This window comes from Mesorhizobium sp. M0152, assembly GCF_040322415.1.
Taxonomy (GTDB): Bacteria; Pseudomonadota; Alphaproteobacteria; order Rhizobiales; family Rhizobiaceae; genus Mesorhizobium.
Window position 1 is genome coordinate 1 of sequence record NZ_JAMYTH010000028.1, and the last position, 56423, is coordinate 56423.

53 protein-coding genes, 1 tRNA gene, 1 pseudogene and 2 riboswitches (1 of these 57 running past the window's edge) are annotated in these 56423 nt (G+C 64.1%); of the genes and pseudogenes, 14 read left to right on the forward strand and 41 right to left on the reverse strand.

What is annotated here, in order from left to right; genetic code table 11:
* Window positions 1-1342, forward strand: a 1342-nt coding sequence (locus tag NKJ26_RS23855; protein WP_352697533.1) for a glycine cleavage T C-terminal barrel domain-containing protein, incomplete at its 5' end; no start/stop codon positions are given.
* Window positions 1343-1492: 150 nt separating this feature from the next.
* Here NKJ26_RS23855 and NKJ26_RS23860 read toward each other — a convergent pair.
* The 7 genes from NKJ26_RS23860 to NKJ26_RS23890 all read right to left on the reverse strand — a co-directional run bounded on the left by NKJ26_RS23860 (window position 1493) and on the right by NKJ26_RS23890 (window position 8279).
* Window positions 1493-2080, reverse strand: coding sequence for an NAD(P)H-dependent oxidoreductase (locus NKJ26_RS23860; RefSeq protein WP_352597919.1), 588 nt, complete (start codon window positions 2078-2080; stop codon window positions 1493-1495).
* Window positions 2080-2661 (reverse strand): NAD(P)H-dependent oxidoreductase, encoded by a 582-nt coding sequence (locus tag NKJ26_RS23865; RefSeq protein WP_352597918.1) that lies wholly within the window; start codon window positions 2659-2661, stop codon window positions 2080-2082. Before NKJ26_RS23865 ends, NKJ26_RS23860 begins: the two co-directional genes overlap by 1 nt.
* Window positions 2662-2701: 40 nt before the next feature.
* A complete protein-coding gene (locus NKJ26_RS23870; RefSeq protein WP_352697637.1) occupies window positions 2702-4105 on the reverse strand; it encodes an FAD-binding oxidoreductase in 1404 nt (467 codons plus the stop codon).
* Window positions 4105-5415 (reverse strand): cytosine deaminase, encoded by a 1311-nt coding sequence (locus NKJ26_RS23875; RefSeq protein ID WP_352597917.1) that lies wholly within the window; start codon window positions 5413-5415, stop codon window positions 4105-4107. The genes NKJ26_RS23870 and NKJ26_RS23875 overlap by 1 nt, the downstream gene beginning before the upstream one ends.
* 178 nt (window positions 5416-5593) lie before the next feature.
* Window positions 5594-6445 (reverse strand): ABC transporter permease, encoded by an 852-nt coding sequence (locus NKJ26_RS23880; RefSeq protein ID WP_352597916.1) that lies wholly within the window; start codon window positions 6443-6445, stop codon window positions 5594-5596.
* On the reverse strand, window positions 6432-7262 hold the full coding sequence (locus NKJ26_RS23885; RefSeq protein ID WP_352697535.1) for an ABC transporter ATP-binding protein: 831 nt from the start codon (window positions 7260-7262) through the stop codon (window positions 6432-6434). Before NKJ26_RS23885 ends, NKJ26_RS23880 begins: the two co-directional genes overlap by 14 nt.
* Before the next feature lie 12 nt (window positions 7263-7274).
* Window positions 7275-8279 carry an ABC transporter substrate-binding protein gene (locus NKJ26_RS23890; RefSeq protein WP_352697537.1) on the reverse strand — a complete coding sequence of 335 codons (1005 nt, stop codon included), beginning with the start codon at window positions 8277-8279 and terminating at the stop codon, window positions 7275-7277.
* Window positions 8280-8546: 267 nt separating this feature from the next.
* On the opposite strand from NKJ26_RS23890, the gene NKJ26_RS23895 reads away from it, so the two are divergent.
* Together NKJ26_RS23895 and NKJ26_RS23900 are read left to right on the forward strand one after the other, a co-directional pair.
* Complete coding sequence (locus NKJ26_RS23895; protein ID WP_352597913.1) at window positions 8547-8930, forward strand: RidA family protein; 384 nt, start codon at window positions 8547-8549, stop codon at window positions 8928-8930.
* A gap of 225 nt (window positions 8931-9155) precedes the next feature.
* On the forward strand, window positions 9156-9959 hold the full coding sequence (locus tag NKJ26_RS23900) for a creatininase family protein (RefSeq protein WP_352697539.1): 804 nt from the start codon (window positions 9156-9158) through the stop codon (window positions 9957-9959).
* A 182-nt stretch (window positions 9960-10141) separates the two neighbouring features.
* Here NKJ26_RS23900 and NKJ26_RS23905 read toward each other — a convergent pair whose 3' ends face one another.
* Together NKJ26_RS23905 and cobD are read right to left on the reverse strand one after the other, a co-directional pair.
* Window positions 10142-10651: a tyrosine phosphatase family protein gene (locus tag NKJ26_RS23905; RefSeq protein WP_352697540.1), complete on the reverse strand. Its 510-nt coding sequence runs from the start codon at window positions 10649-10651 to the stop codon at window positions 10142-10144.
* Window positions 10648-11697 carry a threonine-phosphate decarboxylase CobD gene (cobD, locus tag NKJ26_RS23910; protein ID WP_352697542.1) on the reverse strand — a complete coding sequence of 350 codons (1050 nt, stop codon included), beginning with the start codon at window positions 11695-11697 and terminating at the stop codon, window positions 10648-10650. Before cobD ends, NKJ26_RS23905 begins: the two co-directional genes overlap by 4 nt.
* On the opposite strand from cobD, the gene cbiB reads away from it, so the two are divergent.
* On the forward strand, window positions 11696-12664 hold the full coding sequence (gene cbiB, locus NKJ26_RS23915; protein ID WP_352697544.1) for an adenosylcobinamide-phosphate synthase CbiB: 969 nt from the start codon (window positions 11696-11698) through the stop codon (window positions 12662-12664). The two genes, cobD and cbiB, sit on opposite strands and share 2 nt — an antisense overlap.
* A gap of 334 nt (window positions 12665-12998) precedes the next feature.
* Here the strand turns inward: cbiB and cobO are convergent, their stop codons facing one another.
* The 5 genes from cobO to NKJ26_RS23940 form a co-directional block, all read right to left on the reverse strand.
* Window positions 12999-13613, reverse strand: a complete 615-nt coding sequence (gene cobO, locus NKJ26_RS23920) for a cob(I)yrinic acid a,c-diamide adenosyltransferase (RefSeq protein ID WP_352697546.1) — start codon at window positions 13611-13613, stop codon at window positions 12999-13001.
* 1 nt (window position 13614) lies between these two features.
* Window positions 13615-14130 (reverse strand): bifunctional adenosylcobinamide kinase/adenosylcobinamide-phosphate guanylyltransferase, encoded by a 516-nt coding sequence (gene cobU, locus NKJ26_RS23925; RefSeq protein ID WP_352697548.1) that lies wholly within the window; start codon window positions 14128-14130, stop codon window positions 13615-13617.
* Complete coding sequence (locus tag NKJ26_RS23930; RefSeq protein ID WP_352697550.1) at window positions 14123-14920, reverse strand: CbtA family protein; 798 nt, start codon at window positions 14918-14920, stop codon at window positions 14123-14125. The genes cobU and NKJ26_RS23930 overlap by 8 nt, the downstream gene beginning before the upstream one ends.
* A 15-nt stretch (window positions 14921-14935) precedes the next feature.
* The gene (locus tag NKJ26_RS23935; protein ID WP_027026005.1) at window positions 14936-15115 is read right to left on the reverse strand and encodes a CbtB domain-containing protein; all 180 of its coding nucleotides are present in this window, start codon (window positions 15113-15115) and stop codon (window positions 14936-14938) included.
* 36 nt (window positions 15116-15151) lie between these two features.
* Window positions 15152-15350: riboswitch (cobalamin riboswitch) on the reverse strand.
* Between the two features lie 193 nt (window positions 15351-15543).
* Complete coding sequence (locus NKJ26_RS23940) at window positions 15544-16743, reverse strand: MFS transporter (RefSeq protein ID WP_352697552.1); 1200 nt, start codon at window positions 16741-16743, stop codon at window positions 15544-15546.
* A 215-nt stretch (window positions 16744-16958) separates the two neighbouring features.
* Here NKJ26_RS23940 and NKJ26_RS23945 point away from each other — a divergent pair, with 215 nt between their 5' ends.
* A complete protein-coding gene (locus NKJ26_RS23945; protein WP_352697554.1) occupies window positions 16959-17957 on the forward strand; it encodes a heparan-alpha-glucosaminide N-acetyltransferase in 999 nt (332 codons plus the stop codon).
* The gene (locus NKJ26_RS23950; RefSeq protein ID WP_352597903.1) at window positions 17954-18430 is read left to right on the forward strand and encodes a methyltransferase family protein; all 477 of its coding nucleotides are present in this window, start codon (window positions 17954-17956) and stop codon (window positions 18428-18430) included. The genes NKJ26_RS23945 and NKJ26_RS23950 overlap by 4 nt, the downstream gene beginning before the upstream one ends.
* A gap of 6 nt (window positions 18431-18436) precedes the next feature.
* Here the strand turns inward: NKJ26_RS23950 and NKJ26_RS23955 are convergent, their stop codons facing one another.
* The 3 genes from NKJ26_RS23955 to NKJ26_RS23965 form a co-directional block, all read right to left on the reverse strand.
* Complete coding sequence (locus tag NKJ26_RS23955) at window positions 18437-18823, reverse strand: MerR family transcriptional regulator (RefSeq protein WP_006203215.1); 387 nt, start codon at window positions 18821-18823, stop codon at window positions 18437-18439.
* Window positions 18824-18966: 143 nt separating this feature from the next.
* On the reverse strand, window positions 18967-20385 hold the full coding sequence (gene mgtE / locus NKJ26_RS23960) for a magnesium transporter (protein WP_352597902.1): 1419 nt from the start codon (window positions 20383-20385) through the stop codon (window positions 18967-18969).
* Between the two features lie 192 nt (window positions 20386-20577).
* Window positions 20578-20662 (reverse strand) — tRNA-Leu (locus NKJ26_RS23965).
* A gap of 182 nt (window positions 20663-20844) precedes the next feature.
* Here NKJ26_RS23965 and lipB point away from each other — a divergent pair.
* Entirely contained in the window at window positions 20845-21588 is a 744-nt protein-coding gene (gene lipB / locus NKJ26_RS23970; RefSeq protein WP_352697556.1) for a lipoyl(octanoyl) transferase LipB, read from the forward strand.
* Between the two features lie 21 nt (window positions 21589-21609).
* Here lipB and NKJ26_RS23975 read toward each other — a convergent pair whose 3' ends face one another.
* From NKJ26_RS23975 to NKJ26_RS24090, 24 genes and pseudogenes are all read right to left on the reverse strand, one after another.
* On the reverse strand, window positions 21610-22860 hold the full coding sequence (locus tag NKJ26_RS23975) for a site-2 protease family protein (RefSeq protein ID WP_352597900.1): 1251 nt from the start codon (window positions 22858-22860) through the stop codon (window positions 21610-21612).
* A gap of 373 nt (window positions 22861-23233) precedes the next feature.
* A complete protein-coding gene (locus NKJ26_RS23980) occupies window positions 23234-23926 on the reverse strand; it encodes an ABC transporter ATP-binding protein (RefSeq protein WP_352697558.1) in 693 nt (230 codons plus the stop codon).
* Window positions 23923-25209, reverse strand: a complete 1287-nt coding sequence (locus NKJ26_RS23985; RefSeq protein ID WP_352597898.1) for a lipoprotein-releasing ABC transporter permease subunit — start codon at window positions 25207-25209, stop codon at window positions 23923-23925. Before NKJ26_RS23985 ends, NKJ26_RS23980 begins: the two co-directional genes overlap by 4 nt.
* A complete protein-coding gene (proS, locus tag NKJ26_RS23990; protein ID WP_352697560.1) occupies window positions 25206-26534 on the reverse strand; it encodes a proline--tRNA ligase in 1329 nt (442 codons plus the stop codon). The genes NKJ26_RS23985 and proS overlap by 4 nt, the downstream gene beginning before the upstream one ends.
* A 664-nt stretch (window positions 26535-27198) precedes the next feature.
* Window positions 27199-27483: a DUF1467 family protein gene (locus NKJ26_RS23995; RefSeq protein WP_352597896.1), complete on the reverse strand. Its 285-nt coding sequence runs from the start codon at window positions 27481-27483 to the stop codon at window positions 27199-27201.
* A complete protein-coding gene (gene mce / locus NKJ26_RS24000) occupies window positions 27480-27884 on the reverse strand; it encodes a methylmalonyl-CoA epimerase (RefSeq protein ID WP_352697562.1) in 405 nt (134 codons plus the stop codon). Before mce ends, NKJ26_RS23995 begins: the two co-directional genes overlap by 4 nt.
* A 138-nt stretch (window positions 27885-28022) precedes the next feature.
* Window positions 28023-29693 (reverse strand): ribonuclease J, encoded by a 1671-nt coding sequence (locus tag NKJ26_RS24005; protein WP_352697564.1) that lies wholly within the window; start codon window positions 29691-29693, stop codon window positions 28023-28025.
* 136 nt (window positions 29694-29829) lie between these two features.
* Complete coding sequence (locus NKJ26_RS24010; RefSeq protein WP_352697566.1) at window positions 29830-30651, reverse strand: biotin--[acetyl-CoA-carboxylase] ligase; 822 nt, start codon at window positions 30649-30651, stop codon at window positions 29830-29832.
* Between the two features lie 4 nt (window positions 30652-30655).
* On the reverse strand, window positions 30656-32092 hold the full coding sequence (gene nuoN, locus NKJ26_RS24015) for an NADH-quinone oxidoreductase subunit NuoN (RefSeq protein WP_352697568.1): 1437 nt from the start codon (window positions 32090-32092) through the stop codon (window positions 30656-30658).
* 20 nt (window positions 32093-32112) lie between these two features.
* A complete protein-coding gene (locus NKJ26_RS24020) occupies window positions 32113-33618 on the reverse strand; it encodes an NADH-quinone oxidoreductase subunit M (RefSeq protein WP_352597891.1) in 1506 nt (501 codons plus the stop codon).
* Window positions 33618-35591 carry an NADH-quinone oxidoreductase subunit L gene (nuoL, locus tag NKJ26_RS24025; protein ID WP_352697570.1) on the reverse strand — a complete coding sequence of 658 codons (1974 nt, stop codon included), beginning with the start codon at window positions 35589-35591 and terminating at the stop codon, window positions 33618-33620. The genes NKJ26_RS24020 and nuoL overlap by 1 nt, the downstream gene beginning before the upstream one ends.
* A 10-nt stretch (window positions 35592-35601) precedes the next feature.
* Window positions 35602-35910, reverse strand: coding sequence for an NADH-quinone oxidoreductase subunit NuoK (nuoK, locus tag NKJ26_RS24030; protein ID WP_027025980.1), 309 nt, complete (start codon window positions 35908-35910; stop codon window positions 35602-35604).
* Between the two features lies 1 nt (window position 35911).
* Window positions 35912-36532 (reverse strand): NADH-quinone oxidoreductase subunit J, encoded by a 621-nt coding sequence (locus tag NKJ26_RS24035; protein WP_027025979.1) that lies wholly within the window; start codon window positions 36530-36532, stop codon window positions 35912-35914.
* A 232-nt stretch (window positions 36533-36764) separates the two neighbouring features.
* A complete protein-coding gene (nuoI, locus tag NKJ26_RS24040; protein ID WP_027025978.1) occupies window positions 36765-37256 on the reverse strand; it encodes an NADH-quinone oxidoreductase subunit NuoI in 492 nt (163 codons plus the stop codon).
* Window positions 37256-38299 carry an NADH-quinone oxidoreductase subunit NuoH gene (nuoH, locus tag NKJ26_RS24045; protein WP_352697573.1) on the reverse strand — a complete coding sequence of 348 codons (1044 nt, stop codon included), beginning with the start codon at window positions 38297-38299 and terminating at the stop codon, window positions 37256-37258. The genes nuoI and nuoH overlap by 1 nt, the downstream gene beginning before the upstream one ends.
* Before the next feature lie 2 nt (window positions 38300-38301).
* Window positions 38302-40383, reverse strand: coding sequence for an NADH-quinone oxidoreductase subunit NuoG (gene nuoG / locus NKJ26_RS24050; RefSeq protein WP_352697575.1), 2082 nt, complete (start codon window positions 40381-40383; stop codon window positions 38302-38304).
* A 73-nt stretch (window positions 40384-40456) separates the two neighbouring features.
* A complete protein-coding gene (locus NKJ26_RS24055) occupies window positions 40457-41152 on the reverse strand; it encodes a helix-hairpin-helix domain-containing protein (protein ID WP_352697577.1) in 696 nt (231 codons plus the stop codon).
* Window positions 41153-41231: 79 nt separating this feature from the next.
* Window positions 41232-42536 carry an NADH-quinone oxidoreductase subunit NuoF gene (nuoF, locus tag NKJ26_RS24060; protein ID WP_352697579.1) on the reverse strand — a complete coding sequence of 435 codons (1305 nt, stop codon included), beginning with the start codon at window positions 42534-42536 and terminating at the stop codon, window positions 41232-41234.
* Between the two features lie 10 nt (window positions 42537-42546).
* On the reverse strand, window positions 42547-43839 hold the full coding sequence (locus tag NKJ26_RS24065) for an NADH-quinone oxidoreductase subunit E (RefSeq protein WP_352597886.1): 1293 nt from the start codon (window positions 43837-43839) through the stop codon (window positions 42547-42549).
* The gene (locus NKJ26_RS24070; protein WP_027025972.1) at window positions 43840-45030 is read right to left on the reverse strand and encodes an NADH-quinone oxidoreductase subunit D; all 1191 of its coding nucleotides are present in this window, start codon (window positions 45028-45030) and stop codon (window positions 43840-43842) included.
* A 66-nt stretch (window positions 45031-45096) separates the two neighbouring features.
* A pseudogene (locus tag NKJ26_RS24075) lies at window positions 45097-45421 on the reverse strand (four helix bundle protein).
* Window positions 45422-45506: 85 nt separating this feature from the next.
* Complete coding sequence (locus NKJ26_RS24080; RefSeq protein ID WP_352597885.1) at window positions 45507-46109, reverse strand: NADH-quinone oxidoreductase subunit C; 603 nt, start codon at window positions 46107-46109, stop codon at window positions 45507-45509.
* A gap of 4 nt (window positions 46110-46113) precedes the next feature.
* Window positions 46114-46695 carry a NuoB/complex I 20 kDa subunit family protein gene (locus NKJ26_RS24085; protein ID WP_027025969.1) on the reverse strand — a complete coding sequence of 194 codons (582 nt, stop codon included), beginning with the start codon at window positions 46693-46695 and terminating at the stop codon, window positions 46114-46116.
* The gene (locus NKJ26_RS24090) at window positions 46686-47051 is read right to left on the reverse strand and encodes an NADH-quinone oxidoreductase subunit A (protein WP_010910112.1); all 366 of its coding nucleotides are present in this window, start codon (window positions 47049-47051) and stop codon (window positions 46686-46688) included. Before NKJ26_RS24090 ends, NKJ26_RS24085 begins: the two co-directional genes overlap by 10 nt.
* Window positions 47052-47381: 330 nt before the next feature.
* Between NKJ26_RS24090 and NKJ26_RS24095 the strand changes: the two genes are divergently transcribed.
* From NKJ26_RS24095 to NKJ26_RS24125, 7 genes are all read left to right on the forward strand, one after another.
* Window positions 47382-48581, forward strand: coding sequence for a winged helix-turn-helix domain-containing protein (locus NKJ26_RS24095; protein WP_352697582.1), 1200 nt, complete (start codon window positions 47382-47384; stop codon window positions 48579-48581).
* 28 nt (window positions 48582-48609) lie between these two features.
* Window positions 48610-48814, forward strand: a riboswitch (cobalamin riboswitch).
* A 38-nt stretch (window positions 48815-48852) separates the two neighbouring features.
* Entirely contained in the window at window positions 48853-49287 is a 435-nt protein-coding gene (locus NKJ26_RS24100; RefSeq protein ID WP_352697584.1) for a DUF1636 family protein, read from the forward strand.
* Window positions 49284-50336 carry a cobalamin biosynthesis protein CobW gene (gene cobW, locus NKJ26_RS24105; RefSeq protein ID WP_352697586.1) on the forward strand — a complete coding sequence of 351 codons (1053 nt, stop codon included), beginning with the start codon at window positions 49284-49286 and terminating at the stop codon, window positions 50334-50336. Before NKJ26_RS24100 ends, cobW begins: the two co-directional genes overlap by 4 nt.
* Before the next feature lie 18 nt (window positions 50337-50354).
* Window positions 50355-53987 (forward strand): cobaltochelatase subunit CobN, encoded by a 3633-nt coding sequence (locus NKJ26_RS24110; RefSeq protein ID WP_352697588.1) that lies wholly within the window; start codon window positions 50355-50357, stop codon window positions 53985-53987.
* The gene (gene cobG / locus NKJ26_RS24115; RefSeq protein WP_502903185.1) at window positions 53984-55450 is read left to right on the forward strand and encodes a precorrin-3B synthase; all 1467 of its coding nucleotides are present in this window, start codon (window positions 53984-53986) and stop codon (window positions 55448-55450) included. Before NKJ26_RS24110 ends, cobG begins: the two co-directional genes overlap by 4 nt.
* Before the next feature lie 2 nt (window positions 55451-55452).
* Entirely contained in the window at window positions 55453-56085 is a 633-nt protein-coding gene (locus NKJ26_RS24120) for a precorrin-8X methylmutase (RefSeq protein WP_352697590.1), read from the forward strand.
* On the forward strand, window positions 56082-56423 hold the 5' portion of the coding sequence (locus NKJ26_RS24125; protein WP_352697592.1) for a precorrin-2 C(20)-methyltransferase. It continues 429 nt past the right edge of the window; only the first 342 of its 771 coding nucleotides appear in the window; it begins with the start codon at window positions 56082-56084; its stop codon lies off the right edge, out of view. The genes NKJ26_RS24120 and NKJ26_RS24125 overlap by 4 nt, the downstream gene beginning before the upstream one ends.

Here is a 56423-nt window from a genome sequence, read left to right on the forward strand (position 1 = left end):
GATCAACGATGGCGAGGCGCCTTTCGACCTGTGGGAAGTCGACATCCGCCGCGCCCAGCCGTTCCAGAAGAACCGCCGTTACCTCAAGGAGCGTGTCTCGGAAACGCTCGGCCTGCTCTATGCCGACCACTTCCCCTATCGCCAGATGGCGACGTCGCGCAACATCAGGCGCTCACCCCTGCATGAGCAACTCAAGGCGCGCGGCGCCGTGTTCGGCGAAGTCGCCGGCTGGGAGCGCGCCAACTGGTTCGCCCGCGAAGGACAGGAGCGCGAATACCGCTATTCCTGGAAGCGGCAGAACTGGTTCGACAACCAGCGCGAGGAACACCTTGCGGTCAGGAACAAGGTCGGCCTGTTCGACATGACCTCGTTCGGCAAGATCCGGGTCGAGGGCCGAGACGCCTGTGCTTTCCTGCAAAGGCTCTGCGCCAACGACATGGACGTCGCGCCGGGCAAGATCCTCTACACGCAGATGCTCAACCAGCGCGGCGGCATCGAAAGCGACCTCACCGTGTCGCGCCTTTCGGATACGGCCTACTTCCTGGTCGTACCCGGTGCCACGCTGCAACGTGATCTAGCCTGGCTGCGCCGGCATGTCGGCGAGGAGTTCGTCGTCATCACCGATGTGACGGCGGCGGAAGCCGTGCTGTGCCTGATGGGCCCGGATGCGCGAAAGCTGATCCGGAAGGTCAGTCCCAACGATTTCTCCAACGAGAAAAATCCGTTCGGCACGTTCCAGGAGATCGAGATCGGCATGGGCCTCGCCCGTGCCCACCGCGTCACCTATGTCGGCGAACTCGGCTGGGAACTCTACGTCTCGACCGAGCAGGCGGCCCATGTCTTCGAGGCGATCGACGAGGCTGGCGCCGATGTCGGCCTGAAGCTCTGCGGCCTGCACACGCTGGATTCCTGCCGCATCGAAAAGGCCTTTCGGCATTTCGGACACGACATAACCGACGAAGACAATGTGCTGGAGGCGGGCCTCGGTTTCGCGGTGAAGACGGCCAAGGGCGATTTCATCGGCCGCGACGCGGTGTTGAAAAAGAAGGAAACCGGATTGAGCCGCCGGTTGGTCCAGTTCCGGCTGAAAGACCCGCAACCGCTGCTCTTCCACAACGAAGCGATCCTGCGCGACGGCAAGATCGTCGGCCCGATCACATCGGGCAATTACGGCCATTACCTCGGCGGCGCGGTCGGGCTCGGCTATATCGAGTGCCGGGGCGAGAGCGAGGCGGAGGTGCTGGCTTCATCCTATGAGATCGAGATCGCCGGCGAGCGCTTCGCCGCCGAAGCATCGCTGAAGCCGATGTACGATCCGAAGGCGGAGCGGACGAGGATGTAGCGCCTTCTTACCCTCCCCCTTGTGGGGAGGGTCGGCTCGCAGTCGGAGCGAAGCGGAGATTGCGAGCCGGGGTGGGGGTGCGCCCTACGAGACCCCCACCCCGATCCGCTAGGCGGATCGACCCTCCCCACAAGGGGGAGGGTAAGGAACTCAAAACCTTTCCAGCTTCGCCCGCACCTTCGCCAGAAACGCGGCCCTCGTCCGCGGCGTCGACGCATCCATCAGATAGTGCGCCAGGAAGAACGTCCGGCAGCGCGTGGCGCACAGCGCCCGCATGCCGCGCAGCAAGGTCTTGCGTCCCGGCTGGCCGACGATAACGCTCCACCAGGTCGGCGCGCCGCAGGTGGTGATGACGCCGACCTTGGTCACATGCCGCATCAGCGACTTGATCCGCCCCTTGCCGGCCGGCAGCTTAAAGGCGACGTCCGTCGCCCACACCCGGTCGAGCCAGCCCTTCAGCATCGCCGGCAGCCCATACCACCAGGTCGGATAGACGAAGAGGATCGCTTCGGCCCAGATGAGCAGCTCGAAATGCGGCTTCAATCCCGGGTCCTGCGGTGCCTGGTTGTTGTACGTGCGCCGCTCCTCGCAACTCATCACCGGGTCGAATTTCTCGGCATAGAGGTCTAGCAGGCGCACCTCCCAGCCTCTCGCCTTCAGCGTCTCGACCGCAATGTCGCGGATTGCGGCGCAAAAACTATCCGGCACCGGATGGCAGTAGACCACCAGCGCGCGCATCAGAATCTGTCCATGCTGGCCGTGACCTTGGCCAAGAACGCCTCGCGCGTCTCGTCGGTCGAAAGGTTCATCGAATAATGCGCCAGATAGGAAACGGAAGCGCCCGGCTTTACGGTGGCGCGCAGCATGCGCTTGATCAGTTTGCGCGGCGGGTCCCCCATCAGCATGGCGCGGAACCGGCTTCCGCCGTAGGTGGTGACCGCTGCGACCTTGCGTACATTGTGCAGCGACGGCTGCACTTTGCCGTCGACCAGCTTGAACGACACGCCGGGCAGGAAAACGCGGTCGAAGAACCCTTTCAGGATTGCCGGAAAGCCGTAGTTCCAGACGGGATAGGAAAGCACCAGCGCATCGGCTCGCAGCAGCCGCTCGACATAGGGCGCCGCGGGGTCGGCTGAGCCGCGCGGATTGTGGTAGTCCAGCCGCTCCTGGCGCGCCAGCCGCGGGTCGAAATCCTCGGCATAGAGATCGCAGTCATCGACGGAGTGGCCCGCCGCCGTCAGCCGCTCGACGATCGTCCGGTGCAGGCCGGCATTGAAGCTGGTCTCCACGGGATGGGCGTAGAGGACGAGGATGTTCACAGGAGGACATCCTGGAGGGGGGCGTTCAAGCACAAACCTCTCATCCCGTCCTCTGCAGCCCTTTGAACAAAAAAGTCCGGCCGGAACGATAGTCGTAATCCGGGTTTTCCCAGGCGATCATCTTGCCGGGATTGAGCAATCCCTGCGGATCGGTCTCGCGCTTGAAAGCGAGCTGCACCGCATCCGTCTGCTTCATGCCGCCCTCCTCCAGCGTATAGCGATGCGGGTTGAAGATCGGGCAGCCATTCTCCTCGTGCAGGCGGATGATCTGGTCGAGCCGCGCCTCGGTGGTGAACTTGACCAGCGGCAGGCCGAAGCAGGTGATGTTGCCGTCCAGCCGCACGAATTCCAGATGCGAGAAGACTTCGCCGGGAAACATCGCGTCCATCTTTTCGACCAGCTTCAACTGGTTGGGAAAGGGATAGAGCGATTGCAGATAGGTGATCGAAGGATCAACGCGCAGCGCCCTGAGCGTGGTGTGGTTCCAGGCCAGCTCATAGGCAGGCGGCAGGCCTTTTTTCTCTTCCGGCGTCGCTGTAGCGGCGCTGAAAATGACCTCGCCGCCGGCGCGGCGGGTGAAGGCAAGGAAGGCATCCAGCCCATGCTGTGCCACCATGACGACGCAGATGCTCTGCCCCTCCCTGAAAAACTTCTGGTGCCGCTTGAAATAGAGCTGCGGCACGGGTGCGGCTATCGGCGTGATCAGCTTGGTCAGGATGCCGTCCTGGCAGGCGAGCGCATTGCCATAGCGGGCCGCGTCCATGAAAGCATCGAAGCCGACGATGACGTCGATCCAGTCATAGGCTGCGGTCAGCGGCATCTCGACTTCCGATATGATGCCATTGGTGCCGTACGCGTGGGTCACCTTGTGCAGATCCTCGCCGGTGAGTTCGAGCACCTTCGGCTCGGCTTCCATCGTTACTACACGCAGCCGCAGCACATTGCCGAAATCGCGCAGGCCGCCGAAATTGATCGAGCCGACGCCGCCCGAACCGCCGGCGATGAAGCCGCCGATCGAGGCCGTGTTGTAGGTGGAGGGCGACAGCCGCAATTCCTGGCCGGAATGCGCGCGCGTTGCGTTGTCTATATCGGCCAGCACCGCGCCCGGCCCGGTCACCACGCGCCCCGGCGCGATCGACTTGATCCCGTTCATCTCGGCGAGGTTGAGCACCACGCCGCCGGAGAGCGGCATCGCCTGGCCGTAATTGCCGGTGCCGCTGCCCCGCGGCGTTACAGGGACGGCATGCCGGTGGCAGGCGGCGAGCACGCGGATCAGTTCGGCCTCGTTCTTCGGCGTCACGATCAGATCGCCGGTGACATGATCGAGCTGCCGCTTCAGCACCGGGCTATACCAATAAAAGTCGCGGCTCTTCTGCTGGACGATCGCCGGATTGTCGTCGATCTTAAGGCCTTCGAGATCGCGCTTGAGCGCCGAAACGTCCATCATTCCACCATCAGTTCGTCGAGTTCTGCGTAGTCGGGCAGTTGGCGGTCGATCGCGCGTCCACCACGCACGACAATGCGATCCGATTCGGGCCGCGACAGCAATTCCGTCCAGCTCCGGCCCTTGAAGACGATGAAGTCGGCATCGCCGCCGGGGGCAAGCGTACCGAACCCGTCGAGCCGCATCACGCTCGCCGGCGTCGCGGTGATCGTTTGCGGCCAGTCCGCGACCGGATGATCGAAATGCAGGATGCGCGTCGCCATGCGGTAGACCTCGAGCATATCGAGATCGCCATAGGCATAGAAGGGGTCGCGCGTGTTGTCGGAAGCGACGGCGACCTGAATGCCGCGTGCCTTCATCTCGTGCAGCAGCGTCACGCCTCGCCAGCGTGGCGTGGTGCCGTCGCCGCGCCGGTCCTGCAAATAGAGGTTGCACATCGGCAGCGACACGACGGAGAGCCCGGCCTTCGCCACCTTGTCCAAGGTGTCGAGCACATTGAGATCCGGCTGGCGCGCCAGCGAGCAGCAGTGGCCGACCAGGATCTTTCCCTCGAAACCGTTCCAGAGCGACGCCTCGGCAATCTTCTTCAGAGAGATCGCGGAAACGTCGTCGGTCTCGTCGGCATGGAAATCGAGATCGAGGCCGTGCTTGATGGCTTGCGCGAAGACATGGTCGAGCAGCTCTTCAAGATCAGGCACCATATAGGTGACGACGCCAAGCACGCCCTTGGCGGCGGCGACCCGTTTTGCCAGCCTGTCGAACCACTTTTTGTCGCGCACGCCCTCGATGCCGATCAGGCAGGCGCCCTGCAACTCGACACGGCCGCGCCATCGATCGCGCATCGTCTCGAATACCGGCCAGGAGATTTCCTCCTGCGGCGCGACGCTGTCGAGATGGGTGCGCAGCGCCCGGGTGCCATGCGCGTAGGCGGAGCGCAGCGAGAAATCCATGCGCCGCGCCACGTCCTCGGCGCTCCAATGGGCAGTGCGGTCGGCCCCGGTGGCGTTCAGCGCACCCATGAAGGTGCCGTCGGGATTGGGCTTTCGCGGCCAGATATGGCCCTTGTCTATATGGGTGTGGCAGTCGACGAAGCACGGCAGGATGATGCGGCCAGCCAGGTCGATCGCATCGGCAGGCGCTTCCGATCGGCCATGTGCGGTGATGCTGGAGATCTTGCCGTCGGCGACTGCGATATCGGCAAGCGCGAAGCCATCGGAATCGAAGATGGCGGTCAGGCTGGGCGTCAGCGACGCGTGAACACGGATGTTGCCGAGTACGAACCGGCCGGAGTCCGGAATCTCGGAGCTCATCGCTGCCCCTCATCCGCCTGCCGGCACCTTCTCCCCGTATAGAGACGGGGAGAAGGGAAGCGCTCCAACGCTGACGACCCCCTCTCCCCGTCCCTATACGGGGAGAGGGTAAGGGTGAGGGGCGGCGCTAACGCCGGGAAAGATGAGAGGCAGCTTTTGCCTGCGGAAAAGGGCGTCATCACCGCTCCTGCTTCAGCGCGCTTTCGTGCCAGCGCCGCAGAATGAGATGTGAAATCAGCGACAGCACGAGGAAGATCAGGATGCCGGTGAGCGAGATCAGGAACAGCGCCGCGAACAGACGCGGCGCGTTGAGCCGGTAGCCGGCTTCGATGATGCGCGAGGCGAGCCCCGACGACTGGCCGGTGGTGCCGGCGACGAATTCGGCCACCACGGCGCCGATAAGCGACAGGCCGCCGGCGATCTTCAATCCGCCGAGGAAATACGGCATGGCTGCCGGCAATCTCAGATAGCGTAACTGCTGCCAGCGCGTCGCGCCATTGAGCTTGAACAGATCGCGCAAATTGCGGTCAACGGAGTTGAGGCCGAGCGTGGTGTTGGACAGGATCGGAAAGAAAGCGACGATCCAGGCGCAGAGCAGAAGCTTGGTCGTCTGGTTGTCGACATAGATGTTGATCAGCGGAAAGATCGCCACGATCGGCGTCACCTGCAGCACGATGGCGAACGGAAAGAACGACATCTCGACCCATTTCGACTGCGCGAACAGCACCGCCAGCCCGACCCCGCCAAAAACAGCAAGGAGCAGGCTGAGGAAGGTGATGCGCAAGGTCACCAGCAGCGCCGAGAACAGCAGGCCGGCATCGTTGTAGAGCGTCCACAGCACAACGCCGGGTCGAGGCAGGATGTATTGCGGAATCTCGTTCCACACGCAGATGCGGTCCCACAGCCAGATCGCCAGGATCATGATCGCCATCGGCAGCAGCCAGCGGCCGATCCGCTCAAACCGCTCCTGGCGCACACGGCGCGCTTCCTCGGGGTCGAGTTTGAGCGACCGCTCGTCAATGGCCGTCATGGTGCGAGCCTGCTGTTGAATTGATGGCATTGATCAGCACATCGGAGGCCTGTCGGCAGAGCGCTGCGTAGTCGGTAGAGGTGCGAAACGCCTCGTCGCGCGGATAGGAAGCCTTGATCGCGAGCTCATCGAACACCCTGCCCGGCCGCGCCGCCATGACGACCACGCGATTGGAAAGGAACACGCTTTCGAAGACGCTGTGGGTGACGAAGACGACGGTGAAGCGCTCGTCCTGCCACAGTTCAAGGAGATCGTTGTTGAGCTTGAAGCGCGTGATCTCGTCGAGCGCGGCGAACGGTTCGTCCATCAACAGCACGCGCGGCTTGGTCACCATGGCCCGCGCGATCGAGACGCGCATCTTCATGCCGCCCGACAGTTCGCGCGGCACCGCATCTTCGAAGCCGGTCAGGTGCACCCGCGCCAGCATCTGCGTCACCGCCGGCGCCGCCTGGGACCGGCTGATGCCTTTCAGCCTGAGCGGCAGCCAGACATTGTCGAAGACGCTGGCCCAGGGCAGCAGCGTCGGCTCCTGGAAGACGAAGCCGATGTTCGAGCGGTCGAGGGAGGCGCCGCCGCGCCAGTCGAGCACGCCGGAGGTCGGCGTGGAAAGGCCGGCAATCAGCCGCAGCGCCGTCGACTTGCCGCAGCCGGACGGTCCGAGCAGGCTGAGGAAATCGCCCTCCCGGATCGTCAGGTCGACGTCGCTCAGCGCCGTCACGCCGTTGGAAAAGACCTTGCCGACGCCACGCAGCGCCAGCAATGTCGGTGCGGCGTCCGACGCACTTGCAGGCGCTTGCGCCACTTTTTCCCGCATCATGCCGGGACCGGCCTATTTCTTCAGGTCCAGCCCAACGCCCTTGTTGATGAACGCCAGCGTGTAAGCCTTCTTGATGTCGATGCCTTCAGGCGTGACCTTGGCCTTGACCATCTTGTCGTAAAAGCTCTTGATCCGTTCGTCGGTCATGGCGCCGATGCCAAGCTTTTCGGTGTCGCCGGAATCGGCAAGGCCAAACTTTTTCATCTGCTCGATCGAGAAGGCGATCTGCTCGTCGCTCATGTCGGGATTGTCTTTCTTGATCATGTCGTTGGCGGCCTTGTTGTCGCCGTATAGATATTTGTACCAGCCCTTGGCCGAGCCATCGACGAAGCACTGGACCACCTCCGGCTTCTTGTCGATCGTGTCCTGCATTACCTCGATCGTGGTCGAATAGGTGTCCCAGCCATAGTCGGCCAGTAGGAACTGGTTCGGCACGAAGCCGCCCTCCTTCTTGACCGCGAACGGTTCCGACGTGACGTAGCCTTGCTGGATCGACTTCTTGTTGGCGAGGAAGGGAGCGGTGTTGTAGGTGTAAGGCGCGCGCTTGGCGGCGTCGAAGCCGAGTTCGATGACCATCCACTGGAAGAAGGTCTGCGCGCCCTCGTCGCCCAGAATGTACTGCTCGGCGTTCTTCAGGTCCTCCCATTTATCGAGCCCCTCGCCCGGATGGGACATGATGACCTGTGGGTCCTTCTGGAAATCGGCAGCCACCACGCGCATGGGGATGCCTTGCTGGACGGCGTCGAAGGCCGACAGCAGATTGCCGCCCATGTAGAAATCGATCTTGCCGGCCAGCAGCAACGGCCGGCCGCTGACCTGCGGGCCGCCCTGCATGATGGTGACGTCGAGGCCGCAGGCGGCGTAGGTGCGGTCCGCCACGGCCTGGTAATAGCCGCCATGCTCCGGCTCGGCCAACCAGTTGGTGCCGAAGGTGACTTTTTCATTCGCCGCGGCACCAAGCGTGCTCGCCGCAAGCAGAGCCACGACAGCCACCGAGATCTTCTGTTTTCCGTACATCGACACCACCACCCTTTGTTTGCTCCGGCGCGCCACGCGCCGGGCTCGACACCAAAGATTCAAGAAGCAAGACGCATGCCACCGGCGTTCTGGCGCCGGGACCGCCCGCCTGCACCACAGCCATCTGCGAAGCCGGAAAGGTCGTGCTGCACCAGAGGCATCGTGCCTATTTTTTGGACGCCTGTCCACAATCGCCCGGGCGACATGCACCGCATCTTGCGGGTGCAACCGATCCAGCCTTAGGCTGGCGCCAAACCGGAGATTGCCATGTTCAAGTTTCTCGTCCCGAAGTCGATCAAGCCGCCCTTTGCCCGCTACAGCCATGGCATCGAAGTGCCTGCCGGCAAGCGGCTGGTGCTGTGCTCGGGCCAAGTCGCCATCACGGCGGATGACCAGATACCCGGGGATGCCGGCCCACAGGCCGAGCTCTGTTTCGAGAACATCGCCGCGATCCTCGCCGAGGCCGGGCTGGGGCTTCGAGACATCGTTCGCATCAACGCCTATGTCACCGATCGCGCACATTTGCGGCCCTACATGGATGTCCGCGACCGGCTGTTTTCCAGCCCGGCGCCGGCCTCGACGCTTATGATCGTCTCCGGTTTCGCCCGGCCGGAGTTCAAGGTCGAGGTCGAGGTGATCGCGGCTGGGTGAGAAGGATAGCGACGAGCTACGACTCGGCAGAGCAATAGGCTAAGTTTATACGAAGGTTAGTGCTGCCCCTCATCCGCCTGCCCGTCCTCCGCAGCAACTGCGGAGGGTGGACCGGCACCTTCTCCCCGTATAGTGACGGGGAGAAGGAAGCGCTCCAACGCTGGCGATCCCCCTCTCCCCGTGAGGGGCAGCGCTGACGTAAGATCAGTTCCGTCGAGGCCCGAAATGAACGAACCAAAAAGACGCGTGTGGTGGGGCGACTACCGGACCACCGAATACGCCTCGGTCGACCCGGATGCGACGATCGCCGTGCTGCCGGTGGCGGCGATCGAGCAGCATGGGCCGCATCTGCCGGTCTCGACCGATACCTCGATCATGACCGGCATGCTCGACACGGTCATTTCGCGCCTGCCCGACGATCTCGACATCCGCATCCTGCCGGTCCAGGCGGTGGGCAAGTCGAACGAGCATCTTCACGCGCCGGGTACTCTTACCTTACCGGCAACGACGCTGGTCGAAGCCTGGACCGAGCTTGGCATGTCGATCGCGCGCGCCGGCGTGCGCAAGCTGATCGTCGTCAATTCGCATGGCGGCAACGAGGAGATCATGGGCATCGTCACGCGCGAATTGCGCGTGCGCGAAAAGATGCTGGCCGTGAAGACCAGCTGGCAACGCTTCGGCCGGCCGGCCGGCATGTATACCGACCTCGAGGACCGTCACGGCATCCATGGCGGCGATGTGGAGACGTCGCTGATGCTGCATTTCCGGCCGGACTTGGTCGACATGGGCAAGGCCGACGATTTCGTTTCCAACGTCGCCAAGACCGAGAAGGAATTCTCGCTGCTGCGCCACACCGGCACCCATGCCTTTGCCTGGATCGCCAGCGATCTCAACCCCAACGGCGTGGTCGGCGACGCAAGCATCGCAACGGCCGAAAAAGGCCGGCTGACCGCTGAATTTCAGGCGGACGGGTTCATCAGCCTGCTGCGGGATGTGCGCAAGGCGAAGCTCGCCGAATGGCTGAAATAACATAGTTGCCTGCCACAGATGCTCTGACCGTCAGGTGGCACATCGCGCCCTTCTGAAATTAGATTAGCGGAGCCGTTCTGACGAAGGCGGGAAGACTTCGGCCAATCGCCAGCGGTCGCATCAGTCTGCCCGAACGAACGATGGTTGGCGCCTGGCGGACGAATTGAAGTCGGGTCGAGCGACTAACTATCGATCTTCAGTTCGAACGGCGTGCCCTCGAAAGCGTCGGCGCCGCGCCCGATCGCTTCGATTGCCGCGATCATGCGGCCGTCGCGACCGAGCAGCGTGTCGGCTACCGCAATCAGCCGGGGATTGGGCGTCGCCGAAGGCGACAGCGTGCGCAGGGTCCGGGCCAGTTCGGCCTCGTCGCGGTTCGGCGCAAGTGCGGCGGCTATGATGTAGGCGGAAGCCGTCGAGCGGCTGATGCCGGCATAGCAATGCACGAGCATCGGCCTTGCCCGATCCCACCGGCGCGCGAAATCGAGCAGGTTACGGACATGTTCCTCGCCCGGCATGGTCATTCCGTCCTGCGCCGCCGCTATGTCGTGCATGACCAGATGCAGGTGGTTTTGCCTCGCGATCGAGACCGGCCGGACCACTTCCGTTCCGGCGGCGAGCAGCGACAGCATTCGCTCGGCGCCGGTCCTGGCCACCGTTTCCTCGATTTTCGCCAGCGAGCAAACATGGATCATCGTTTCCAACCCCTTGATTGATCCTCGCGCCGCGCCGCCCATTCGGCAAGCGCGGATTCGAGCCGCTGCCATTCCTCCTGACTCCCCGGCAGGCCGGCGCGCAGCGCATGCGGCCGGTCGGCGAAATGCCGAAGCAGGATGCCGCGCTCGCCAAGCGCCGAAAACAGACCGGCGGCGTTCGGCAGTTGGAGATGGCGGAACAAAGTGGTGCCGCCCGCGACAGGTACGCCGAAGCGACCGAACAGCCCGTCGAGCCGCGCCGATGCATCCGCCAGGGATGCCCGCATCGCGTCTTGCCAGCCGATGTCGGCAAGCGCGCGAATACCGTATTCCAGCGCCGGTCCGGCAACCGCCCATGGTCCGAATTGAGTCTCCAGCCGTTCGACCGTGGACCCATCGGAAAGCGCGAAGCCGAGCCGCAAGCCGGCCAGGCCGAAAAACTTGCCGAACGAGCGCAGCACGACGATGCCGCCCTGGCCGACATCGCCGGCAAGGCTGTGCTGGCGCGGACCGACATCCATGAACGCCTCGTCGACGACCAGCAGCCCGCCCTTGGCGCGCATTGCAGCGGCCAGCGCCAGCAGCCGGTCGCGCTCGATGACGCGCCCATCCGGGTTGTTGGGATTGACGATGACGGCAAGATCGGCTTGCGCCAGCGCCGCGAAGTCGCCGATCTCGGTCACTGCGTGCCCGGCGATCGCTGCTGCCCGCGCATGTTCGGCATAGGTCGGCCCCAGCACGAAGGCCTTGCCGGGCCTTACCAGCGATGCCACGCGCGGCAACAGGATCTGCGTGCCCGGTGCCGCCGCGACGTTGGCTGGCGAAGGCGCGCCATAGGTGCCGGCCGCGATCTCTGTCAGTTCACTCGCCCGCGTGGTTTCCGGCAGCCGCGACAGGGTGGTGGCGGGCAAATCGAAAAGCGGATAGGAGTGCGGATTGATACCGGTCGAGAGGTCGACGAAAGGCTGGGGGGCATCGGGGAACATCGCCCTTGCCCGGCCGAGACTTCCACCATGGTCCACCGCCGCCCCATCAAGAAGCTTCATGTCAGTCCTGATCGCTTTCCTGTCATTGGCCTTTGAATTCGTCCTGGGCTACCCGGACTGGCTGTTTCGCGCCATCGGTCATCCGGTGACGTGGTTCGGCAGGCTGATATCCTTTCTCGACCGCCGGCTCAACCGCGCCACCGATTCCGACGCGCTGCGTCGCCAACGGGGTGTCCAGACGCTGCTGGTTATCGTGCTGGTGCCGGCGGCGATTGGCCTCTGCGTGCAGATCCTGCTCTGGTTCATTCCCCTGGGATTCATCTTTGCCGCTCTTCTTGCAACCTCGCTTCTGTCGCAGAAGAGCCTCCACGAACATGTCGAGGCCGTCGCCGACGCGCTCGAGACCGGTGGCCTCGCCATGGGCCGCGTTGCCGTCTCGCGGATCGTGGGGCGCGATCCCGAAACGCTCGACAGGGCCGGCGTCTGCCGCGCGGCGATCGAGAGCCTTGCCGAGAATTTTTCCGACGGCATCGTCGCCCCCGCCTTCTGGATCGGCGTCGGCGGACTGGCCGGCGGCGCCGCCTACAAGGCGGCCAACACCGCCGATTCGATGATCGGCCACCGTACCCCGCGCCACGAGGCCTTCGGCCGGGCGGCGGCGCGCTTCGACGACCTGGTCAACCTGCCGGCGTCGCGGCTGACGGCCCTGCTGATCGTGCTGGCCGCTTTCCTGGTCAAGGGCGCAGATCCCCGCAATGCCTGGAACGCAGTGCGGCGCGACGCCAGGAAACACCGCTCGCCCAATGCCGGCTGGCCGGAAGCCGCGATGGCCGGCGCGCTCGGTCTCGCACTCGCCGGGCCGCGCAGCTATGGCGGCGTGCTTGTCGAGGACGTCTTCATGGGCGAAGGCGGCCGGCGCGAGGCCGACAGCGCCGACATAAGACGGGCGCTGAAACTCTATCGGACGGCGGATTATTTGTTGATTGCGCTGTTCGGCGTGGTTTCGGCGATCGCCATTCTGGCATGATCTCACCCCCTCGTGAGTTCTCTCACGAAGGGGAGGAAGGGAGCCGGGCTGCAACAGGTTCGCGCCTTTCCTCTCCCCCGTCGATCGGGGGAGAGGTGGCTCGGCGAAGCCGAGACGCAGTGGGGGTCGACGAGCTCGGCAGTCGCGTTTCTCGCACCCGCCGGGTTGCCCCTGCCTGTCTGCGGACCGCGCGTTCGATAACCGCCTTCCCCCAATCCGTCGCTGCTTCGCAGCGCCACCTTTCCCCCCCTCCGGAGGGAAAGGAAATGAGCCCCCTGGGAGCGTTTGGCGACCAGACTTGAATGCTCATCCACAAAAAAGGGGACAACAGCTCTCAAAACTCAATCCCTTGCTGTGCCTTCACGCCCGCCGAGAAATGATGCTTGGTCACGCCCATCTCGGTAACGAGATCGGCGGCTTCGACCAGCGCCGGCTTGGCGTTGCGGCCAGTCACGACGACATGTAGCCCCTCGCGACGGCCCCTGAGCGCGCTAACCACCTTGTCGAGATCGAGATAATCGTAGCGCAGCGCGATATTCAGCTCATCCAGCACCAGCAGGCTGATCGACGGATCGGCCATCAGCTCGAGCACCTTGCTCCACGCGGCTTCGGCCGCGGCTATGTCGCGCTTCAAGTCCTGCGTCTCCCAGGTGAAACCCTCGCCCATCGCGTGCCAGACGACGCGGTCGCCGAAGGCGGCGAAGGCGTCCTTCTCACCCGTATGCCATTTGCCCTTGATGAACTGGACGACGCCGACGCGCTTGCCATAGCCGAGCATTCTGAGCGCCAGGCCAAAGGCGGCTGTCGTCTTGCCTTTGCCCGGACCGGTATTGACGATGAGCAGCCCCTTCTCGATCGTCTTGGCCGCCACCTCGGCATCCTGCACCGCCTTGCGCTTGGCCATCTTGGCGCGGTGGCGTTCTTCGTCCTTTTCGTCGATATCGGTCATCTCATTTCACCTTGAGCGGCAGCCCCGCTACCATCAGCAGCACCGTATCGGCGACTGCGGCAACCTGCTGGTTGAGCCGGCCTGCCGCATCGCGAAAGCGGCGCGCCAGTGCGTTGTCCGGCACGATGCCTTGGCCGACCTCGTTTGAAACCACGAACCATGGCCCGCGCGGCCGCGACAGCACATCAGCCAGCCGCCGGCATTCCAGCTCGAGGTCATGTTCGGCCAGCATATGGTTGGTCAGCCACAGCGTCAGGCAGTCGACCAGCACCGGCTGATTATCAGGCAATGCCGCCAGTGCGCCTGCGAGATCGAGCGGCGCATCGATCGTCGCCCAGCATTCGCCGCGCCGCGAGCGGTGCAGCGCGATGCGTTCGCGCATCTCGTCATCATAGGCTTGCGCGGTGGCGATATAGGCCCATGGCGAGGGCAGCGCCGTCATGAGCGTTTCGGCATGCGCGCTCTTGCCGGAGCGCGCACCGCCGATAATGAAGGTCAGCTTGCCGCGATCAGGCAAAGCTGTCGCGCAGGCTGGTCGCGGTGCCGGTAAAGCGGCCGCGCACCACGCCGACGACGGCGCCGAGCACCACCCAGAACACCAGATTGGTCACCGTCACCGCCACCACAAACTGGTGGTGCAACCCCTCTGGGATCGCCGTGTCGTAGCTGTCGGGCTGCGGCGCGCCGACGATATGCGGCGCCACCATCAAGGCCACGGCGAGGATCGCCAGCGGCAGCGACTTGCGGAAGGCGATCAGGCCAAGGCCGGTCGCGGTGGCCGCCACCGTTGCCCACCACCAGATCTGGCGTTGGGTGAGGTCGGCGGCCGGAATGGCCGGCAGTTCCGGCGGCAGGCCTAGGCCCGGCGCCAGCGTGAACACGGCAAAGCCGGCCAGGCCCCAGAACACGCCCCGGCGCCAATTGCCGATGCCGCCGGCGAATTCGGAAACCGCGACCAGGATCAGCGCGAAGCCGATGCCGGTGACGATATTGGCAAGCACGCTGAAGGCGAAACGTTCGAAACCGTCGGCCGGCGCCCAGCCTTCGTCTTCCGCGACCGGAGCAGCAGATTCCGCAGGCGCGGCCGTGCTCATTGCATTTCCCGCCGGGGCGGCGGAGCCCATGGCGTTGGTGTCCGTTGCAGCCGGCGCGGCATCGTCGTGGTGATGACCGCCGCCAGCCTGTTCGTAGACTTCCGCCTTCAGGATCAGCGGCACGGTGGCATAGGCCTGCATGCAGGCGAGAACGACGCCGGCCACGAGCCCTGCGATCGCCGCGATGAACACGACGTTGCGAAACAGGTTCATGATGTCAAATCCCTATCAGTGGCAGGGAAACGCCATCGAATGACGATAATCGTGGGCGGCATTGTGGACCGCATCGATATGCGAGAAGCCGACGAAGCCCATCACGAAAAGGCCGAGGAATCCAGCGAGAGCGAGCTGCATCAAGCGGGACTGCGAGGAAACGGAGGCGCCGAGCGAGACGGAAGCGGTATTCATGTCATGTCCTTTCGCCCTCCACCCGAGGGCATAGAAGTCAGTTTCCTGTCGCCGGCAGGTCTCCTGGCTCGCGGATCAACGCCCTTCCCCACCTTCCCGAAGAAAAAATCTTCAGTGGCATATGGAGAGGACTACCGCACACAGTTGCGGGGGCAGCCACGGCGTTGGGCGACAAGTCAGCCCGCACCGCATTCCCTCTTGGCTCCAAAATGGAACCGACGACATCGGCGACTATAGGCAGAATCGCCGCCTCCGGCAAACCAAATTCCGCCGGCAACTATTGCGAATGCGGCGTGCCGGCCGGGGATCGCCGACGGCGCTCAATGCGCCACAAAGCGGGCGTGCTGATGCCCGAAGAATATGAATTGCACCGCTTCCACAACTGGGTGCGCGAGCGCCACGCAGGGCTTTCACCCCAGCCCTGATCCTCACAGCGACTTCGGCAGATACCGCCAGGTCACGAAGCCGCAAACCGCGGCCAGCAGGCCGAGCGTGACGAACACCGAGCCCAGCCCGAAGAACGCCAGCACCACTGAATAGACCAGCGGCGGCGTCAGCTCGGAAAAATCGAGATAGGTGCGGTAGACCGCAGCCATCTGCGACCGCTCGTAGGACCGCACCGAGCGCATGAAGGCGGTCGAGCCCAGCGCGTCGAGCGCGATGGTGAACAACGCGCCGCAGAGCAGGAAAGCGCCGGTGAGCAGCGGTGCGCTCTCGCCGACCGCGCCTGCCGCCAACAACATGGCCGACATCGCGAAATAGGCAAAAGTCATGGTCCGCCGACCGCCGAAGCGCTTGCCCGCTCTGCCCCAGAAGATAGCCATGAACAAGAGCGCGTTACCGGCCGAAACCAGCAGGCCGCCGGCCAGCTTGCCCTCGCCGGTGATGACCATGAACAGCGGCCCATAGACAAAGAACGTCGTCCAGAAGCAGGAACGGCCGAAGGCGATCAGCCAGGCGAGCCTCAATCTGGGTTGCGCGACGAAGCGGCCGATATTGGCGAGCGGATTGACCGGGCGCGTCTTGCCCGGGCGGATCGACGGGTTGTCGCCCAGCCGATAGGTCCAGAACAGCGCCAGCAGGGCCGTCGCGAATACCGCCACCGCGCCATGCGCGGCATAGATGCCGAAGCGTGTGTAAAGAAAAATGCCAAGCGTCGGCCCGCCCGTCCAGGCGAACATCGACCACGCCATGCGCAGCGATTCCGCCTGCATGAAGTCGGTCTTGCGGATGTGGTCCATGATGTAGAGGTTGAGCGTGATCGACAGCGCGCTGGCGCCCATGACGCGGCAAAGCATGCCGGCCAATTGTCCGGCAAGCGTATGGGTAACGAAGAACAGCGAGCCGATGGCGAGCAGGCAGGCGCCGGCGGTATAGACCCAGCGCCGGGCAAAGCGGCGGATCAGCATCGGCATGAACAATGTCACCGACAGCCCAAGCAGCGCCACGACAGTGTAGAGGATCGAGACGATCTGCTCGTTGTGGAGGATTTCGTAGGCCTGGATCGGGATGACGCTCGACACCGTGGCGCGGGCAAAGGATTCGACGGCGTAGAGCGAGGCGAAGGTGCGCGCATCCGCAGCCTTGAGAGCGGGAAGCCAGATCGGATGACGCACATGGGTGGACATTGCTTCCTCAAAGCAGAATCACCGACCAAATCTGGCGTGGCGATTGCCATCCCAATAAGAGGAAACCGACGCGCGGCCGGCAAAAGCGAAGTCGGCCAAAGGCTTCCCGGCGCTGGCCTAAAGCAGCGCCTGACGCGGTGGCGACGCGCCCGGCCTTCTTCTGTCCGGTGCAACCGTGATAATCCTCCAGCGGGGCTGAATCAGATCGCGAGACCATGAGTATCCAAACGCCGACCGCACCCGTTCCGGAGCAATCAAAGCGCATCGCCGCCATCGATATCTTGCGCGGCATCGCGCTCCTCGCCATGGCGAGCTATCATTTCACCTGGGACCTGGAGTTCTTCGGCTACACCGATCCCGGCCTCACCGCCTTCGGCTGGTGGAAGCTCTACGCGCGCTGCATCGCCTCGACCTTCCTGTTCCTGGTCGGCGTCAGCCTGTATCTCGCCCATGGCAGAAAGATCCGCTGGAACGGCTTCTGGCGGCGGTTCGCCATGGTCGCCGGCGCCGCGATCGCCATCTCGGTCGTCACCCGCATCGCCACGCCTGACGGCTTCATCTTTTTCGGCATATTGCACGAGATCGCGCTCGCCAGCCTGCTCGGCCTGGCGTTCCTGCGCCTGCCGGCCCTGCTGACGCTTGCCGCTGCCGCACTGGTCGTCGCGGCGCCCGTCTATCTGCGTTTCGAGGCTTTGGACCACCCCTTCCTGTGGTGGATCGGTCTTTCCACAATCAATCCGCGCTCCAACGACTACGTGCCGCTGTTCCCATGGTTCGGCGCCGTGCTTGCGGGCATCGCGGTGGCGAAGTTCGCCTCCACCTCGGGCCTGCGGGCGCGCCTGGCGGGCCTTGCGCCCGGCCGCTGGGCCAATCCCCTGGTCTTCATCGGCCGGCACAGCCTGGCCTTCTACCTGATCCACCAGCCGCTGCTGATCGGCAGCGTCTGGCTGTTCTCGCAAGTCATGCCGGCCAAGGTCGAAACCCCGCAGGTGAACTTCCTGAAAACCTGCCAGATATCGTGCGAGCAGTCGCGCGACAGCAAGTTCTGTTCGAGCTACTGTGGCTGTATGCTGGATACGCTGGAAGGCGAGGCCACGCTTGATCGGCTCTACAACAACGACCAGACCGCGCAGTGGCGGCAGCATCTCAGCGATCTTGCCAGCACCTGTACGGCGCAGACCGACGACAAGATGACGGAGGGAGGGCCACAATGACCGACAGCCAGCCGAAGCCGGGAGTGATACCGTGGCCGCCGCTGATCTATATCGCCGCAATCGCCATCAGCATTGTCCTCGGCATGCTCTATCCCCTGCCATGGATCGGCGATCTCCTGGGCGACATCCTGTTCGCCGCCGGCTGGGTGGCGCTGCTGGCCGTCGCGGCACTCTGGTTCACCGCCATCCGCACCATGGTCCGGGCCAGGACGACGCTCAATCCCAACGCCGTACCCGATCACCTCGTCACGACGGGCCCCTTCGGCATCACCCGCAATCCGATGTACCTCGCCAACACGCTGCTGTTGATCGGCGTCGGCTTTGTCTCGGGGATAGCCTGGTTCCTTCCGCTTGCCTTCGTCGCCGCCTTCGCCACGCAGAAGGTCGCCATCGAGCGCGAGGAAAAGGTGCTGGCGGCGAAGTTCGGCAAGAGATACCGGGATTACGCCAAAAGAGTGCGACGCTGGATTTGAGCAGCGTCAGGTGTTGACGCCGAGTTCCACCAACCGCTCGACGCAGGATTCTTCCGCCTGGTCGAGCTCGGCCAACGTCTCCTCGAGGTCGCGGCGCTTTTGCCTGAGATCCTCGCGCTTTTCCTCTATGCGCTTGATCATCAGCTTGAGCTGGCCGACCTCGCCCGGCGGCTCCTTGTACATCTGGATGATTTCGCGGATCTCGTTGATCGAGAAGCCGAGCCGCTTTCCCCGCATGATCTGGCGGATGAGGTGGCGGTCGGACGGGCGAAACAGCCGGGTTCGGCCACGCCGCACCGGCTGCACCAGTCCCTCGTCCTCGTAGAAGCGCAGCGTCCGCGTCGACACGTCGAATTCGCGGGTCAGTTCGGTGATCGAATAATATTCCCGCATTGTGACCCCATAGCCGAGTTCGACGCGATTGCCGGCCAAGCAGCCCTACCCGTTCCCGGGTCGGACCATCTGGCCGGAATCGGCCAATGATCCCTGTTCCATGAACCTCGCATGGCATTTACGTAAAAGTCAATTGAGGCCGTTCACCTGACGCCGAACCACCAGCTTGCAAGGCCGAGGAAAGCAAAAAAGCCGACGACATCGGTAACCGTGGTGACGAAGACCGCCGAGGCGACCGCGGGGTCGACCTTGAAGCGGTCGAGCAGCAGCGGGATCAGGATTCCGGCCAGTGCCGCGACGAACATGTTGATGATCATCGCCGCCGCGATGATGCCGCCCAGATTGGGATCGCGGAACCAGGCCGCCGCGACGATGCCGATCAGGATGGCGAAGACGATGCCGTTGATGAAGCCGACGCCCATCTCGCGGCGGATGATGCGGCCGGCATTGTAGATGTCGAGATCCCTGGTCGCCAGCGCCCGCACGGTGACGGTCATGGTCTGCGAGCCGGCATTGCCGCCCATGCCGGCCACGATCGGCATCAGCACGGCGAGCGCCACGATATGTTCGATCGTGCGGTCGAACAGGCCGATCACCGACGCCGCCAGGAATGCGGTCAGGAGATTGATCAGCAGCCAGGGAACGCGCGAACGCGAGGTCGAGAAGATGCTGTCGGAAAGCTCTTCGTCGCCGACGCCGCCCATGCGCAGCAGATCTTCTTCGGCTTCCTGCTGGATGACGTCGACGACGTCGTCGATGGTCAGCACCCCGACCAGGCGCTCGTTCTCGTCGACGACGGCGGCCGACAGGAGATCGTATTGTTCGAATTCCCGCGCGGCCTCTTCCTGGTCCATGGTGGCCGGAATGGCGTGGCGCGTTTCGTGCATGACCTCCCCGACCTTGACCGCGCGCCTGGCGCGCAGGATCTGGTCGAGATCGATGGCGCCGAGCAGCTTGAAGCTGGGGTCGATGACGAAGATCTGGCTGAAGCGATCGGGGAGGTTCTTGTCCTCGCGCATGTAGTCTATGGTCTGGCCGATCGTCCAGAACGCAGGCACCGCGACGAATTCCGTCTGCATGCGCCGCCCGGCGGTCTCTTCGGGATAGTCGAGCGAACGGCGCAGCCTGATCCGCTCGGTGAACGGCAGCTGCGACAGGATCTCGTCCTGGTCTTCCTTTTCAAGGTCTTCGAGGATGTAGACGGCGTCGTCGGAATCGAGCTCCTGCACCGCCTGCGCGATCTGAGCGTTGGGCAGGTGATCGACGATCTCCATGCGGATCGCCTCGTCGACCTCGGTCAGCGCGGAAAAGTCGAAATCGGAGCCGAGCAGTTCGACCAGGGCGCGGCGCTGTTCGGGATGCAGCGCCTCGATCAGGTCGCCGAGCTCCGACTGGTGCAGGTCGTCGACCTCGCGCTTGAGCGCGGGCGTGTCGCGGTCGGCGATCGCAGCGCCGATCTCAGCAAGGAAAGACGAACGAACGGCACCGTCCTCGCCGTAGATGTCGGCGTGGTGCTCGTCGGCCGCCTTGGCGGAGGTCGTCTGCTTGTCCTGGCCTTCCACCAGCGCCTCCCGCAACAAGAATCCCGGAAAAGGTGCCTGTCAGGTCTAGACCATGATCCCCGAAAGTGGAAACCGGTTTTGGAAAAATCCAATGCTCAGAAAGGAAACTGGCGTAACGTGCGGGAATATCAAACGAAATGCGCCCTGCCCCGAGGGCAGAGGCTGGCACGAATCAGGTTCTGGGAGAGAAAATGGTGCGGTCGAGAAGACTCGAACTTCCACGGGTTGCCCCACAGCGACCTCAACGCTGCGCGTCTACCAATTCCGCCACGACCGCACGTGGTAGGAGCCGGAACCGACCGGCTCGCGGCGTGTAGCAAATCGTTTCCGGCGAAACAAGTGCGCGCGCAGCAATAATATCCGGTGTCCGGCATAACGTTGCAAAGGATTGGAATATAGGGCCGGAACTGGACGTTTGCGCCGCTTGACGCCATATGGAAAGCAACAAAGAGATACGCCATGCCAGAACGCAGCCAGATTGCCACGTCGTTCCTGCCCTTGCCCGGTTCGGCGCCGGTCGAGTGGCGCATCGAGCCCGGCCTGACTGCCTATCCCGACGCGCTCGCCGTCATGGAGGCACGCGCCGAGGCGATCCGAAGCGGCGCCGCCGGCGAAATGGTCTGGCTGGTCGAACATCCGCCGCTCTACACGGCGGGCACAAGCGCCCGCGTCGAGGATCTGATCGACGCCGGCCGCTTCCCGGTCTTCGCGGCCGGACGCGGCGGCGAATACACCTATCATGGGCCGGGCCAGCGGGTCGCCTATGTCATGCTCGACCTGAAGCGGCGTCGCGAGGATGTGCGCGCCTTCGTTGCCGCGCTCGAACAGTGGATCATCGGCACGCTCGCCGCGTTCAACGTGCGCGGCGAGCGCCGCGAGGACCGCGTCGGCGTCTGGGTGGTGCGGCCCGATCGCCCTGCCCTGCCGGACGGCTCGCCGGCCGAGGACAAGATCGCCGCCATCGGCATCAGGCTCAGGCGCTGGGTGAGCTTTCACGGCATCGCCATCAATGTCGAACCCGATCTCGACCATTTCGGTGGCATCGTGCCCTGCGGCGTGCAGGACCACGGTGTCACCAGCCTTGTCGATCTCGGCCTTCCCGTAACCATGGCCGATCTTGATCTTTCCCTGAAATCCGCCTTCGAGGACGTGTTCGGTCCCGCCACGGCCTTGCCTGTCGAAGCAGCCCGCAAGGCCGGTTGAACGTCCCGCCCGAAGCCCGGTTCAGATCAGTTGCGCGGACGCCCACAGAACGCCGCAGCCATGGATGATGAACACCGCCAGCAAGCCACCGGCGATGGCAAAACGGTCGGCCGTGCGGATCGGCTCCAGCTCGTGGCGCGGCTTTACCCCGCTGCCCATGGTAAGCAGGCTGAGGATCGAAAAGATCGCCCCCGCCGCCAGCAGAAACCCGGAGGAGAAACCGGCCTGCAGGCCAAGTGCCAGGAAGGCCGAGAGCAGGAAGAACGAGGCCAGCGCCAGCGCGACAGGTCCCGGGCAGATCTGGCGCAGCACCTGGCCGCCGTCGAATTTCCATACCGGCACCAGATTGGCGATGTTGAATAGGGCCACGCAACCCGCCAGCGCCGCCAGCAGCGCTGAGACGACCTTGTGTCCCTCCGCGCCTGCAAGCACACTGGCGGCGATGACGATGGGCACCAGGAAGGCGGAAAAGCCAGCGCCCATCAGCGCCACGAAAGCCACTTCGAAACGGCTGTTGTAGGGCCGGCCGCCAATGGCGATGCCGCCGAGCAGCGGAATGAAGATCATGCGCGCCTTGCGGTGGCCCATCAGCCGGAATGCCGCCATGTGGCCAAGCTCATGCAGGGCCACCGCCGACGTCAGGATCGCGGAAAGCGCCAACCCACTGAGGTGAAGGCCGAAGAACGGCCACAGGATCAATGCAGACAATACCGCGAAGCCGAGCTGGCTCAGCGGATGCTCGAACCAGCCGCCCTTGCGGTACTGCCCCGTTCTCGCCCAATGCTGCAGCTTGCCAAGTTCGCGGCGCATGGCGAAGTAACGGAACACCAGGAAAGCGATGCCGCGGTAGCGATCTGTCCGGCCGAGCATCACCCGCGTACCGCTGCCTTCAGGAACCAGTTCGACGGTTTCGCGATAGTCCGCCCAGAACGAGGCGTCGAGCGCGGTATCCTCGATGACACGCATCGAGAAGCGGCTGCCCTCGACGACGTCCTCAAGCCGCGACGTGCGCTCGATCGGCTTGCCGTCGCGGCCTTCCCAGGACAGCAGGATGCGGGCCATTCCCTCCCCATCCAGCGCTTCGGCCGAAAGGATCTCGCCGGACCAGCCGGCGTCGCTCCCGAGCGGCCACAGTGCCTGCCAGAGGCGCTGCCGGTCCATTGCCACCACGCGGCTGAGCCTGACCGTGCGCAAACCAAGCGGCACGCTCATCAAGAGAAAGATCAGCCCGAGATTGCTGGCCACGAGGATGGCGGTGAGGATGGGCGACATCTGGACGTTGCTCTATGCCTTCAGGGGTACCCTAAGGCCGCGATGGCAAGAAAGGCTTAACGGGGAAGCGGGCTTTGCCCCCCGGGAAGCGCAGCGGCGAAGCCGCCAAATCACATGGCTCCGATCCAGATGGCCATGGAAATGAGAAAGGTGCTCATGCAGACAAGCGAGACGACATCCTGAACCAGATCGGTCATAACTCTCTCCTGTTGTTTGTATGTTCGTATTTTGTTCTATTTTTGTGCTAATGTCAATGGCCAAATTCCGGCCGCGGCCGGAATCCTCGGGCGATCAGATCGGCAGGGTTAAGGAAGGGTTGATGGCCGGCGCGACGAATGTCGGGGCAGCCCGCCAGACATATCTGGACTGGAGGTCAGCCCGAACCGAGCGGCACCACCTTGCCGTCGGCAAGCGTTATGCGCCGGTCCATGCGCGATGCCAGCTGGTGATTATGGGTGGCGATCAGCGCCGCGAGGCCCGATTGCCGCACCAGCGCCTCCAGCGCCTCGAACACGTAGGAGGCGGTGACCGGGTCGAGATTGCCGGTCGGCTCGTCGGCCAGCAGCACCAGCGGTGCGTTGGCGACCGCACGGGCGATTGCCACCCGCTGCTGTTCGCCGCCGGAAAGTTCCGACGGCCGGTGCGAGGCGCGCTTGCCGATCTGCATGTAGTCGAGCAGTTGGGCCGCGCGTTCGGCCGCCTCCTTGCGCGGCAGCCCCTTGATGAGCTGCGGCATCATGATGTTTTCCAGCGCCGTAAACTCGGGCAGCAGGTGATGGAACTGGTAGACGAAACCGACGTCGTTGCGGCGGATCGAGGTGCGCTCGTCGTCGGAGAGCCGCCCGCAGGCGCGGCCCGACAGGATCACGTCGCCGGCGTCGGGGCGTTCCAGCAGGCCGGCCGTGTGCAGCAGCGTCGACTTGCCGGTGCCGGACGGCGCAACCAGCGCCACCATCTCGCCGCGCTTCAGCGAGAAATCGGCGCCGTTGAGAATGGTGAGCTTGCGCGGCCCCTGCACATAGTGCCGCTCGACGCTCTTCAGCTCGATAATGGCCTCGGCCATCACTCGTACCTCAAGGCTTCGACAGGATCGAGGCGGGCCGCCCGCCATGCCGGAAACACCGTTGCCAGGAAGGACAGGCCGAGCGCCATGATGACGACATAGGTGGTTTCGCGCGGATCCATCTTCGCCGGCAGCTGGCTGAGGAAATAAAGCTCGGGATTGAACAGCACCTTGCCGGTCATCCAGGAGAAGAACTCGCGGATCGATTCGATGTTGAGGCAGATGACGATGCCGAGCAGGACGCCGGCGATGGTGCCGGTGACGCCGATCGCGGCCCCCGTCATCAGGAAGATACGCAGGATGGCGCCGCGCGTGGCGCCCATGGTGCGCAGGATGGCGATGTCGTGCCCCTTGTCCTTCACCAGCATGACCAGGCCGGAAATGATGTTCAGCGCCGCCACCAGCACGATCAGCGTCAGGATCATGAACATGACGTTGCGCTCGACCTGAAGGGCGGAAAAGAAGGTCTCGTTGCGCTGTCGCCAGTCGACCAAGTCGATGGGCCGCTGCGCCGCCTCCTCCACCTTCGGTTTCAGCGCGTCGACATCGTCGGGATTGTCGACATAAATCTCGATCGTCTGCGCCCTTCCGTCCATGTTGAAATAAAGCTGCGCCTCCGAGAACGGCATGTAGACGATGGAACTGTCATATTCCGACATGCCGACTTCGAAGATCGCCGCGATCTTGTAGCCCTTCATGCGCGGCGTGGTGCCGAGCGGCGTCACGTCGCCGTCGGGCGAGATCAAGGTGATGGTGTCGCCAAGCGCCAGGCCGAGATTCTCGGCCATGCGCTTGCCGATGGCAACGCCCTCGCCGGTATCGAAATCGGCGATCGTGCCTTGCTTGATGTTGCTGGCCACGATGGCGATCTTGCCGAGGTCCTCGCCGCGTATGCCGCGCACCAGCGCACCGCTGCCGCCGCCGACATTGCCTTGCGCCAGCACCTGGCCATCGATCAGCGGCAGGGCGTATTTGACGCCGGGCACGCCGTTGATGCGGCCGGCGACCTGGGCGTAATCCTCGAGCGGCGAATCGAGCGGCTGCACGATCAGATGGCCGTTGACGCCAAGGATGCGCGTCAAAAGCTCGGCGCGGAATCCGTTCATCACCGCCATGACCACAATCAGCGTCGCGACCCCCAGCATGATGCCGAGGAACGAGATCGAGGCGATCACCGAGATCACCGTCTCCTTGCGCCGCGAGCGCAGGTAGCGCCACGCAACCGTGCGCTCGAAGATGGAAAAGGGTCCGGCGCCCGCCGATCTTGCCGCCACCGCCTCGTTCATGCCGCGGTACCAAAGCGCTTTTTCGCGTCCGCGAGCGGCAGCGTCTCGCGCTCGCCGGTCCTGCGATTCTTGATCTCGATCTCACCGGCGGCCACGCCGCGCGGCCCGACGATCACTTGCCAGGGCAGGCCGATCAGGTCGGCGGTGGCGAACTTGCCGCCCGGGCGCTGGTCGGTGTCGTCGTAGAGCACATCCTTGCCGGCTGCCGCGAAGGCGGCCTGGAGTTCGTCGCAGACGCGGTCGCAGTCGGCGTCGCCCACCTTCATGTTGATGAGCCCGATGTCGAACGGCGCCACGGCGTCCGGCCAGATGATGCCGTTTTCGTCATGGCTGGCTTCGATGATCGCCGCGACCAGCCTGGACGGTCCGATGCCGTAGGAGCCGCCGGAGGCGAAATGATCCTTGCCGTCGGGCCCGGTTACCTTGGCGCCCATCGGCTTGGAATATTTGTCGCCGAAATGGAAGATGTGGCCGACCTCGATGCCGCGCGCCGAGACCTTGTCGCTTTCGCCGATCGTTGCCCAGGCCGCCTCGTCATGCATCTCGTCGGTGGCGGCGTAGGGCGTCGTCCACGTCTTGACGATGCCGGCGATCTCGGCGTCGTTGGCGAAGTCGGTGCTGGCGCCGGGCACGTCGAGCGAGAGATAGTCGCGATGGCAGAAAACCTGGCTCTCGCCGGTATCGGCCAGGATGATGAATTCGTGGCTGAGATCGCCGCCGATCGGCCCGGTATCGGCCCGCATCGGGATCGCTTGCAGGCCCATGCGCGTAAACGTCCTGAGGTAGGAGACGAACATCCTGTTATAGGCCGCCCTGGCGCCCTCGAAGTCGAGATCGAAGGAATAGGCATCCTTCATCAGGAATTCGCGCGAACGCATGACGCCGAAGCGCGGCCGCACCTCGTCGCGGAACTTCCACTGGATGTGGTAGAGGTTGAGCGGCAAATCCTTGTAGGACTTCGCATAGGCGCGGAAGATCTCGGTGACCATCTCCTCGTTGGTCGGCCCATAGAGCATGTCGCGGTCCTGGCGGTCCTTGATGCGCAGCATCTCCTTGCCATAGTCGTTGTAGCGGCCGCTTTCGCGCCACAGGTCGGCCGACTGGATGGTCGGCATCAGGATTTCCAGCGCGCCGGCGCGGTTCTGCTCCTCGCGGATGATCTGGCAGACCTTGTCCAGCACCCGCTTGCCGAGCGGCAGCCAGGAAAAGCTGCCTTGCCCCTGCTGGCGGATCATGCCCGCGCGCAGCATCAGCCGGTGCGAGACGATCTCGGCCTCGCGCGGATTCTCTTTGAGGATGGGCAGGAAATAACGCGACAAACGCATGGACTGGTCCGTGGGTGAGGATGGCCGCACCAGAATCGGCGCGACGCAGGCTTGCTTGCCCCGGCTTCATAGCCATTTCATGACCGAATGGGAACCCGGCCACGCCGTCACACTCGAGCCTCCGCGCCGGATTCCGTCGGCCTTCCGTCCCGCCTCGCCACAAGTCCGGTGCACCGAACTTCTTTCGGCCCTGGCCTCGATCTTTCTGCCCAGGCCCTTTTTCGTCGAGGCCGAAAAGGCCCGGTCATCTCTACTGGGCGTTTCGGAAGCAAAGCCTGCCGTACTATTGTGCAGTGCAGCACGAGAATGCCTGTTTCGAGGCAAAATTCTTCGTGACATTTTCATTCGCCTTAGGCTAGTGTGCCGCGATAACCGAGAGGGCGGAGAAAAATCTGCCCTCCTACGCGGTCAAAGTCTTGGGAGGATGCGATCTAGGCGCGGTTACTCGCTGCCGCCGGGAAACGGAAACAGATCGGACGCGTTTAATTGCAAGGCCTCGTGCCTTGCATTTTTTTTGTGCAATCATTCGGTTAGCGCCGCGAGTTGCAGGATTACATTACCCAGCGTCAGCGGCGGCTGGCCAGAAAGAGCAGCACCAGTCCGGACCGGGTCCGCTCTGCTCCGATGCACAAATCGCTCTATGAAAATGCCTTTGTCCGGCGGTTTACTTCGGCGGGGTCTGGCCGAAATCCGGCACGATGTGCGGGATGTCGTTAAGGCTGTATCCCAGCCCATGCGTCAGGCCGTAAAAAATGCCCATGAGGACCGCCGTGGCGATGGTTGTGCGGATCACGGCGCGCAGCATATGCGGCCCGCGCGGTGCGCTGGGAACGGTGCCAAGCGTCACGTCGTGATCGTCGTCCTGCGTCCTGACGCTGAAGGGCAGCACGGTAAACAGCACCACCCACCAGGTCGCGAAAAACAGGGCCGTGAACGAAACCCAGCTCATGATTGCTCCAGTTCGATCAGCGTGCCGAAGAAATCCTTGGGGTGCAGGAACAGCACAGGTTTGCCATGCGCGCCGGTCTTCGGTCTGCCGTCGCCCAGCACGCGGGCGCCGGCGGCCTTGAGCCGATCGCGCGCGGCCAGGATGTCGTCGACCTCATAGCAGAGATGATGCATGCCGCCCGACGGGTTTTTCTCCAGGAAGGCGGCAATCGGCGAACCCTCGCCCAAGGGCTCCAGCAGTTCGATCTTGGTGTTGCCGACATTGACGAACACCACGGTCACGCCATGCTCCGGCAGCGCCCGCGGTTCGCTCACCTCTGCGCCGAGCGTGCTGCGATAGGCAGCGATGGCCGCCGCCAGGTCCGGCACCGCAAGCGCGACATGGTTCAGGCGTCCGAGCATGGTTTTCCTTCAGGGCAGTAAGGCAATAGGGCAGTAGGGCAGTAGGGAAAAACAAGTCGAAAGGTGGGGAGCTCAACGCTGTTTGCTCTTTCCTACTCCCCTACTGCCCTATTCCCCTATTCCCCTATTCCCTGTTCGTCACCTCGTGACGAACACCGTCACCAGCGGTTTCTTGCCCCAGGCTTCGTTGGCGGCGCCGCGCACCGCGCGCCGGACCGCCTCTTGCACGAGGTCGAGGTCTTTTCGGCGCTGACGGGGGATCGAGTCCACGGCGCCGATTGCCGCATCGATCATCAGGTCCTCCAGCGTCTCGCCGCGGCTATCCGCCTCGGCGACGCCGATGGCGACCAGATCGGGGTCGCCGGCAAGCTCATACTTCTCGTCAAGCACGACGTTGACCGCGACATGACCGGCGAACGACAGCTTGCGCCGGTCGCGTATGCCCATGGCCTGGTCGGTGCCGATCAGATTGCCGTCCTTGTAGACACGGCCGAACGGCACCTGGTCGATGATGGTGGCTGGGCCGGGAGCGAGCCTCAGCATGTCGCCGTCGCGCACCTGCGCCACCTGGCCGATGCCGGAGGTCGACATCAGCGATCCCTGCGCCACCAGATGCGCCGCCTCGCCATGCACGGGAACGCCGATCTGCGGCCGCACCCATTCGTACATCTTGCGCAATTCGCTGCGCCGCGGATGCCCGGAGACATGCACCAGCGCATCACCGTCCTCGATGATCTTGATGCCGAGATCGATGAGGCGGTTCTTGATCTCGAGGATCGCCCTCTCATTGCCGGGAATAGTGCGCGAGGAGAACACCACCGTGTCGCCTGCCGTCAGCGACACAGATTTCATCTCGTCGCGCGACAGCTTGGCAAGGGCGGCCAGCGGCTCGCCCTGGCTGCCGGTGCAGATGATGACCAGGTTCTCGCGCGGGATGAAGCCGAAATCCTCCTCGGCGATGAACTCCGGCAGGCCATCCATGTAGCCGAGTTCGCCAGCGACATCGATAACGCGCTTCAGCGAGCGGCCGAGCACCAGGCACTGGCGGCCGGCATCCCGCGCCGCCCTGGCGATGGAAACGATGCGCCCGACATTGGAGGAGAAAGTGGTGACGGCGACGCGGCCCTTGGCGGCCTGGATGACGCCCTTGAGGCCCTCGCCGACCGCGACTTCCGAAGGCGACTCCCCTTCCCGCAGCGCGTTGGTCGAATCGCAGACCAGCGCCAGCACGCCCTTGTCGCCATAGGCCCGAAAACGCGCCTCGTCGGTTTTCGGGCCGATCGTCGGCTCCGGGTCGATCTTCCAGTCGCCGGTATGGATGACGGTGCCTGCCGGCGACGTAATCGCCAGCGACATCGGCTCGGGAATCGAATGCGCCACCGGAATGGCCTCGATCTCGAACGGGCCGACGGTGAATTTCTCGCCCGCTTTGTAGATCGTCACCGGGATTTTCGGCGCGCCCTGCTCGCCTTGGCGCTTCGCGTCCAGCAAGCCAGCGCTGAACGGCGTCATCCACACCGGCGCCTTCAGCTTCGGCCAGGTGTCGAGCAGCGCGCCGTAATGGTCCTCATGCGCATGGGTGATGATGATGCCGCGCAGATTGGCGAGGTTCTCCTCGATGAAGCGCGTATCGGGCAGGATCAGGTCGACGCCCGGATGCACAGCGTCGGGAAAGGTGACGCCGACATCAATGACGATCCACTCGCGCGCGCTGGGCGGGCCGTAGCCATAGAGGGCGAAGTTCATACCGATCTCGCCGACGCCGCCGAGCGGCACGAAGACGAGTTCGGCGTTGTCAGCTTTCGCCATGATTTTTTCCTTCCTGGCCCTCAGGCCAAGCCGTTAAAGCAATTCCAGGAAAAGCGTGTAACGGTTTTCCGTCCGGAATTGCGCAAAAACAATCAGTTGGAGCGGCTCCGTGTTTCAATCAAACACGCAACCACTTCTAGACCCGGGCAGACGCGACCGCGCCGAAATGCACGTCGCCGGCGGCGATCGTCAAAACCGAACCCTCATCGTCGCGAATCACGAAACGACAGTCCTCGTCAATGGTTTCAAACACCCCACGCACCACATTACCGTCAATTCTGACAGCAACCTCGCCGCCAAGGCCTGCCGCGCGTGCCAGCCAGCGCCGCCTGACGGCGGCAAGCCCGCGCCCTTCATCCCACCATCGGGCGTTCTCGCTCCAGGCATCCGATAGCGCCAGGAACAGCGTTTCGGCGTCGCAAGCGGCGCCCAATGCGTGAAGCGATGTCGCGGGATACGGTAAATCCTCGGGATATGCCACAACATTGACGCCGATACCGACCGCCACCGCGAAACGGCCGCCTTCGAGGACCGCCGATTCCAACAGGATGCCGGCGAGTTTGGCGCCGGAGGCAAGCACGTCGTTCGGCCATTTCAGTTCGAACCGGTTCTTGCCCTCACTGCCGCCGTCGAGGCCGATGGCGATCCGGCTCTTCGGCACCACGGCGTCGAGCGCATCGGCCAGCGCCAGACCGGCGACGAAACCGAGCGTCGCGGCCAGGCGAAGCTCGCCGCCGGTGAGGACGAGCAGCGTCGCCGCCAGATTGCCCTCGGGCGTCGCCCAGACGCGGCCGCGCCGCCCGCGCCCGCTCTCCTGTTTCTTGGAAACGACCCACAATTTGCCCGGGTCGCCTGCCCGGGCGTGGTCCAGCGCCAGCGCATTGGTCGAGCCGACGCTGTCATGAGCCTCGAGCCGGAACCCTTCCGACGCCGCGGTTGGAGCCAGCCGAAATGCCATGCCGTCAGAAGAATGTCTTGGCGGCGGCTTCGGCGTAAGTGCCGATCGGCCCGCCGATCAGCACATAGAACAGCACGAAAGCGCCTGAGACGCCGAGCACGAGGCGCAATTCGCTAGCCATCGGCACGAAGCCGCCGACCGGTTCGTCGAACCACATGATCTTGATGATGCGCAGGTAATAATAGGCGCCCACCACCGAGGCCAGCACGCCGATGATCGCCAGCGCATAGAGATTGGCGTTGATGGCGGCGAGGAACACGTACCACTTCCCCCAGAACCCGGCGAGCGGCGGAATGCCGGCCAGCGAGAACATCAGGATGGTCAGGATCGTCGCCATGATCGGGTTGGTCGAGGACAGGCCGGCCAGGTCGCTGATCTGCTCGACATTGCCTTCCTTGCGCCGCATGGCGAGGATGAAGGCGAAGGTGCCGAGCGTCATCACCAGATAGATCAGCATGTAGATGGCGACGCCGCGCACGCCGGCCTGGCTGTTGGCGGCAAGACCGACCAGAGCGTAGCCCATATGGCCGATCGAGGAATAGGCCATCAGCCGCTTGATGTTGGTCTGGCCGATTGCCGCGAACGCGCCGAGCGCCATCGAGGCGATCGAGATGAAGACGATGATCTGCTGCCAGTCGGCAGCGACCGGCTTGAACGCGCCCATGGTGACGCGCACGATCAGCGCCATCGCCGCCATCTTGGGGGCCGCCGCCAGGAAAGCGGTCACCGGCGTCGGCGCGCCCTCATAGACGTCGGGCGTCCACATGTGGAATGGCACCGCCGAGATTTTGAAGGCGAGGCCGGCCAGCACGAAGACGAGACCGAAGACCAAGCCAAGCTGGCGCTCGCCGCTGCCGAGCGCCGTCGCGATCTCCTGGAAGCCGGTATTGCCGGTATAGCCATAGACCAGGCTGATGCCGTAGAGCAGCATGCCCGACGACAGCGCGCCCAGGACGAAGTATTTCAGGCCGGCCTCGGTCGAACGCAGGTTCTCGCGGTTGATCGCGCACAGCACATAGATCGCCAGCGACTGCAATTCGAGGCCGAGATAGAGCCCGATCATGCCGTTGGCCGAGATCATCAGCATCATGCCGAGCGTGCACAACAGGATCAGCACCGGATATTCGAACTTGTCGAAACGCTCCGCCTTGGCAAAGCGCATCGACATGACCAGCGTCACCGCCGAGCCGACCAGCGACAGCAGCTTCATGAACCGGGCGAAGGAATCCTGGATGAAGGCGTTGCCGTAGGCGCTGCCCTGCCCGCTGGAGAAGATCAGCCAGGCGCCTGATATCACCAGCGCGGCGACGGCAAGGCCGGTCACCGTATTGGCGGTGTTGGCGCGCGAATAGGCGCCGACCATCAGCAGCGCGAGCGCGCCGATGGCAAGGATCAGCTCTGGCGTCGAGAGCGACAGGCTGGAGAGAAGGTCCGGCGTCATGGTTCGCAAAACCCCTCTGGTCAGTTCGCCGCCGCGGTCTGCGCGGCGCCGATCGATGCGGTGACATTGGTGACGAGCGACTTGACCGACTGGGCCGTCGCGTCGAAGACGGGTGCGGGGTAGACGCCGAAGAAGATGACCAGCACGACCAGCGGATAGATGATCGCCTTCTCGCGCGTCGACAGGTCGAGCAGGCCCTTGAGGCTGTCCTTGGTCAGCGCCCCGAAGATCACCCGGCGATAGAGCCACAGCGCGTAGGCGGCCGACAGGATGACGCCGGTGGCGGCGAAGAACGCCACCCAGGTGTTGACCCGGAACACGCCGAGCATGGTCAGGAATTCGCCGACGAAGCCGCTGGTGCCCGGCAGGCCGACATTGGCCATGGTAAAGATCAGGAACACGGTGGCGTATTTCGGCATGTTGTTGACCAGGCCGCCATAGGCGGCGATCTCACGCGTGTGCATGCGGTCGTAGATGACGCCGACGCACAGGAACAGCGCGCCCGAGACGAGGCCATGGCTGAGCATCTGGAAGATGGCGCCCTGCACGCCTTCCTGGTTCATGGCGAAGATGCCCATGGTCACGAAACCCATATGGGCGACCGACGAATAGGCGATCAGCTTCTTCATGTCCTCCTGCATCAGCGCCACCAGCGAGGTGTAGATGATGGCGACGACCGACAGCGCAAAGACCAGCGGCGCGAACATCTCTGACGCCAGCGGGAACATCGGCAAGGAGAACCGCAGGAAACCGTATCCGCCCATCTTCAACAGGATGGCGGCCAGGATCACCGAGCCGGCCGTCGGTGCCTCGACATGCGCGTCCGGCAGCCAGGTGTGCACCGGCCACATCGGCATCTTCACCGCGAAAGAGGCGAAGAAGGCGAGCCATAACCATGTCTGCATGTTGGCCGGGAAGTTGTGCGTCAAAAGCGTCGGAATATCGGTCGTGCCGGACTGGTAGAACATCGCCATGATGGCGAGCAGCATCAGCACCGAGCCGGCGAGCGTGTAGAGGAAGAACTTGAACGAGGCATAGACGCGCCGCTTGCCGCCCCAGACGCCGATGATGATGAACATCGGGATCAGGCCGGCCTCGAAGAAGACGTAGAACAGCACGATGTCGAGCGCGCAGAACACGCCGATCATCAGCGTTTCGAGCAGCAGGAAGGCGATCATGTAGGCCTTGACGCGCTTCTCGATCGCTTCCCACGACGCCAGGATGCAGAGCGGCATCAGGAACGTCGTCAGGATGACGAACAGCATCGAAATGCCGTCCACGCCCATATGGTAGGAAATGCCGGAGTCGAGCCAGGCGACCTTCTCGACGAACTGGAAGCCGGCCTCCGAATTGTCGAAACCGGTCCAGATGAACAGCGAGATGATGAACGTGAACGTCGTCGTCAGCAGCGCTATGGCACGGATGTTGCGGCGCGCGTTTTCGCTGTCGTCGTTGATGAACAGGATGAGCAGCACACCAACCAGCGGTAGGAAGGTGACCAGCGAAAGGATTGGCCAGGCGGTCATCAGAGCATCATCCAGGTGACGAATGCGGCAACGCCGATCAGCATGGCGAAGGCATAGTGATAGAGATAGCCGGTCTGCAGCTTGACGACGCGGTTGGTGACGTCGACGACGCGCGCCGAGATGCCGTCCGGCCCGAGGCCGTCGATGACGGTGCCGTCGCCGGTCTTCCACAGGAAATGGCCGAGGCGCTTGGCGGGCCGCACGAACAGGAAGTCGTAGAGCTCGTCGAAATACCACTTGTTGAGCAGGAAGGCGTAAAGCCCGCGGTGCTGTGCGGCCAGGTTTTTCGGCATCTCCGGCGCCCGGATATAGAACTGCCAGGCGATCGCAAAACCGATCAGCATGGCGACGAACGGCGCCAGCTCGACCCACAGCGGCAATTCGTGAATCTCGTGCAGGATGTGGTTGTCCGGCAACGTGAACAGCGAGGCTTTCCAGAATTCGGCGTAGCCTTCGCCGATGAAGGCGCCGTGGAAGATGATGCCGGCAAACAGCGCGCCCGCGGCCAGGATGAACAGCGGCACCAGCATCACCGGCGGCGATTCATGGACGTGGTGCATCACCTCGTGGCTCGCCCGCGGCTGGCCGTGGAAAGTCATGAAGATCAGCCGCCAGGAATAGAAGGAGGTGAAGCAGGCGGCGACGACCAGGAGCACGAAGGCAAGGGCGGCGACCGAGTTGTGGCTGGCAAAGGCGCTTTCGATAATGGCGTCCTTGGAGAAGAAGCCGGCGGTGCCGATGACCGTCACCGGAATGCCGACGCCGGTCAGCGCCAGCGTGCCGATCACCATCATCCAGTAGGTGGTCGGGATCAGTCTCCTGAGGCCGCCCATCCTGCGCATGTCCTGCTCGTCGGAAACGGCATGGATGACCGAGCCCGAGCCGAGGAACAGCAGCGCCTTGAAGAAGGCATGCGTGAACAGGTGGAAGATCGCGGCACCGTAGGCGCCGACGCCCAGCGCCACGAACATGTAGCCGAGCTGCGAGCAGGTCGAATAGGCGATGACGCGCTTGATGTCGTTCTGGACCAGGCCGACGGTCGCCGCGAAGAAGGCGGTGAAGGCGCCGATGAAGGTCACCACCGTCAGCGCCGAATGCGACAGCTCGAACAGCGGCGACAGCCGCGCCAGCATGAACACGCCGGCCGTCACCATGGTGGCGGCATGGATCAGCGCGGAGACCGGCGTCGGACCTTCCATGGCGTCAGGCAGCCAGGTATGCAGCGGCACCTGCGCCGACTTGCCCATGGCACCCATGAACAGGAGCAGGCAGACGACCGTCATTGCCGCCTGCTTGTCGAGCGCATAGCCGAGGAAGGTCAGCACCGCGCCACCTTGCGGGGCGCCTTCAGCCGGGATGAACGTCGCCGCATTGGCGAAGATGGTGCCGAGATTGACCGAGCCGAACAGCACGAACACGCCGAAGATGCCGAGCGCGAAACCGAAATCGCCGACGCGGTTGACGACGAACGCTTTGATGGCGGCGGCGTTGGCCGACGGCTTCTTGTACCAGAAGCCGATCAGCAGGTAGGAGGCGAGGCCCACCCCTTCCCAGCCGAAGAACATCTGCACCAGGTTGTCGGCCGTCACCAGCATCAGCATGGCGAAGGTGAACAGCGACAGATAGGCGAAGAAGCGCGGCCGGTTCGGGTCGTGGTGCATGTAGCCGATCGAATAGATGTGGACCAGCGCCGACACCGTGTTGACCACCACCAGCATCACCACCGTCAGCGTGTCGATGCGGAGCGCCCAGGATGCTTCGAGCCCGCCCGACTCGATCCAGCGCAGCACCGGCACGGTGAACACCTCGCCATGGCCGAAGCCGACGGTGAAGAAGGCGATCCACGACAGGACGGCCGCGATCACCAGGAAGCCCGAGGTGATGTATTCGGACGCCTTGGCGCCGAGCGACGTGCCGAACAGGCCGACGATCAGGAAGCCGAGCAGCGGAAGGAAGACGATGGCCTGATACATGGTGGTTCCGTCAACCCTTCATCATGTTCACGTCTTCGACCGCGATCGAGCCGCGGTTGCGGAAGAAGACGACGAGAATGGCAAGTCCGATGGCCGCCTCGGCCGCCGCGACCGTCAGCACGAACAGCGCGAACACCTGGCCGACCAGATCGCCGAGAGCCGCCGAAAAGGCGACGAAATTGATGTTGACCGCAAGCAGGATCAGCTCGATCGACATCAGGATGACGATGACGTTCTTGCGGTTCAGGAAGATGCCGAACACGCCGAGCGTGAACAGGATCGCCGATACGGTCAGATAATGTGCGATGCCGACGACCATCTCAGACTCCTTCGCCCGACTTGACCTTGCGGATTTCCATGCCGGTCGCCGCGGTACGGCCGACCTGGGCTGCGATCGACTGCCGCTTGACCCCTTCCTTGTGGCGCAACGTCAGCACGATGGCGCCGATCATGGCGACCAGCAGGATGAGGCCCGAAATCTGGAAGTAGTAGAGGTAGTCGGTATACAGGATGTCGCCGAGTGCGGCCGTATTTGTCCGCGCGGCGAGATCCGGGATGGGCTTCGACACGGTAGAGGCCAGCTGCGGCGCGAATGTATAGCCGCCCAGCACGACGATCAGCTCCGCCGCCAGGATCAGCCCGACCAGCGCGCCGATCGGAGCGTATTGCAGGGCGCCTTCCTTCATCTCGGCGAAATCGACGTCGAGCATCATCACGACGAAGAGGAACAGCACCATCACCGCGCCGACATAGACGACGAGCAGGATCATCGCCAGGAACTCGGCGCCGGTCAGCATGAACAGGCCGGCGGCGTTGAAGAAGGTCAGGATCAGGAACAGCACCGAATGGACGGGGTTGCGCGATGAAATAACCATGAACGCCGATGCCACCGCGACAAAGGCGAAGAGGTAGAAAAAAGCCGCCTCTAGTCCACTCAGCATTGGGGATCCCCCGGGTTCCTGTCCAAACAGGACAACCGTCCTGTTTGATTTTTGCCGCCGCCTCCGGCCGCAAGTTTCGTGTTCCTAGCCCATGTTTCGATCGGGTTGAAAGACCCGATCGAAAGAAACATGGACCACTGTGAATTCCGGAGCACGATCTTGTCCGAAAAGTCTGCAACTTTTCGCGATCATCCTCTGGACGAGGCCCCTCGCCTCGTCCATCCGTCAAATATCAGCGGTACGGCGCATCAAGCGAGATGTTGCGCGCCAGTTCGCGCTCCCACCGGTCGCCATTCGCCAACAGCCTGTCCTTGTCGTAATAGAGTTCCTCGCGCGTCTCCGTCGCGAATTCAAAATTCGGCCCCTCGACGATGGCGTCGACCGGGCAGGCTTCCTGGCAGAAGCCGCAATAGATGCACTTCACCATGTCGATGTCATAGCGCACCGTGCGGCGCGTGCCGTCATTGCGGCGCGGACCGGCCTCGATGGTGATGGCCTGCGCCGGGCAGATCGCCTCGCACAATTTGCAGGCGATGCAGCGTTCCTCGCCATTGGGATAACGGCGCAGCGCATGCTCGCCACGGAAGCGCGGGCTGATCGGCCCCTTCTCGTGCGGATAGTTGATCGTCTCCTTCGGCGCGAAGAACTGGCGCATCGACAGGAAGAAGGCGCTGACGAAATCCTGCAAAAGCAGCGATTTTGCGGCTTGGGACAGAGCGGACATCACGCAAACCCCGTGATCTTGAGGAAGGCCGCGGTGGCGACCACCATGAACAGCGAGATCGGCAGGAAGACCTTCCAGCCGAGCCGCATCAGCTGGTCGTAGCGGTAGCGCGGCACGAATGCCTTCACCATGGAGATCATGAAGAACACCACGCAGACCTTGAGTACGAACCAGATCAGCCCCGGCACCCAGGTGAAGGGCGCGAAGTTGAAGGGCGGCAGCCAGCCGCCGAGGAACAGGATGGTGGCCAGCGCGCACATCAGCACGATGGCGACATATTCGCCGAGAAAGAACAGCAGGAACGGCGTCGACGAATATTCGACCATGTGGCCGGCGACCAGTTCCGATTCGGCTTCCACCAGGTCGAAGGGCGGCCGGTTCGTCTCGGCCAGCGCCGAGATGAAGAAGATGACGAACATCGGGAACAGCGACAGCCAGTGCCAGTCGAGGAAGGTGTTGGGCAGGCCGAGCCTGGTGCCGAGCCCGTCCTGCTGCGAGAGCACGATGTCGGACAGGTTGAGCGAGCCGACGCAAAGCAGCACGGTGACGATGACGAAGCCGATCGAGACTTCGTAGGACACCATCTGCGCTGCCGAACGCAGCGCGCCGAGGAACGGATATTTCGAGTTGGATGCCCAGCCGCCCATGATCACGCCGTAGACCTCGAGCGAGGAGATGGCGAAGACATAGAGTATGCCGACATTGACGTTGGCGATCGCCCAGCCCTGATTGACCGGAATGACCGCCCAGGCCGAGATCGCCAGCACGGCGGAAACCAGCGGTGCAAGGAGAAAAACGCCCTTGTTGGCGCCGGACGGAATGACCGGTTCCTTGAAGACGAACTTCAACAGGTCGGCGAAGGCCTGCAGCGTGCCCCAGGGGCCGACCACGTTCGGACCGCGGCGCAGTTGCACCGCCGCCCAGATCTTGCGGTCGGCGTAGAGGATATAGGCGACGAAGACCAGGAGCACGACGATCAGCACGACCGACTTCAGCAGGATCAGCAGCGCCGGCAGCACGTAGAAGGAAAAGAAGGTGTCCATGCTTATTCCGCCGCCTGCTTGAAGCCGCTCTTGGCCAGTGCCGAGCATTCCGCCATGACGGCCGACGCGCGCGCGATCGGGTTGGTCAGGTAGAAATCCTTGACCGGCGAAGTGAACGTGCCCTTGTTCAGCCGCCCGCCGAGCTTCGCCACCCCTGCGATATCCTCGGCATTGCCGGCCGCGACCTGATCGATGCGGGCCAGATGCGGGTATTCGCCATAAAGTTTCGCGCGCAGCTGCGGCAGTGAATCGAACGGCAGCTTCTTGCCCAGCACATCCGACAGCGCCCGCAGAATCGCCCAGTCCTCGCGGGCATCGCCCGGCGCGAAGCCGGCGCGGTTGGTCTGCTGCACGCGCCCTTCCGTGTTGACATAGGTGCCCGACTTTTCGGTATAGGCGGCGCCCGGCAGGATGACGTTGGCGCGGTGCGCGCCGGCGTCGCCATGGGTACCGATATAGACGACGAAGGCGCCGCCGGTCTTGCCCATGTCGATCTCGTCGGCGCCGAGCAGGAACAGAACGTCGGTCTCGCCCAGCATGCCGGCGACATTCTTGCCGCCTTCGCCCGGCACGAAGCCGAGATCGAGGCCACCGACGCGGCCGGCGGCGTTGTGCAGCACGGCAAAGCCGTTCCAATCGGCGCGGGCGGCGTTGACCGCGGTGGCTAGCCTGGCAGCCTGGCCGAGCACGGCCGCGCCATCGGCCCGCGCCAGCGCGCCCTGGCCGACGATGATAAGCGGGTGCGTCGCCTTCTTCAGCGTCTGGAAGAACTTGCCATTGCCATCCGCCAGATCCTTCAGCGATTCCGGCCCGGCGCCAAGCTGCTCGTAGTCGTAGCGTGTGTCGCCGATATCACCGATGACGCCGACCGGCAAATTGCCGATCCGCCAGCGCTTGCGGATGCGGGTGTTGAGCACCGAGGCCTCGAAGCGCGGATTGGCGCCGATGATCAGCACCGCGTCGGCCTGCTCGATGCCTTCGATGGTCGGGTTGAAGATGTAGCTGGCGCGCCCGAGCGACGGATCGAGTGCTGCACCGTCCTGGCGGCAGTCGGTGTTCCTCGAGCCGAGCGAAGCCATCAAAAGCTTCAGCGCGTAGATTTCCTCTACCGCGGCGAGATCGCCCGAAATGGCGCCGATTCTCTCGGGTGCCGCCTTCGACACCGCGTCGTTGATCGCGGCAAAAGCCTCGGCCCAGCTCGCGGCAACCAGTCTGCCGTCCTTGCGCACATAGGGGCGGTCGAGGCGCTGCGTGCGCAAGCCGTCCCAGATGAAGCGGGTCTTGTCGGAGATCCATTCCTCGTTCACCTGCTCGTTGATGCGCGGCAGGATGCGCATCACTTCGCGGCCCCTGCTATCGACGCGGATCGCCGAACCGACGGCGTCCATCACGTCGATGGATTCGGTCTTGGTCAATTCCCAGGGCCGCGCCTGGAAGGCGAAGGGCTTGGAGGTCAGCGCGCCGACCGGGCAGAGATCGATGACATTGCCCTGCAGCTCCGAGGTCATCGCCTGTTCGAGATAGGTGGTGATCTCGGCGTCCTCGCCGCGGCCGATCAGGCCGAGCTCGGAAATGCCGGCAACTTCCGTGGTGAAGCGGACGCAGCGCGTGCAATGGATGCAGCGGTTCATCACCGTCTTGACCAGCGGTCCGATATACTTGTCTTCGACCGCGCGCTTGTTCTCGTGATAGCGCGAGGAATCGACGCCGAAGGCCATCGCCTGGTCCTGCAGGTCGCACTCGCCGCCCTGGTCGCAGATCGGGCAATCCAGCGGATGGTTGATCAGCAGGAATTCCATCACGCCTTCCCTGGCCTTCTTGACCATCGGCGTGTTGGTGAAGATTTCCGGCGTCTCGCCGTTCGGGCCGGGGCGCAGGTCGCGCACGCCCATGGCGCAGGAGGCCTGCGGCTTGGGCGGCCCGCCCTTCACCTCGATCAGGCACATGCGGCAATTGCCGGCGATCGACAGCCGCTCGTGGAAACAGAAGCGCGGCACTTCCGCGCCAGCGTCTTCCGCCGCCTGCAGCAGCGTGTAGTGGTCGGGTACCGTTATTTCTTTCCCGTCGACCTTGAGCTTTGCCATTCGCCTCAAATCCCTGCGGATTTCCCGCAATTCCTCGTTCCCGGCGCGGTCGAAACCGCGTCAGGCATTTCATTCATTTCTTGGCGGCCAGCGCCGCCGCCTTGGCAGTCCAGTCGTCGCGGCCGATGCGGCCGTTGAACGACAGATAATCGTCGACCCAGGCGATCTCCTGCGGCGACCAGGCAGCGATCTGGGCGAAAGTCCAGATGCCGAGGCCGTTCAGCACCTTCTCAAGTTTCGGGCCGATGCCTGGTATCGCCTTGAGGTCCGATGGCTCCTCCGGCCTGTCCATGGCCTTTGGCTGGCGGAAATCCTCCGGCATCGGCATATCGGGGACGTCGGCGGCTGCCGGGCCGGCATTCGCCGCCGGCACCACTGTGACGGCTTCCTTGGCTGCGATGTCGGTCACATCCCTCGCGAAGGACTGGGCATCGGCGATCAGGGTCTTCGCCGCCGCCCGCGCCCTGGTCGAGGAAGAGGTCGTGTCGTCGAAGCGCTCGACGCGTGCCTCGAAGTCATCGACGATGGGCTGCATGAGCCGTTGCGAGGCTTCTGCGGCTCCCGAAAGCGCGCCTATCCAGACGCCGAGCGCGTGGTTGGCGAGCCCGAGGCCAAGCGCCGACATCGCCGCCGCGCCCGCGACAGGGTGCGCGAAAAGGTTGACGGCGCTGGCCATCTCCTTCGGCATCATCCTGGTCAGGTCCTGGTTCATCTTCTCGATCTGGTCCAAATTGGGCATCAATGGATGGGGTGTCGAATACGGCGCCATAGAGTTCTCCTGGTCGTTTCTTCGTTCGCCCCGCCCCGTTCTTCACGCTTCGGGCTTTCGCCCGCATTTTCGATTTATTCTATTCCGCCGCCACCATCACCGGTTCGGCCCGGTGCGCGTTGCGCGAAAACTCGTCGATGCGCCGCTCCACCTCGCCGCGGAAATGCCGCATCAGGCCCTGGATCGGCCACGCCGCCGCATCGCCCAGCGCGCAGATCGTGTGGCCCTCGACCTGCTTGGTGACGTCGAGCAGCATGTCGATCTCGCGCTTCTGCGCCTCGCCGCGCACCAGGCGCTCCATCACCCGCCACATCCAGCCGGTGCCCTCGCGGCACGGCGTGCACTGGCCGCAGCTCTCGTGCTTATAGAAGTAGGAAAGCCTGGCGATCGCCTTCACGACATCGGTCGACTTATCCATGACGATGACGGCCGCCGTGCCGAGGCCGGATTTGAGATCGCGCAGCGCATCGAAATCCATCGGCGCGTCGATGATCTGCTCGGCCGGCACAAGCGGCACCGAGGCGCCGCCCGGAATGACCGCCAGCAGATTGTCCCAGCCGCCGCGAATACCGCCGCAATGCGTCTCGATCAACTCGCGGAACGGGATCGACATCGCCTCTTCGACCGTGCACGGATTGTTGACATGGCCGGAGACGCAGAACAGCTTGGTGCCGACATTGTTGGGCCGTCCGAAGGACGAGAACCATGCGGCGCCCCGGCGCAGGATGGTCGGCGCCACCGCGATGGATTCGACGTTGTTGACCGTGGTCGGGCAGCCATAGAGGCCGACATTGGCCGGGAATGGCGGCTTCAGCCTGGGCTGGCCCTTCTTGCCTTCGAGGCTTTCGAGCAGCGCCGTTTCCTCGCCGCAGATATAGGCGCCGGCGCCGTGGTGCATATAAACGTCGAAATCATAGCCGGACGTGTTGTTCTTGCCGATCAGCTTGGCCTCGTAGGCCTCCTCGATGGCACGCTGCAGCGCCTCGCGCTCACGGATGAACTCGCCGCGCACATAGATGTAGGCCGCAATCGCGCCCATAGCGAAGCCGGCGAGCAGCGCCCCCTCGACCAGCGTGTGCGGATCGTTGCGCAGGATGTCGCGGTCCTTGCAGGTGCCGGGCTCGGATTCATCGGCATTGATGACCAGGTAGCTCGGCCGGCCGTCGCTCTGCTTGGGCATGAACGACCATTTGAGGCCTGTCGGGAAACCGGCGCCGCCGCGGCCGCGCAGGCCCGACGCCTTCATCTCGTTGACGATCCAGTCGCGCCCCTTGGCGACGATGCCGGGCGTGTTGTCCCAGGCGCCGCGCGCCATCGCGCCGGCCAGCGACTTGTCGAACAGGCCATAGATATTGGTGAAGATGCGGTCTTTGTCCTGAAGCATTTTTCGTCCCTCAGACCGGTTTCTTGCCGAAGACGCGGATGTATTCGGCGACGCCGCCCTTGGCGAGCGCCTTGGCCTGCTTGACCCAGTCTTCGCGGTCGATGCGGCCGTGGAAGGAGAGATAGCCGTCCACCCATTCGCGCTCGGCCTTCTTCCACGACGCCACCTGGGCGAAGGTGAAGATGCCAAGGGAATGCAGGATGCCTTCGGTTCCGGGTCCAACGCCCGAAATCAGCTTGAGATCGTCGACCAGCGCCGGCCTGGCGATGCCGGCCGGGCGGTTCTTGTCTTCCAGCGACGGTTTCTTTGTTCCGGTTTCCGCCTTCGCGGCGGGAAGCTTGGTTTCCGGCGACTTGAAGGCGGAAGCCGGCTCGGCCTTGTTCTTGGGGCCGCTGCGCTGTTTCGAGACTTTCTCGACCTCGGGCGCCGCCTTGTTGGCGTTGGCGGCCGAATGCCGGGGAGCCGCGACGCTTGCCGCCTTTTCCGTCGCCGGAGCGACCTTGACCGGCGAAGGCGATTTCAGCGCCGGGCTGGTTTCCGGCGCATCGGTTTTCGGCTTGCTGGCCTTCGATGGGGCGACAGGGACGACGGCCGGCAGTTGCGCGACTTTCGCGATTATGGCGTCCGGCGCCGCCTTGGCCGCCTTGGCGGCCTCCCTGGCCTCCTTCTCGCGGGTCGACTTGAGAATCGCCTTTTCGCTCTTCAGTGTCGTCAGCCCGGAGGCCGGCTCGGAGCCGGTGCGGCCGTTCTGCGGCCCTGGCGGCACCGAGGCGCCCTTGCCCGCGTCATAAAGATCGATGATCTCGGCCAGCCGTTCCGGCGTCAGGTCCTCGAACGTGTCCTTGAAGACCATCACCATCGGCGCGTTGACGCAGGCGCCGAGGCACTCGACTTCTTCCCACGACAAGGTGCCCTTGTCGTTGGTGTGGAACTGGTCGTGATGGATCTTCGAGCGGCACACATCCATCAGCGCTTCCGAGCCGCGCAGCATGCAGGGCGTGGTGCCGCAGACCTGGATATGCGCGCGCGTGCCGACCGGATTTAGCTGGTATTGCGTATAGAAGGTCGCGACCTCGAGCCCGCGGATACGCGGCATGCCGAGCATGTCCGAAATCGTCTCGATCGCCGCCTTGGTGACCCAGCCTTCCTGCTCCTGAGCTATCATCAAAAGCGGAATGATCGCCGACTGCTCGCGGCCCTTGGGATATTTCTTGATCCATTGCTTCGCCGCTGCCGCGTTCGCCCGGTTGAAGGCGAAGGAGGCTGGCTGGACGCTGGCTTCTGCGAGACGGCGGACTGACATTTAGCGATCGACCTCACCAAACACGATGTCGAGGGAGCCGAGGACGGCGGTGACGTCGGCCAGCATGTGGCCGCGGCACAGGAAATCCATGGCCTGGAGATGCGCGAAACCAGGGGCGCGCAGCTTGCAGCGATAGGGCTTGTTGGTGCCGTCGGAGACGAGATAGACGCCGAACTCGCCCTTCGGCGCCTCGACGGCGGCATAGACCTCGCCGGCCGGCACGCGATAACCCTCGGTATAGAGCTTGAAATGGTGGATCAGCGCTTCCATCGAGCGCTTCATCGCCGCGCGCTTCGGCGGCACCACCTTGCCGTCGAGGTTCGACACCGGGCCGGTGCCTTCCTTGCCGAGCAAAAGATCGACGCACTGGCGCATGATCTTGGCCGACTGGCGCATTTCTTCCATGCGCACGAGATAGCGGTCGAAACAGTCACCGTTCTTGCCGATCGGAATGTCGAAATCGAGCTCCGAATAGCATTCGTAGGGCTGCGATTTGCGCAGGTCCCAAGGCGATCCCGAGCCGCGCACCATGACGCCCGAAAAGCCCCAGGCCCAGGCATCGGCCAGCGAAACGATGCCGATATCGACATTGCGCTGCTTGAAGATGCGGTTGCCGGTCAACAGCTGGTCGAGATCGTCCAGCGACTTCAGGAACGGATCGATCCACTTGCCGATGTCTTCGACCAGCTTCTGCGGCAGGTCCTGGTGGACGCCGCCGGGACGGAAATAGGCGGCATGCATGCGCGAGCCGGAGGCGCGCTCATAAAACACCATCAGCTTCTCGCGCTCGACGAATCCCCACAGCGGCGGCGTCAGCGCACCGACGTCCATCGCCTGCGTCGTCACATTGAGGATGTGCGACATGATGCGGCCGATCTCGCAATAGAGCACGCGGATCAGCTGGCCGCGCTTCGGCACCTCGACGCCGAGCAGGCGCTCCGCGGCCAGCGCGAAGGCATGCTCCTGGTTCATCGGCGCGCAATAGTCGAGCCGGTCGAGATAAGGCACCGCCTGGAGATAGGTTTTTGCCTCGATCAGCTTTTCGGTGCCGCGATGCAAAAGTCCGATATGCGGATCGACGCGATCGACGACTTCGCCGTCGAGCTCAAGAACCAGCCTCAAAACACCATGCGCAGCAGGGTGTTGCGGGCCGAAGTTGATGTTGAAGTTGCGGACGGAGGTTTCAGCCATTCTGGCGCCTCTGGCGAAGAGTCAGTAGTGAGTAGTGAGTAGTGATCATCAATCTCAATGCCTGCTTCATTCCGCCTGCTTGGCCTGCACTGTTCGGATAAGAGATCTCGTCATTTTTCCAATCTCTTCGCATCGCAGCAGCAGTTCAATCTCATTCTTTTCGCAGCAAGCCAACCCGGCATGCCAACAGTATGTGTGTTTCCAGTTCCTTCAACGAGCCTTGCGCCATGCGCAAAAATTGAACGAACGACCCTCTGTTTTCCCGACCGTATCCCTCTGCGACATTCGCTGCGATCGAAACCGCCGATCGGCGCATCTGAGAGGTCATGCCGTAGATCTCTTCCTTCGGAAATTCCTTGGTGTGACGGTAACAATCTTCAGCAAGCGTCATTGCCGATTGCCACACTTTCAAGTCCCGATAGGATTCGATCCGTTGCTCCAATTCTTCTCCTACTGACTACTGACTACTTCCCTACTCACTGTTTCGCCTTTTCATCCCCGGGCAGCACGTAGTCGGTGCCTTCCCATGGCGAGAGAAAATCGAAATTGCGGAATTCCTGCTTGAGCTCGACAGGCTCGTAGATGACGCGCTTGGCCTCGTCGTCGTAGCGCACTTCGACAAAGCCGGTCAGCGGGAAATCCTTGCGCAGCGGATGGCCTTCGAAACCATAATCGGTCAGCAGGCGGCGCAGATCCGGATGGCCCGAGAACAGCACGCCGTAGAGATCGTAGGTCTCGCGCTCGAACCAATCGGCGCCGGGGAACACCCCGGTGATCGACGGCACCATCGTCTCCTCGTCGGCCTGCACCTTGACCCGGATGCGCACATTCTGCTTCGGCGACAACAAATGATAGACGACGTCGAAGCGCTTGGCCCGCGACGGATAGTCGGCGCCGCAAACATCGATGATCGAGATGAACTGGCAGCGTGCATCGTCGCGCAGGAAGGTCACCACTTCGACCAGATCGCGTGGCTCGACATGGATAGTCAGTTCGCCATAGGCGATATCAGCGTCACTGACGCGGCCAATCAGTTTCTCGCCGAGATAGGTCGACAATTCGCTCAGGGATGCGGCCATGAATTTACCGTTCGATCGTGCCGGTGCGGCGGATCTTTTTCTGCAGGAGGAGAATGCCGTAGAGCAGCGCTTCGGCGCTCGGCGGGCAGCCTGGCACATAGATGTCGACCGGCACGACGCGGTCGCAGCCGCGCACCACCGAATAGGAATAGTGGTAGTAGCCGCCGCCATTGGCGCAGGAACCCATCGAGATGACGTAGCGCGGCTCCGGCATCTGGTCGTAGACCTTGCGCAGCGCCGGCGCCATCTTGTTGGTCAGCGTGCCGGCGACGATCATGATGTCGGACTGGCGCGGGGACGCGCGCGGAGCGACGCCGAACCGCTCCGAGTCGTAGCGCGGCATCGAGGTGTGAATCATCTCGACCGCGCAGCACGCAAGGCCGAACGTCATGAACATCAGCGAGCCGCTGCGCGCCCAGGTGATCAGCGCTTCGGTCGAGGTGACGAGAAAGCCCTTGTCCGCGAGTTCGTTGTTGATCTCGAGGAAGAACGGATCATCGGACCCAACCGGCCTGCCGGTATTGGGATCGATCAGACCCTTTGGCTTCGGCGCGACGAGCGTGCCGGAACTGTCGCTCAATCCCATTCGAGCGCTCCTTTTTTCCATTCATAGGCAAAGCCGATTGTCAGCACCGCCAAAAACACCATCATCGACCAGAAACCGAGCATGCCGATCTTCGAGAAAGACACCGCCCACGGGAACAGGAAGGCCACTTCCAAGTCGAAGATGATGAACAGGATCGACACCAGGTAGAAACGGATGTCGAATTTCATGCGGGCGTCGTCGAACGAGTTGAAGCCGCATTCATAGGCGGAAAGCTTCTCGGGATCGGGGTTGCGGTACGCCACCAAGAAAGGCGCGGCCAGCAGCGCCAGGCCGACAACCAGCGCCACGCCGATGAACAGGACGATGGGCAAGTACGAACTCAACAGTGCGTTCATGCTGCGGCTTTCCGTTGGCGCCAATCCATTTTGATTACAGCACCGGACCTTAATGCGGAAGCGTGACAGTTTAACCGCTGAACCGTTTTAAGGGCCTATGCTGCAACGCGGCGAGGGTTAGCGCAGCACTTCCAGCGAAGCAAGTCAAACCTTGTTCAAAACACGGTGCTGGATGGCATATCGAGGAAAACTGGTCCGATCCGCTCCTGTTTGATTTCCTTCGCTTTTTACTCCACTTTTCTCTCCTGACATATATGCCGCCAAAACCCTGCTAGCATCCCGCGGAATCACAGCCCTGCCCCGCTCCAACCCCATCAGAGTCGCCTGAGGATGAAGGAAAAAATCTCGCTTGCCACGGCCCGGCGCATCGCGCTCGCCGCTCAAGGGTTCACCGATCCCCGCCCTGCCGGAACGCCCGACCGCCGCCACTTCGCCCGCGTGCTTTCCCGCACCGGCCTGCTGCAGATCGATTCCGTCAGCGCGGTGGTGCGCGCTCATTATATGCCGCTCTATTCGCGCCTTGGCGCCTACCCCTTTGCTTTGCTCGACAACGCCGCGGTGACGCGCAAGCGCACGGTGTTCGAATATTGGGCGCACGAGGCCTCCTTCCTGCCGGTCCAGACATACCCGCTGATGCGCTGGCGCATGGAGCGCGCCGAACGCGGCGATGAAATGTACCTGGGCCTCGCCAAATGGGGCCGCGAGCACGCCGCCTATATCGAAGAGATCTACCGCGAGGTCGCCGAGCGCGGGCCGATCGCCGCCTCGGCGCTGGAAGGCCAGAAGGGCTCGGGCGGCTGGTGGGGCTGGAGTCATGCCAAGCATGCGTTCGAATGGCTGTTCTGGGCCGGGCGCATCACCACGGCGCACCGCCGCGGTTTCGAGCGCTTCTACGATCTCCCCGAGCGCGTGCTGCCGCAGGCGATCCTCGACCTGCCGGTGCCTGCCGCCGAGGACGCGCACCGCGAATTGCTGCGCATCTCCGCCCGCGCCCACGGCGTGGCAACGTCCGGCGACCTGCGCGATTATTTCCGGCTGTCTCCCGCCGACATGAAAGGCCGGCTGGAGGAACTGGTTGAAACAGGCGAATTGCTGCCGGTGCGCGTCGAAGGTTGGGACAAGCCGGCCTATCTCCATAAGGACGCTCGCCTGCCGCGCAAGATCGAAGCCCGCGCCTTGCTGGCGCCGTTCGATCCGGTCGTCTTCGAACGGTCGCGCTCGGAGCGGCTGTTCGATTTCCACTACCGCATCGAGATCTACACGCCGGCCGAAAAGCGCCAGTATGGCTACTACGTCCTGCCGTTCCTGCTCGGCGACAGGATCGTGGCGCGTGTCGACCTCAAGGCAGACCGGCCGGCCAGCGTGTTGCGCGTCCACGCCGCCTATGCCGAGCCCGGCGCGCCGGCCGGGACTGCCGCCGAACTGTTCGAGGAGCTGAAGCAGATGCAAGGCTGGCTCGGGCTCGAACGCATCGAAGTGACGCCGGCCGGCGACCTCGGACAGCCCCTCGCCGACATTGCCGCGTCGTAGACGTGCGTTGACACGGCTGTCCCGACAAGCCTAAATCCGGTCAGACGGTCTCTTCTCTTCAAAGGGAGGAGCCAAGAGGGAATGCGGTGCGGGACAAAATCCCAAATCCGCGGCTGTCCCCGCAACTGTAAGCGAAGAGCCAAGGCCGAAAGCCACTGGGATGTTCCCGGGAAGGCGGCTACCCAAGGCGATGACCCGCGAGCCAGGAGACCTGCCGTCTGAGGTACAAGAATCCGATCGCCTGGCGGGTTTTCCGGGCAAGGAGCCAGATTTGGGACGCGACAGCGGTTTTCCGGCTGAGACAACGGATATCAGGTCGGGTCATGGCGATGCCTTGACGGGCGTGACCGTGATCGTCTGCGCCTCCTGCCGCGACGAAACCGGTTCCGACGCCCATCCCCGTGCCGGCGAACGTTTGGCCGAAGATACGCGCCAGGCTGCAGCCAGTGACACTATCCGCATCCGCACGGTCGAATGCCTCGGCAATTGCAAGCGCCGGCTCAGCGCCGCCATCCTGCGCGACGGCTGCTGGAGCTACGTCTTCGGCGACCTGACCGCGACCAGCGGCGCCGATCTCGTCACCGGCGCAAAACTCTTCGCCACATCCACGGACGGCCTCATCCCATGGCGCGGCCGACCCGATAGCCTCAAGCGCGGCCTCGTCGCCCGCATTCCTCCCCTCGACATGCTGAAGGACCAGACATGACCGTCCCAGTTTCCGCCGCCAATTTCTCCCGCGTTCCCTGCACCGTCGTCACCGGCTTTCTCGGCGCCGGCAAGACGACGCTGATCCGCCATCTCCTGGAAAACGCCGGCGGCAAGCGGCTGGCCATCATCGTCAACGAATTCGGCGACATCGGCATCGACGGCGAGATCCTGAAGGGCTGCGGCATCGACACTTGCCCGGAGGAAAACATCGTCGAACTGGCCAATGGCTGCATCTGCTGCACCGTCGCCGACGATTTCGTCCCGGCGCTCGACCGGATCCTGTCACTGACGCCGAAGGTCGACCATATCCTGATCGAAACCTCCGGCCTCGCTCTGCCCAAGCCACTGGTCCAGGCTTTTCAATGGCCAACGGTGAAGAGCCGCGTGACTGTCGACGGCGTCATTGCCGTGGTCGACGGACCGGCACTGGCCGAAGGCCGCGTCGCCAACGACATGGACGCCCTTCAGGCGCAGCGCGCCAAGGATGAGACGCTCGATCATGACGACCCGGTCGAGGAAGTGTTCGAGGACCAGATCGTCTGCGCCGACCTCATCATCCTGTCGAAGAGCGACCTGATGGATAAGGCCGGTTCTGCCCGCGCCAATGCCATCATCAACGAGCACTCCGCCCGCGCCGTGAAGATCGTGCCGGTTTCGCAGGGCAAGGTCGATCCCTCCGTACTGCTCGGGCTCGGTCTCGCCGTCGAGGACGACATCGAGAACCGTAAGTCCCATCATGACGGCGCATTCGACCATGAGCACGACGACTTCGACACGTTCATTGTCGACATTGCCTCGATCGCCGATCCGGACGAGCTGGCAAAACGCGTCGCCACCGCCGCCGAGGAAGAAAACGTGCTGCGCGTAAAAGGTTTCGTCGAGGTCGGCGGCAAGCCGATGCGGTTGCTGCTGCAGGCCGTCGGGCCGCGCGTCAACCATTACTATGACCGCGCCTGGACGGCGCAGGATGATCGCCGCTCGCGCCTCGTCGTCATCGGCCTGAAGGGGCTGAACCGCCCGGCGATCGAACGTATACTCGCCGGCTGACGCAAAGCACGGGCCGCGATGCATATCCTCACCACGACCTCCGCCTCGCTCGACGATCTCGCCGAGCCGGTCGATCTGCGGCAGACGCCGGCGGACATAGTGGCCTTGTCCTTCACCGACAGCGATCTCGCCGGACTGGCGGCGGCGTGGAAGGCCGACGCGGATCGCCTGCCTTCGATGCGGCTGGCGGCACTGCGTGACCTGCGCCATCCAATGTCCGTCGACCTCTGGGTCGACAGCGTCGCCCGCCACGCCAAGATCATCCTGGTGCGCATCCTCGGCGGCTACGACTGGTGGCGCTACGGCTGCGACCAGCTCGCCTCGATCGCCCGCGAACGCGGCATAAAACTGGCGCTGCTACCCGGCGAGAGCCACGACGAGGATTTGCGCCTGATCGAAGCCTCGACGCTGCCGCGCGAAGAACTCGACGGCCTGCTGGCCTATTTCCGTGAGGGCGGCCCGGCCAACATGAGCGCGCTGGTGCGGAGATTGGCGCGGTTGGCGGGGCAGGATGGCGAGCTTGCCGAGCCGGTGAGCGTGCCCAAGGCGGGTTACTATGAGCCGAACCACGGCGTCGTCCCCCTCGAGGGGAGGGTCCGGCCGCAGGCCGGGGGTGGGGTCCTCTCCACTGCGCGCCAACGCTCTGAGGCGCGGCGGCATCAAGAAGCGCCACGTCCGGTCGCACCGACCCCACCCGGCCCTGCGGGCCACCCTCCCCTCGAGGGGGAGGGAAAGGTCATCCCCATCCTGTTCTACCGGTCGATGCTGCTGGCCGCCGATGTCGCACCGATCGATTCGCTTTTTGATGCGCTGCGCCAGCGCGGCATGGTTCCCGTGCCGATCTTCGTCTCCAGCCTCAAAGACCCAGCGTCACTCGCCTTTGTCGAGGCCGCGATTGCCCAGTTGAAACCCGCCGCCATCATCACCGCGACCGCCTTTGCATCCGGCGCCGAGCCGGGCGTCGAAACCCTGTTCGACCGCGCCGGCGTGCCCGTCTTCCAGGTCATCGTCGCCACCACGCGCCGCGACGTCTGGGAAAATAACCAGCGCGGCCTGGCGCCCGCCGACCTCGCCATGCACGTCGTGCTGCCCGAACTGGACGGGCGCATCCTCGCCGGCGCCATTTCCTTCAAGGGCGAGAGCGAGACCGACCCGGCGCTTGGCCACCGCGCCTTCGCCAACCGGCCGGAACCGGATCGCGTCGCGCAAGTGGCGGAGCGCGTCGCGGCGTTCATCAGGTTGCAAGAAACGCCCCGCGCCGAGCGCAAGCTGGCTATCCTGATCCCGGATTATCCCAGCGCGCCGGGTCGCACCGGCTATGCCGTCGGGCTGGATGTGCCGTCGAGTGTGCTCGCCATGCTGCATGATCTCAAGGGACAGGGCTATGCCGTTGGGGGGATCCCGGAGACGCCGCGTGGGTTGCTGGATTTGCTGGAAACAGCAAGCCACGAGTTGGCTTTGCAGGATTACATAGCCTTCTCGACAGAGTTGCCGAGAGCCGCAATCGCTGCTGTGGAGGCTGCTTGGGGAAAAGCGGAAGACGAGACAGGTTTGCGCGAGGCGCCCCCCTCTGTCCTGCCGGACATCTCCCCCTCCAGGGGGGAGATTTCTCCAATCTCCAAGGTTGCGGGGAGTGAGCCAACAGCGACACAGCCAATCTCCCCCCTGGAGGGGGAGATGTCCGGCAGGACAGAGGGGGGCGCCTCGCGCAAACTATCAAGCGAAAAGCACTTCCCCTTCCGCGCCGCCACCTTCGGCAACATCACGGTCGCCCTCGCTCCCGATCGCGGCCGCTCGGCCGATCGCCGCGCCGACTACCATGACCCGACGCTGCCGCCGCGCCATGCGTTGATCGCATTCGGCCTGTGGCTGCGCAGATCGCTGGGCGTCCATGCGCTTGTCCATGTCGGCGCGCACGGCACGCTGGAATGGCTGCCGGGCAAGACGGTCGCGCTCTCGCAAAGCTGTTTTCCCGAGATCGTCACCGGTCCGCTGCCCGTCATCTATCCCTTCATCGTCTCCAATCCTGGCGAGGCGGCGCAAGCCAAGCGGCGCATCGCCGCCGTCACGCTTGGCCATTTGCCGCCGCCGCTGACCGGCGCCGGGCTGGACGAGGACCAGCACAAGCTTGAGCGGCTGGTGGACGAATATGCCCAGGCCGACGGGCTCGACCGCCGCCGCCGCGACCGCCTGGCCAGGCTGATCGTCGAAACCGCGCAAAAGACCGGACTTGCTTCCGAAGCCGGCGTCGCCAGGACCGACGCGCCTGACGAAGCGCTGCGCCGCATCGACGCCTGGCTCTGCGACCTCAAGGATTTCGCCATCAAGGACGGCTTGCACATCTATGGCCGCGCCCCGGAGGACGAGCCCGACGCCATGCGCCGGCAAAGCGCGGAGGCGGAAAAGACGGCGCTGCTCGCGGCGCTCGACGGCCGCCATGTCAAGGCCGGGCCGGCCGGCGCGCCGGCGCGTGGCCGCTCCGATGTGCTTCCCACTGGCCGCAATCTGTTCACGTCGGACCCGCGAACCATGCCGACGCCGACCGCCTACGATCTGGGCCGAGCGGCGGCGGAAGAAGTGGTGCGCGGCTATATGCAGTCGCATGGCGACTGGCCGCGCTCGCTGGTTATCGATCTCTGGGGCTCGGCTTCGCTGCGCACCGGCGGCGAGGAGATCGCGCAAGGCCTGGCGCTGATGGGCTGCCGGCCGCAATGGGATGCCGCGACGGGCCGCATCACCGGCATCGAGGTGCTGCCGCCGGCCGCGCTCGGCCGCCCGCGCGTCGACGTCACCTGGCGCATATCGGGCCTGTTCCGCGATATGTTCCCGACCCAGATCGCGCTGATCGACGCCGCCGCCAACGCGGTCGCGACCCGCGACGAGGAGGACTCGGAAAACCCGCTGGCGGCCAAGGCACGGGCCGACGGCAAGGTCAGCCCGCGCATCTTCGGCACCTCGCCCGGCACCTACGGGGCCGGCATCGAAGACCTCTTGTCGGGCGGCGACTGGACGGCGCGCGAGGAAATCGGCCGCGCCTATCTCGATGCCACCTCGCATGCCTATGGCGGCGCGGCGGGCGAAGGCGTCTCGGCGCCCGGCGCCTTCGAGGGTCGCATCGCCGAGGCCGACCTGCTCGTCCATACCGGCGACGACCCCGGCCGCGACATCCTGGAAGGCTCCGCCGACGTCGCCTTCATCGGCGGTTTTTCGGCAGCCCTTGCGGCACTCGGCAGGAACGCCGACGTCATCGTGCTCGACACCACGGACCCGCGGAAACCGAAGCCGCGCTCGGTTGGCGAAGCTGTGGCCCGCGTCGTGCGTGCGCGCGCCGTCAACGCCCGCTTCATAGCGGGCCAGATGCGGCACGGTCCGCGCGGCGCCTCCGAATTCGCCGAAACCGTCGACCGGCTTGTCGGTTTCGCCGAAACCACGCACGCCATTTCCGGCGCGCTGATCGAGGCCGTGCATGATGCCTATGTCGGCAATCCCTTGGTTCGCGCCTTCCTCCTTCGTGAAAACCCGGCAGCGGCGAAAGTCATCGCCGAACGGTTCCAGTCGGCGCGGCGGCGTGGCCTCTGGCATCCCTTGCGCAATTCGATCGACGACGATCTCTCAGCGTTGATTGCCGAGGCGGAGGGAGTGGCGGCATGAACGCCTTCTCGCGCCGCGGCGCCTGCCCAGCCCTGTCCGCTCCCATGCAGACCGGCGACGGCCTGCTGGTGCGGCTCAATCCCGTCGCTGGAGGATTGTCGCCGAAGCTTTTGATCGGTTTGGCCGAATCCGCCCTGCGGCACGGCAACGGCATCATGGAAGTGACCGCGCGCGGCAGCCTGCAGATACGCGGCCTGACGGCGGAAAGCGCGGCACTGCTGGCGACGGAGATCGATGCGCTGGGCATTTCGGTGCGCACCGGCGTGCCGGTCGAGACCGGGCCACTGGCCGGCATCGACCCGCAGGAGATCGCCGATCCCCGGCCGCTGGCGGAGCGGATCAGGGCGGCGGTTGAAGAGGCTGGGCTGACGCAACGGCTCGGGCCGAAGGTTTCGGTCGTGGTGGACGGCGGCGGACAACTGCCGATGGATGCGGTGACGGCCGATGTGCGGCTTGCCGCGGTGCGCGCCGGCAACGACATCGTTTGGAGCATATCGGTTGCCGGCGACAGCCGAAACGCGAAGGCGTTGGCAAAGATCGATGCGGATGCCGCAAGAGACATAGCCGTCGCTGCACTGAGAATGGTTGCCGAAAAAGGCCGCGAAGGCCATGCAAGGGATTTGTCGGATCGACAGTTGGCCTCTCTCGCAAGCTGGCATTCTGTCACGCCCCCCTCTGTCCTGCCGGACATCTCCCCCACAAGGGGGGAGATTGCTCATTCACGCCCGCTTTCGCCAATTTCCATGGCTGCCGAGAGAGAGCCGGCGCCAGAACTGCCAATCTCCCCCCTCGTGGGGGAGATGTCCGGCAGGACAGAGGGGGGCGCCGTAGAGCACAGTCGGCGGTCAATCGGCCTCTTCGACCTGAACAACGGCCACGCCCTCGGCATCGGCCTGCCTTTCGGCAGCATGCCGGCGCAAAAACTGATCGAACTTGCCACGCAAGCCTTTAACCTCGACGCAACCGAAATCCGCCTCGCGTCAGGCCGCGCTCTGCTTTTCCTCGGCCAGCCGGCTGCCGCCAACCCCTCGCTCCAACACACCGCAGCAGCCCTCGGCTTCGTCACCACTCCCACCGACCCGCGCACGCGCATCGCCGCTTGCCCCGGCGCGCCCGCCTGCGCTTCCGGCCGGATCGCAACGCGCGACATCGCCGAGGCGATGGCCGCTGAAAACGCCGACCTTCTCGACTTCACGCTGCACATTTCCGGCTGCGCCAAGGGTTGCGCCCACCCCGGCCCGGCGGCCCTCACCATAGTCGGCGGCGAAAACGGAGCCGGACTTGTCGTGAACGCGACGGCAAAGGCCCTTCCTGCCGGCTACAGGCCGGGCTATGACGCCGCGCGCGGCATCGGTCGCGTCGCGGCAGTGATCCGCAGCGCACGATATCAAGGCGAGACAGCCGCCGCTTGCCTGACAAGGCTTGGCACGGCCGGCATCGCCGAGGCTTACCGACAGGAATGAGCATGGCCGCCTACGACTATATCCACGACGGCACGGCGATCTACGAGCGCTCCTTCGCCATCATTCGCGCCGAGGCCGATCTGTCGCGCTTTTCGGAAGCCGAGGCCGATGTCGCCATCCGCATGATCCATGCCTGCGGCCAGGTCGAGGCCGCCAGGCATTTTGTGTTCTCCAGCGATTTCGTCGCCGCCGCGCGCGACGCTTTGGCGGCGGGCGCGCCGATCTTCTGCGATGCCGAAATGGTCTCGCATGGCGTCACCCGCGCCCGCCTGCCGGCCGGCAACGAGGTGATCTGCACGCTGCGCGACCCGCGCACGCACGAAATCGCCAAGGCGATCGGCAACACCCGCTCCGCGGCCGCGATCGATCTGTGGGGCGAGCGGATGGCCGGTTCGGTGGTTGCCATCGGCAATGCGCCGACCGCGCTATTTTATCTGCTGGAAAAGCTGCGCGACGGCGCGCCAAAGCCGGCGGCCATAATCGGCATGCCGGTCGGCTTCGTCGGCGCCGCCGAATCGAAGGACGCGCTGGCGGAGAATTCCTATGGCGTGCCCTACGCCATCGTGCGTGGCCGGCTTGGCGGCAGCGCCATGACCGCCGCAGCACTCAATTCCCTGGCGAGGCCCGGCCTGTGAACGCGCACCACGAAGCCAATCCAAGGGGCCGTCTCGTCGGCGTCGGCACCGGTCCCGGCGACCCCGAACTTTTGACGCTCAAAGCCGTCCGTGCGCTGGCCGAGGCCGATGTCGTGGCGTATTTCGCCAAGCGCGGCAACAACAGCAACGCGCGCGCCATCGTCGAGGCGCAGTTCCGCCCGGGCATGGTGGAACTGCCGCTGCTTTATCCCGTGACCACGGAAATCGACAAGGATCACGACGACTACCGCGCGCAGATCACCGGTTTCTACGAGGAATCCGCCGAAGCAGTCGCCGAGCACCTCCAGGCAGGCAAAATGGTTGCGGTGCTGTCCGAG

Bases quoted from the DNA above. Each gene is read 5' to 3' on its own strand.
- nuoI (WP_027025978.1), bottom strand. From the start codon at position 37,256: ATGTCCGCTCTGTCCCAAGCCGCAAAATCGCTGCTTTTGCAGGATTTC.
- NKJ26_RS23940 (WP_352697552.1), bottom strand. From the start codon at position 16,743: ATGTCCACCCATGTGCGTCATCCGATCTGGCTTCCCGCTCTCAAGGCT.
- NKJ26_RS24080 (WP_352597885.1), bottom strand. From the start codon at position 46,109: ATGGCCGCATCCCTGAGCGAATTGTCGACCTATCTCGGCGAGAAACTG.
- NKJ26_RS23905 (WP_352697540.1), bottom strand. From the start codon at position 10,651: ATGATCCATGTTTGCTCGCTGGCGAAAATCGAGGAAACGGTGGCCAGG.
- NKJ26_RS23975 (WP_352597900.1), bottom strand. From the start codon at position 22,860: ATGTCGCCCATCCTCACCGCCATCCTCGTGGCCAGCAATCTCGGGCTG.
- NKJ26_RS23985 (WP_352597898.1), bottom strand. From the start codon at position 25,209: ATGAACGAGGCGGTGGCGGCAAGATCGGCGGGCGCCGGACCCTTTTCC.
- NKJ26_RS24070 (WP_027025972.1), bottom strand. From the start codon at position 45,030: ATGGCTGAAACCTCCGTCCGCAACTTCAACATCAACTTCGGCCCGCAA.
- nuoN (WP_352697568.1), bottom strand. From the start codon at position 32,092: ATGACGCCGGACCTTCTCTCCAGCCTGTCGCTCTCGACGCCAGAGCTG.
- NKJ26_RS23935 (WP_027026005.1), bottom strand. From the start codon at position 15,115: ATGAATACCGCTTCCGTCTCGCTCGGCGCCTCCGTTTCCTCGCAGTCC.
- mce (WP_352697562.1), bottom strand. From the start codon at position 27,884: ATGCTCGGACGCCTGAACCATGTCGCGCTTGCGGTGCCGGACCTGGCG.
- cobD (WP_352697542.1), bottom strand. From the start codon at position 11,697: ATGAAGCTTCTTGATGGGGCGGCGGTGGACCATGGTGGAAGTCTCGGC.
- nuoL (WP_352697570.1), bottom strand. From the start codon at position 35,591: ATGTATCAGGCCATCGTCTTCCTTCCGCTGCTCGGCTTCCTGATCGTC.
- NKJ26_RS23870 (WP_352697637.1), bottom strand. From the start codon at position 4,105: ATGGACGTTTCGGCGCTCAAGCGCGATCTCGAAGGCCTTAAGATCGAC.
- NKJ26_RS23945 (WP_352697554.1), top strand. From the start codon at position 16,959: ATGAGTATCCAAACGCCGACCGCACCCGTTCCGGAGCAATCAAAGCGC.
- NKJ26_RS24005 (WP_352697564.1), bottom strand. From the start codon at position 29,693: ATGGCGAAAGCTGACAACGCCGAACTCGTCTTCGTGCCGCTCGGCGGC.
- nuoK (WP_027025980.1), bottom strand. From the start codon at position 35,910: ATGGTCGTCGGCATCGCACATTATCTGACCGTATCGGCGATCCTGTTC.
- nuoG (WP_352697575.1), bottom strand. From the start codon at position 40,383: ATGGCAAAGCTCAAGGTCGACGGGAAAGAAATAACGGTACCCGACCAC.
- cobG (WP_502903185.1), top strand. From the start codon at position 53,984: ATGAACGCCTTCTCGCGCCGCGGCGCCTGCCCAGCCCTGTCCGCTCCC.
- nuoF (WP_352697579.1), bottom strand. From the start codon at position 42,536: ATGCTTCAGGACAAAGACCGCATCTTCACCAATATCTATGGCCTGTTC.
- NKJ26_RS23895 (WP_352597913.1), top strand. From the start codon at position 8,547: ATGTTCAAGTTTCTCGTCCCGAAGTCGATCAAGCCGCCCTTTGCCCGC.
- NKJ26_RS24090 (WP_010910112.1), bottom strand. From the start codon at position 47,051: ATGAACGCACTGTTGAGTTCGTACTTGCCCATCGTCCTGTTCATCGGC.
- cbiB (WP_352697544.1), top strand. From the start codon at position 11,696: ATGTCAGTCCTGATCGCTTTCCTGTCATTGGCCTTTGAATTCGTCCTG.
- NKJ26_RS24065 (WP_352597886.1), bottom strand. From the start codon at position 43,839: ATGTCAGTCCGCCGTCTCGCAGAAGCCAGCGTCCAGCCAGCCTCCTTC.
- NKJ26_RS23955 (WP_006203215.1), bottom strand. From the start codon at position 18,823: ATGCGGGAATATTATTCGATCACCGAACTGACCCGCGAATTCGACGTG.
- NKJ26_RS23880 (WP_352597916.1), bottom strand. From the start codon at position 6,445: ATGACGGCCATTGACGAGCGGTCGCTCAAACTCGACCCCGAGGAAGCG.
- NKJ26_RS23875 (WP_352597917.1), bottom strand. From the start codon at position 5,415: ATGAGCTCCGAGATTCCGGACTCCGGCCGGTTCGTACTCGGCAACATC.
- NKJ26_RS24035 (WP_027025979.1), bottom strand. From the start codon at position 36,532: ATGCTGAGTGGACTAGAGGCGGCTTTTTTCTACCTCTTCGCCTTTGTC.
- NKJ26_RS24110 (WP_352697588.1), top strand. From the start codon at position 50,355: ATGCATATCCTCACCACGACCTCCGCCTCGCTCGACGATCTCGCCGAG.
- NKJ26_RS23900 (WP_352697539.1), top strand. From the start codon at position 9,156: ATGAACGAACCAAAAAGACGCGTGTGGTGGGGCGACTACCGGACCACC.
- NKJ26_RS23860 (WP_352597919.1), bottom strand. From the start codon at position 2,080: ATGCGCGCGCTGGTGGTCTACTGCCATCCGGTGCCGGATAGTTTTTGC.
- NKJ26_RS24055 (WP_352697577.1), bottom strand. From the start codon at position 41,152: ATGGCGCCGTATTCGACACCCCATCCATTGATGCCCAATTTGGACCAG.
- NKJ26_RS23995 (WP_352597896.1), bottom strand. From the start codon at position 27,483: ATGAGCTGGGTTTCGTTCACGGCCCTGTTTTTCGCGACCTGGTGGGTG.
- NKJ26_RS24085 (WP_027025969.1), bottom strand. From the start codon at position 46,695: ATGGGATTGAGCGACAGTTCCGGCACGCTCGTCGCGCCGAAGCCAAAG.
- NKJ26_RS23890 (WP_352697537.1), bottom strand. From the start codon at position 8,279: ATGTACGGAAAACAGAAGATCTCGGTGGCTGTCGTGGCTCTGCTTGCG.
- NKJ26_RS24010 (WP_352697566.1), bottom strand. From the start codon at position 30,651: ATGGCATTTCGGCTGGCTCCAACCGCGGCGTCGGAAGGGTTCCGGCTC.
- lipB (WP_352697556.1), top strand. From the start codon at position 20,845: ATGCCAGAACGCAGCCAGATTGCCACGTCGTTCCTGCCCTTGCCCGGT.
- cobW (WP_352697586.1), top strand. From the start codon at position 49,284: ATGACCGTCCCAGTTTCCGCCGCCAATTTCTCCCGCGTTCCCTGCACC.
- nuoH (WP_352697573.1), bottom strand. From the start codon at position 38,299: ATGGACACCTTCTTTTCCTTCTACGTGCTGCCGGCGCTGCTGATCCTG.
- NKJ26_RS24120 (WP_352697590.1), top strand. From the start codon at position 55,453: ATGGCCGCCTACGACTATATCCACGACGGCACGGCGATCTACGAGCGC.
- NKJ26_RS24020 (WP_352597891.1), bottom strand. From the start codon at position 33,618: ATGACCGCCTGGCCAATCCTTTCGCTGGTCACCTTCCTACCGCTGGTT.
- proS (WP_352697560.1), bottom strand. From the start codon at position 26,534: ATGCGTTTGTCGCGTTATTTCCTGCCCATCCTCAAAGAGAATCCGCGC.
- NKJ26_RS23885 (WP_352697535.1), bottom strand. From the start codon at position 7,262: ATGATGCGGGAAAAAGTGGCGCAAGCGCCTGCAAGTGCGTCGGACGCC.
- NKJ26_RS24095 (WP_352697582.1), top strand. From the start codon at position 47,382: ATGAAGGAAAAAATCTCGCTTGCCACGGCCCGGCGCATCGCGCTCGCC.
- cobO (WP_352697546.1), bottom strand. From the start codon at position 13,613: ATGACCGATATCGACGAAAAGGACGAAGAACGCCACCGCGCCAAGATG.
- NKJ26_RS23950 (WP_352597903.1), top strand. From the start codon at position 17,954: ATGACCGACAGCCAGCCGAAGCCGGGAGTGATACCGTGGCCGCCGCTG.
- NKJ26_RS23930 (WP_352697550.1), bottom strand. From the start codon at position 14,920: ATGAACCTGTTTCGCAACGTCGTGTTCATCGCGGCGATCGCAGGGCTC.